Source organism: Streptomyces sp. NPDC056948 (assembly GCF_042674225.1).
GTDB lineage: Bacteria > Actinomycetota > Actinomycetes > Streptomycetales > Streptomycetaceae > Streptomyces > Streptomyces purpurascens.
Map to the genome: position 1 here is coordinate 1 of NZ_JBHUQX010000020.1, position 40,373 is coordinate 40,373.

The following is a 40,373-nucleotide window of genomic DNA, read 5'->3' on the forward strand; positions in this document are numbered from 1 at the left end:
CGGCTGTCCACGGCGGAACGACAAGCGACCGCGGAAAACACAGAGATTCAGCAGCGAGTCACCGTGCTCGAGGATGACCTCGCCGCAGCCCGCACCAGCCTCCGTCGCATGATCCGTGCCGAGAACCGCCCGCTGCCCGCTCCCTAGAGCACCCCGACAGCCACCAGGCCGGAGGGTGTCTGCTTCCTCGACCCGCCGGAGCCTGCATCCTTCCGCCGCGAGATCATGCCAACGTGACCCCTTGGATCCGCGCCTACGACGACGAGAGCGACACCTGGACGTACATCGAACTCGACGACAACGGATGGGCGCTACGGCAGGTCGACCTGCAAGGACCTCAGCGCCGGTCCGTGGCTGCGGCCTCCCTGACGGAGGTCATCGAGGCCCGGGACCACGGCGACCCCGCGGCGATGACCGCCTACGAGCGGAAGTGTGGAGTCCTCGCGGAGGGCAGTCTGCACGGGTGGCAAGACGCTGACGGCCCTATCGAGATCACCCAGCATGAATTTGAGTCGACCTGGGCCGCTGCGCGAGAGACCCTCGACGCGAATCGCACCGAGGAGACGAGTTGATCACGGAGTACCAGCAGAAGCTGCGCGAGCGCTACCTCGCCGCCCCCGTCATGCCGGCCCCGGAGCCATGGCAGCCGGTACTTGACCACAGAACCCCCATCGGCGGCCTGCTCGGCATCGGCTTCGCCGTCCACCCCGACAGCGGGCACGACCTCGTCATGGTCGTCTCCAGCGACGGCCACGGGCTCTTCAACGCGGTCACCGGCGAGAAGATCGCCCGCGATCGGGATCCTAATCCCGACACCAGCACCCCCGACGCCCACCCAGACCTCACTTGCCCCGGCCTCGGGCCGGTCGAAGGCACCCAGGTCCGCATCGCCGGTATCTTCGGCGGCGGCCTCCACACCATCACCCCCGACGGCTGGACCCTGGACGTCGTCAGCCCAGAATGGCCCCACGACCGCGTCATCCTCTCCGCAGACGGCGGGACCCACAAAGGCCCAGCGGGAGAGGCACGGTGGCCGTCTTCCACTTGGAGTACTCAGCACTCCGCACCGCCGGATTCTCACCCTCCGGACTGACCCTGGCCGTCGCCACCAGCAGCGACCTCACTCTCTGGACCCGCCAGCGGCTCCACTACAACGACTCAGTACAGCTGCGACATCAAGGGCAGGAAGGGGCAGATGAACCGGGCAGCCCTGGCTGAGCTGCTCAACGAACAGACCGCAGCCTGCGACCCAGCGAAGGCGGCAGTACGGCCAGTGAGCGGGAGGGCCAGCACATCGGCAGCCAGTTCATCACCTGCCGCCGAGAACGCGGGAGTCGCTGCGGCCTCCACCGCCGTATCGCGGCGCCATGGCGGGCCTAATGCAGGAGCCACCAGATACCTCCTGCGATGAGCACCACGGAACCCAGCACAACCACCGGCCCAAGGCACCCGACACGTCGCTCTGCTGGCGCCGGTGCGGGCGGTCCGGCCTGCGCGGGCGCCGGCATCGTGGGCTCCCGTTGCGCTTGCGGTGGCCGTGCGACTTCGCTCCTCTTTCGCGGCAAGGCCGTGTCCGGGCGCTCAACTACGCGTTCGACGACGGGGGGCTCCGGGTTCCCCCAGACTTCCTGCCCGTCGGCGCCCTGCCGGGCACGTTGCAGGGCACCGTAGCCTTCGCGGCGCCAGCGAACCCCGGCGACGTCGGTGAACTCGACGGTGACCTGACCCAGCTGGTCGTAGCGCTCGCCCGAGATCTGCACGGGCGGCAGCGGGAAGTAATGGCGACCGGTGCCGACGAGGCGCAGTTCGTTGGTCACCTCGCCACGGAAGGTCGCGCGCAAATCCCGGACCGGCTGGTTCGACCCGTTGTTGATCACGACCTGCGGGACGACCCAGCTGTCGTCGAGAGAGGACGGGGACAGCCCGATATGCCCGCCGATCATGGATGCCTGATACCGGTCCCGCTCCCACTGCGCGCGCGCTTCCCGCTCCCGCCGGGCGCGCGCCTCCCGTTCCCGATCGCGTGCTTCCCGCTCCCGCCGGGCGCGCGCTTCCTGATCCTGTCGTTGCCGCTCCTGCTCTCGATCGTGCTCCATCCTCTGCTGTTCGTCCGCACGGAGCGCGCGATCCTGCGCATCCTGCCGGGTCTTCTGCCGGTGGCCTGCGTAACTCAGCAGCAGACCCGCAGTACCGATCAACAGGCTGAAGACGGCAACAAGGTTCTGCACCATGCCAGGACTCTGGTCGACCAGACCCCGCCCCGTCAGCATGCAACCCCGGCCTCGCGGTCAGAACACCCCAGAAGTCACCCTGCCGCCGCTACGCAGCGCCCCTTCGATCTGGGGCACGCTCCCTGGTCGGGACTGATCCAGGAGACACGGCCGTGACGCTCATGGCGAGGCCTTGGTCTAGATGAACGGGATCAGACGGAGACAGCTGGCGGGAGCCGTCGTACCGGCCACGGACGTGACCGCGAGCTGCCCTGCTCAGCGCAGACACGCTGGGCTCGTCGTAGCGCGCTCCGCGCAGCCGAAGCAAAGATCGGCACAGCGGGGACGGGGTGTTCGGCTCAGCAGGCGCCCAGCAGAGCTGGCTGGGCGCCCGTGCTGGTGCGCGGCGGCGGTTGCCCTCATAGCCTGGTGTAGGTTCTCACTTTCGGTGTCAGGCGCCGACGCTATGACCTGGACGTTCCCCTCCAGTCTCACGACGTGTCGGCAAGCGGCTGTCTCAGATCGATGTCATTTCCTCAGACTGCCCAGCCGGCTGCGCCGGACCTCATGAACCTGCATCGGCGGCCGTCCGTTCCATCCACTCCCGTACCTTCACTGCTTGCTCGATGCGGTTGACGATGTCCTTCTTGGACGCCGGGTCCAAGGTCTCCGGGATCTTGTCGAAGGTGTCGGGAAGGACGTCGAGGAGACCCCAGATCTGCTCGCCGGTGCTGACGGTCAGCAGTTGCTGGCACCTCCACTGCAGCGGCACCTCGGGACGGTGCGTGAGCCGCTGCACGAGTGTCGGGAACAGGTAGTGCGTCGCTTCTGCGGCGAGGTGCTCTCGTAGCCAGTCGACCGGGAGCCGCTGGCTGAAGCCATGCATGGTGGCCTCCTGGGCCAGGTCCAGGAGCTGAGCGGTGTCGACGGCTCGGATGGTGCGGGGAAGGGCCGGGGTCATGTCGCGATGATGCCAAGAAGCCCTCGGAACACCGAGAGGTTGGCGGGGTCGGGTTGCAATCTGTCAAGGAACTCGGCCCAGGCTTTCTCGAACTCGCCGGAGGTCACCCTTCCACGGACGGCTCGCCCTTTATGCGGATCCATTCGTGGATGGTCTCGATGGCGTCGAGGAGGTCCTGGAAGGTGCAGAGATCCCGGTGCTGTTGTCGGACCTGGCCTGTTGCCATGTCCCCGTACTCAAGCTCGGCTTCCCCGCTGCTCCAGACGATGAGCACGGCGACGAAGTCATCGTTTTCGAGCGTCATCCAGGTGCTGTTCTTGGTTCGGCCGTCCTCGGGCGACTGCTGGACCGCACCCGTGATTCCGCAGGATTGCAGGCGTTCCTCATGCTCGGCGAACCAGGCTTGGAGCCTCTGCGGCAGTTCGACCGACATGGGATGCTTTTCTTCGCTTTGTCTCATTGCTGGGCGATGAACCCTGCGGATCGGTCGAGCTGGAAAGGAGATCCGGCCTTGGTTGGTTCCCAGCCTCGGTCCCGTGCTTCTCGGATGCTGGCAGCAACGTGGGCTGGGCGGATGGGCACTGCCTCGGCACCCACCCAGTTGCTGGGATGGGCCTGGCCGCTGGTGACGATCAAGGTCGTGCCCGGCTGGCTGCCGCTGGCTGCTTCAACCGCATAGGTCAGTGGTGTCCAGCAGAGTCCCTGCATGTAGGAGGGCTTCCTGCGGATCCGCCAGCGGTACTCGATCCCGTCAACGGTTATACGCCGGGAACCCTTCTTGTTCAGCGCCATCTTCGCCTCCTGCGCCGTTGGACTCTGATGTGTCGCCGCGGTCGCGAAAAGCAGGTTGCACGCGAACGTACTGAACGTTATCGCCGACAAGCACCTTCGGGACTACGGATGGGTTGATCAGCCCATAGGTTGGTGTCAGTGCCGAGCGACCCGGCGCATCGCACCCGCCCCGGGTGCACTCACCGCGATCGGAGAGCACCGTGAAGAACAGAGCGTTGTGGCGTGTAGTTGACAACGAGAGTGGTAGCCAGTCCATCGTCAGCACACCCTCCGAGGCGGTCGCGTTCGTCAACAGCCGGTTCGACACCGATGACGACGACGAGCCGTTCAGCATCACCGAGGTCGGTCCTCTCCTTCCGAAGCCGCTCGGGGTCATCACCGCATGGGCCGCCGAGAAGGACGGCGAGCGAACCGACGGGCGTACTGCCCCGATCACCATCAGGCCGGTTGTGACGGACAACGCCAACGAGTGCGATGACGTCGTGCTCTGGGGCGACGTGTACGTCTCCTGGGACCACGACATGTACACCGTCGAGGAGCCGGACAGCTCCGAGTACAGCGAGGCTTACAGCGCAGCCGAGTTGAGCGCGATCCTCGACGAGTACGCCGACGACTACGAGTACGCGCCTGAAGGGCCTGAAGGGCCCGACAGCCACAGGTGGCCGAAACCGGAAGAGTTGATCACCTACGGCGCCCAGGAGTGCGCCAAGCGGTTCGGGCACCTCGACGACGACGCCCTGCTGTGGCTCGCTGCCACCCGCATCACGCTCGCCGTGTGGCGCAACACACCCGTCGAGAACTGGCATGCCGGGAAGAGTCCGCTCCACGACGGCACAATGATGCGGATCAACACGGCAACCACCCGACTCGTGCGCTCGATGCTGTCGTTCGACCATGTCGACTGGATTGGTCTCGGTCTCGCGATCGTCAACCCGTCCCGGGTTCTACCGACCGGGCAGTCTGTTTTTCTCGAGCTCGGGCTGGCCTGCCACAACCCTGACGACCTGGCACACGAGGTTGATCCGCGCGTAGAACTCGCGGGGATGGCACAGGTCGCGATCTCATGGGGGCGAAGGTACTGCCTTAGCGAGAAGGAGTTCGGCCTGCGAACCCTGATCGAATCCTTCTGCGCGTCCGACAACGGCTGGTTCGGAGCACCGAGTTGGGGGCGCATCGTCGATCGGTTCCTTGCGGCTGTCGACGACCGGGAGAATGCGCACTGGCGCATACACCGAGACAAGCCTTGGTTCGACGAGTGGTTCACCAACCGGCCGGCAGACATTGCGGACACCACGGAATTTCGTCGGCTGCTCCTTGCCGGGCCCGACCTGCTGTCCGAGGAGGCCGCCGAATGGTGCGTGGATGGCGCCATCCGCTATGTCTGCCAGGACGACCACGCGAACGACTGCTGGCGTTGCGGTATCCCGCTGGCAACGGAGTCCCCCAACGAGTGAATGTGTGCACCAGCATAGAATGGGCGTCACACAACTACGCCGAAGCCCTGCGTTCCGCGCTGCCACGGAGACCGGCAGCGTTGCCTGACCATCGCTCGGCTCACTTCCGTCTCGGTCGGCCTGGACGGGAGCCGGCGGGGCGCAGTTGGGTGCCGTTCTTGAGGAGTGCGAGGCGGATGGTTGCGAGGGTGGTCTCCTCCAGGTCGGCGATGGCCTGGAGGGAGAGGCGGTCGCGTTCGTACCACTGGCGCCACTGTGCTGTCCGGGTGGCGGTGTGCTGGGTGCGGCGGAAGCGGGGTGGGCTCCAGTCGACGGGGTGCTCGGAGAGCAGGTGGACGACATGTGCGGTGGTCGTCTCCAGGGTGCGGGCGAGCTGGGCAATGGAGAAGTCGCTGCCGGGTACGGCCTGGTGGAGCCGTTCAGGGCTGATGCTGTGTGGGTCGGGCCCGGGCAGATGGAGGCCGTGCAGCGCACGGTCGGGGAGCTGGGGCGTCCACTGGACGGGCTCGTCGATGCCGTGTTCGTCGAGGAGACGTCGTGCGGTGTGGTGGAGGAGTTCGGCCTCGGCGGGCAGGATCCGCCAGCGGAAGCGCTGGTAGTGCTGGCGTTGAGCGGAGGTGGAGGGCGCGATGTCGGGGTGGGCGAGGTGGGCGGGTGAGCCGGTCAGGGTGTGGAAAAGCCAGCGCTCGGCGTGTACTGGGTTGGGGCTGGGGTTCGAGCGCAGCCGCCGCTGCAGCTCCAACCATGCTCGCGCGTCGATGAATTGGGGGCGGGTGGTGAACAGTGCGCGTCGGCGTGCGTAGTCGATCGGGGCGCCGTGCGCGTCGAGGTGGTCGGCGAGCAGGATGAGCGTGCGCAGGATGTCGGTGCTGTGCGGGTGGCGGGTGAGGGTGGCGAGGAACGTGGACACGTTGTGGCTGCTGACGGTGGTGCCGGTCAGGCGAACCTCCGCGCGAATCGGGGTGGTGTTCCCGGCCAGCAGGCAGGCGACGGCGAGGAGTTCGTCGGCGCGTTGGGCGGCGGGCCTGCCGCTGGCGTGCCGTGGAGTGAGCCGCAGCGTCCACTCCGGCCACAGGCCGGTCGGCAACAGGCGGGCTCTGGCGTTGTGGTCGGCCGGGGGCCGGGTGGAGTCGACGTCGGTCCGGTGACGTAGGCGTGCCACCGGCATCAGCTTGGTCTCCCTGCTGCACCGCAGCGCGGCTTCGAGCGCGGGCGAGATCGCGACGCCGGGGGCGACGACGTTGCCGGGGTACAGCGGCTTGCCGGAGGCGGCCATCCGGTCGGTCAGCCACTGCGCGGCCCGGGCCGCGGAGCGGATGTTCGCGGCGCGCAGGATACGGAACGCCGCCGTGACCGCCACGGCCGTCGCGGCGGCGTCGCCGGGAGCGGCATAGCTGTGCAGGTCACCGTGGCGGGCGTCCGGTGCCCGCGGGGAGCCTGCGGGCAGCGGGTCGGCGCGGTAGCGCTCCACACGGTCCAGGACATCGGGCGGCGCGAGCGGGCGAAGGTCGGTCGGGGTTGCGTGGTTGAGGACGAGTACTCCCAGGCTCTTCGTATCGCGCAGGACCATGTTCAACGGCGCGCCACCGGGCCCGTACAGCGGCCAGTGCACCGGGCGGCTGGGGGTGGTGAGGGCGGTGTCGATGAGGCGTTGGGTTTCGGCCAGGGGTCCGTCGGCCGGGATCGCGGTGGCGGGGGTATCGGTGAGGGGGTGGTGGCAGCGAGGTGGCCGTGGTCCGCTGTCGGGGGCGGCGCTGGAGCACTGTCCCGGACGGGGTGTGTCCCGTCGGGGGTGGGAGCGCAGGCGGGGGATGCGGTGGCAGGCCGGGCAGCGGTCGGCCAGCAGGACGTGGTGGCGGGTGCAGGCGAAGGACCAGCTCAGCCGCCAGGTCACGGGCCAGCGCCCACCGGTGTCGGCCAGGCATGAGGGGCAGAACCGGGATCCGGCCCGTCCCCACAGCACCCGCCGGTTCACTCGCCGGTGCCGGGGCAGGATGTCCACCGCGTGCCCGTCGAAGGGCTGCAAGGTCATTGCCGTGAGCACGTCTTCGGCGATCCCGGTGACCTCGGTGATGGCCGCCCGTTCGTCCCGGGTGAGGCGGATGGTCCAGGCCGGCAGGACCAGTGCGGCCCTGGCCGTCTCCCGGTTGGGGAGGCCGAGCGCGCTGAGCACGTCGGTGAACGGGCAGGTCAGGCGTGCGGCGGTGAACTCCAGCCAGGAGTCCAGGGCTTCACCGGGCTGCGGTGAGCACCGGATCGGCAGGGCCCGCCGTCCGGTGCTCATCCGGCGGCCCGATCCCTTCGCGGACGGCTGGTGGCCCTCCCCGCCGCCAGGGCGTATTCGAGTTCGCGGCGGGCCTGTTCGGCGGCCTCGTCGTTCCTGACGCGGTCGAGGAGATCACGGGTGAGGCGTTCGGTGCCGGTGCGCTGGGCCCGCTGGCAGCCGCGGTTGACCAGGGTCATCAAGGAGCCGATGTGCCCGGTCGACCGGGCGAAGAGGTAGTCGGACAGGTCGTCGGCGAGCATGCCGGGATACGTGTCGGCCAGGACGATGCGCTGTTCCAGGGCCAACAGCAGCCGCCGCCAGTGAGCACGGCCCTGGTCGGTGTCGATGGTGAAGGGCGGCATGTCGAGGCGGGTGGTGCGCCGGCCGGTCTGCGCCACAACGATGTCACCGCTCGCCTCGCCCTCGCTGAACAGGCCCTTGTCCGCGAGTCCCACGCCGACCTTGAGGAGGGTGACGGGGAACTCGTTGGCGATCCACTTGAGGTGGTTGCTTACCTCGATGCCGCTGGTCTTGCGCCACTTCAGGAAGTGCAGGTCGTCCAGGATCAGCAGGCGAACCTCGCAGGACACCACGCAGTCCAGGGCCTGCAGACCGAGCTGGGCGGCCGTGGAGTTCTGACGTCCGGGATGGCCGAAGAACTCCAGCATGGCCCGGTTGAGGTCCTTCATGCCGGTGTTGCCCGTCAGGCCCACCCGGCACACCGGCCACCGCTCATGCCCCTGCACGGTGAAGCTGCCGTGCTCGGCGATCTCCCGGCGGTGGAATGCGCGGGCGAAGGCGAGCACCGCCGTGGTCTTGCCCAGCCCCGGGAATGCGTCGACGGCCACAGCCCCCTTCGCCTTGTCGCCGTCCTGGAGGTTGCTGTCCACGATGTCCCACAAGTCTTCGTGCAGCGAAGCCAGTTGAGGAGTACGGATCGGACCCAGATTGGCGTGCCACTCCCGGCGCGCACGGTCGTAGGCGCTTCGCGCCGCCGTGTCCAGGGCTCCGATCTCGCTGCGGTTGAGCGTTCCGGGCTGGATGCGGCGCGGTGCGTCGGCGAACGCCTGGAAGTCCTCCTTCCGTGACAGAGCCAGATTCCCAGGATCCGGTCGGCTCGCCGGGGCACTCACACGTCCTCCAGAGCGTCGGTGTAGAAGTCGTCTTCGCCGGCGGGCCCGAGGTCGGCCTCGTCGTCATCACCCGCGTCAAGAGGCTGCTCGGCGACTGGAGGTTCGGCCGGCCGCGGGTCCTGGCCCAGCGCCCGGCGGACGGAGGGCAGGGCGGCGGTCTCCGGATCGCCGGTGCGGGGCAGGTCGAGGGCGGCCTGCTCGCGGGACAGGCGCAGGGCGATGCGCCGCTCCGTGAGCGTGGTGCCCAGCCCCAGGTTCCAGCGCTCCAGCAGGTCGGCGACGGCCAGCCGGTCGTCGGGATACCGGTACTTCGCGGAGGCCAGCTTCCGGGCGAAGACCAGGGCGTCCTCACTCAACGGCATCCCCGCCACCGGCGCATGCTCCCAGGTCAGGGTGTGCCAGAGGCGGGTTGCCGGGTCGCGGAAGTAGATACGGGTGATGTCGTCCGGGTCGACCTGGAACGGCCAGCTGTTCTTCACCGGCCCCTCGTACGGGCTGCGGATGCCGGGAGCGGGCAGACCGGGGCCGCGGTAGCGGCGGCGGTCGATCTCCACACCGTAGTGCTGGACCGTGCGCCATTTCGTCGCCAGGAACTCGAAGGCGAGCTCCGGATCCCGGGGCACCACGATGTAGCCGGCCCTCGCCATCCCGTGCTCGAACATCTGCGCAGGCGACATCCGCAAACCCGGCACACCAGGATCGACCAGACCGGCATGGGGACGGCAGTGGTAGACCACCGCGATCCACTCCCGGACGATCTCCTCCAACTCGTCGAGGAAGAAGAACGCGTCGGCCTCGGGAAGCTCGCCGCGCGCGTGGATGTCGGGACCCTTGTAGCCGGGCAGCACCTCCAGCAGACCCTCACGCAGGGTCCGGAAGAACCGCTCCACCGGCCCCTTGTCGCGTCGCCTTCCACTTGGAGGAAGGCACAGGCCCGATCATTGCCGTGCCGGTCAGATGCCGGATACGGGCCTTCACCAGGATCCTCCGAAAAGGTCAGTGAGGGCCGCTGCAGGCCGAGCAGAAACTCCAGCCGCAGCACCGGACTTAAGGAAATGAGCGAGAACTTGTAGGTGTCCAGGACCGGGGACTGGGTGGTGGCCCAGCTGCGGATCTCCGCGGTCTCCTCCCGGCTGCGGGACGGGAACTCGGCCTCCCATCGCCGCAGGTGATAGGTGCAGACCGGGATCGCTTCGTGCAGCGACTTGTTCGGGCAACGGAGCACCGTGCAGGCAGCCGGGACCGGAAACGGGCGGGTGAGACCAGACACGGCCCACTCAGAGATCGGAAGATCCGTGAACCGGAACCAGAGCGTGTAGTGGCTCAGGCAGAGCCCGTGCGTCTGCTGGACTCTGCCGCAGCGGACCCCGTCCCGCTCGACCAGGCAGTCGACCGGGTCGACGCCCCTGACCCTGCGGTCGGGGACGAACGTGGCGATGAACTCCTCGCGGCTCGCGCATGCGTGGTTGCCGGTCTGGAAGGCCTTCCTGCAGCCATCACAAAGCCCCTGACGACGCGCATTCGTGCCCCGCGGGCAGGCAGCGACCAGGCACTTCCAGATCGCATTGCGAGAACTGGCCGGGTCCCGGCGGTGAACAGCCAGGCCTGCTGGTCCCACTCGCCCGGACGCCAGTCCTGGCGGACGTTGTCTGTGAGCCATCGAAGCCAGCCGTCTCGATCACCACGAGCCGCCGACGGCAGCGAGATGACCTGTGCTTCCGGCCGTTGCATGGTCACCGGACCTCCCGTGCGACGCGCTCGACCGCCTCGCGCTTGCGGGTGTCGCTGGCGTGCAGATAAGGAGCGAGCGACGCCGGAGAAGCGTGTCCCAACAGGGTCTGGACCACGTCCTGCAGAACCCCCGCGGCGATCCACTCGGTCGCCGCCGTGTGCCGCAGCATGTGCGGACGGGCAACGATCTCCGCCCACTTCGCGAGCCGATCGAAGAGCTGCTTGGCGTTCGGATAACTCATCGGCCGGCCCAGCGGAGCCCGGAACAGGTTCACGAAGACCATGTCGCACTCATCGGCCGCGGGCACTTCCGCCCGCTCCCACTGGTAATCGCGGTAGGCGAGCGTCACGTCCTCACCGACCGGAACGACCCTCGACTTCACCGACTTGGCCAGTGCGTTGTTGGCGTTGTCCGGACGCCGCCTGACGTGGACGTGCGGCCCCTTGGAGCGGCAGCCCAACGACCGTGAATCGGACAGCAGATGGAGATCCTCCCGGCGCAGTCCAAGGGTCTCGCCGATGCGCATCCCGGTCGCCCGCATCAGCACGATCAAGAACTTGTCCCGGGCGTGCCGGGCCAGACGGATCATGAGGTCGACCTGCTCCGGCGTGAAGCACTCGATGCCGGGATCGTCGACTTTGAACTTGAGCGTGCGGGCTCGAACGTGCCGGAACTGACCGTTCTCACCCGTCTCGAACCCCTGCGGCACGAACCGCAAGTACTTCGGCCGCGACAAAGACTCCGCAACCTCCGAGGGCACCCAGCCGTGGCCGACCCCGAACCGGAGGAACTCCGCCATCGTGGTCAGCACCGCATTCGCGCTCGACTCCTTCCGAAACCGCGGACCGGCCGAACTCCTTCGGCCTCGCGGCGGCAACGGCACGCTGACCAGCCAGTCGCGAAACGACAGCAGGCGCACGAACCCCGGCCGCGACCACTCCAGATCACGCTCGCCGCACCAGGTCAGATACAGAGCAAGCCGCGACGCGTAGTTGCGTTCGGTGTTCACCGAAGAGCCTCCACCCCGCAGGCTCGCCAAGTAGAGGCAAGCCTCCCGATGCAGGTGATAGCCGTCATCCACGACAACCCACTGCGTCCCTGCCGGCTCCCGAAGGACCGCCTTCTCCGCATAGAACTTCACGGATGGCCTAACGAACCAAACGCGCCAAAGACCTCTCAGATACTCGCGAGCCACACACCCGTGTGACCCCACACCGCACGTACCTCACCGCAAAAGCCGCCTCTAGATAAGCGCGCAAGTCGCCGCGAAGCCCTACAAGCTGCTCCGCCTGGCTCTCGCCCGGTCCAGCAAGGTGGCTGTCGCGAAGTACGCCTGGTCCGGCCGCGAGCGCCTCGGGCTGCTGCGGGTCCGCGAGGACGCCATCGTCCTGCACGCGATGCGCTGGCCCGACGAGATCCGCTCGCCGGAGGAACTGCTGCCGCCCCCGGTCGAGCTCAGCAACGAGGAGATCGACGGCGCGCTCGCGCTCATGGACAGCATGACCCGCGAGGACCTCGAGGGTGCCGAGTTCGAGGACACCTACACCGAGGCCCTCTCACAGCTCATCGAGGCCAAGCGGGAGGATCGCGAGCCGCCGAAGATGGAGGAGCCGGAGTCGAAGCCGGGGAAGGTCGTCGACCTGATGGCCGCGCTGAACGAGTCCGTGAAGAAGGCGCGGGCCTCGCGCGGTGAGGACGCCGACGTGCACGAGCTGCCGAAGAAGAAGACCGCGAAGAAGCAGCCGGCCAAGAAGACGGCGGCGAAGAAGACCACGAAGAAGGCCGCGGCGAAGAAGACGTCCGGGCGCCGGCCGCGCAGCGCCTGACCGTAGTCCGCTCTCGACCCTCGCCATGAAGCCCCATGAGCCGGTGGTGTCGGCCTTCGGCCTCACGAGTGCACTTCGTGCCCACCGATTCCTTCGAGAACTCCCCTGCACCCGAGCCCGCGGGGGGGGCGGAGCATCGGGCGCAGGGGGGAGATGGTCACAGGGCGGAAGGCCCTGGATCCGGCTCGGCGTCGGGGGCCTTGCCCTGTTACGGGGCCGGCTCGTACGTCACGGTCTGAAGCGGACAGGCGTCGGCCAGTTCACGCAGGGCTGCGAGCTCGGCGTCGTCGGTTGTCAGGCTCCAGCGGAGCTTGGTGCCGACCCACTCCGCGGCGTAGCGGCAGTGCGCGTCGGCGGCGGGAGGGAGCCACTGGGCCGGGTCCTGGTCGGCCTTGCTCCGGTTCGAACGGGCGGTGACCGCGACCAGCGACGCCTCCTGGCCCTGGTCGTTGGCGTACCGCTCGCGGCGCTGCGCGGTCCAGGCCGACGCCCCGCTGTCCCACGCCTCGGCGAGGGGCACCATGTGGTCGATGTCCAGGCCGGAGGCCGACTCCACCACGACGGCGTCGTAGTACGAGAGCCAGCTCCCGCCTTCCAGGCGGCAGTTCGGTCCGACCGCGGGTGGCTCGGTGGCTTCGTGGATCAGGACTTCGGCGCGGGTGTTGCAGCCGTCGGACGGGTTGTCGCCGGTGTTCCAGTGGCGGAACTTGTCGCGGGTGTAGCCGTCGCGGGACTCCGTCCCCAACGCCAGGCTGTCGACGGCTTCGGAGAGGGGCAGGGTCTCTGCTGCGTGTGCGGGTGAGGAGACAGTGGCGGACAGGACTACGAGCGCGGCGGCCAGGCCGCGCAGCACAGCTTTGATCATGTACCGGTGATAGCGCCGCAGGTAGGGGCGCAGTCAGCTCTTCCCCGGTAGCGCCGCCCGTGTGAGTGGAATGGTCATACCGGTTCCCGCCCGCGGCGCTCGCGGAAGGAGACGCTGGGGCCGGAGCAGGAACGACCAGGGAGGACTCAGCGTGTCCGAACGATCACGCCTTAAGTGCTCACGGCCATTCACCGCTTCTCGGGATGCGATTTCAAGAAGGCCTGCCGCGTCCCTCCGATGCCGCTCGATGTGCCCCGGACCGTCTCGTAGTGGCCACGGCAGCCTCGTCCGCGAGCCGGCCGACAGGTCTCGATTCGAACGACAGTACTGTTATGGCGTGGCGAAGGACGAGACGACGTACGACTTTCCGATGGACCTCATCAAGGCCCAGGACGAGCTCGACGCGGTGCGAGGCGAACTGAAGAAGCTGCTCGAAGAGCAGCCCTGGTCCGTCGAGCCGTTGCCCGCGTGGACGACACACGAGACCTGTTGGCGGCCTTCCTCCCGCCCCGCCTCCCCCGGCTGGGACCCCACGGATCAGCAGCGCATCGGCACGTTGCGAGCACGTGAGCTCGAAATTGTCACCCTGATCCTCAACCACTCCTTCTGGCAGGGGATCGAGGGGTACGGACGTACGGCGGCCCGTAATCAGCTCAAGCATCACCGCGAGCGGACGCTGGAGACCTCTGCCTCGAGCGCGTCTTCGTGAGCGCTGCGCGTGGCGGCCCGGGGTGGGGTAGGCAAGCACGGGCTCTGGCTCACCGTCTGCTGGTGAAACTCCCTGATGTGACCCTGTATTGGGTCGTCGGACGGACGGCCGCCGTCCTCGGCATCAGTTGAACCGGGCAACTGTCGCTCGCCCCACGCTGCGGTGCGCCACCACGTACGGGACTATCGCGGGCGTCTTGCCCCAGTTCCCGGTGACCTTGCCGTTCGCGCAGGGGACGCTGCGGGGGGCTCAGGATTCCGAGGGCTCGGCGGGCGGTGGCTGGACTCCGGGGACGAGAGTGCGGAGAGACTGCCAGCGGGGGGAGCGGACCAGAGCGGTGGCTTGGGCGGTGGTGGAGCGGTCGATCTTGGTCTTCCACGTCCGGCCGGTGTACTCGGGCGCTGATCCGGAGGTGCCGGAGACCCGGAGTTCCTTGGCGTAGACGTAAAGGATCCCGTTGGCGTCGATCTCGAGGCCCACCTCGACTAGCTGTGTGCCCTTGGGGTGGCGTGGAAGATCGGTGAGTTCCAGGACAGCGAGCGATCTGTTGTCCGGGGCCAGTTCGCGCTCGCCTTCGAGGATGTGCACGATCATCGTCGTCTGGTTCCTCTCCCTGGTGACACAGTCCTCGCTGCGCATCGTCGGGATGGTGGTGTTCCGTTTGATCAGTTTCGTCATGACGCCGCCGAAGGTCTCCAGACCGAGCGAGACGGAGGTGGCGTCGAGGAGAAGTACGTCCTTGATGCCTCCGGTGAGGACGCCACTTTGGAGGGCGGCCCCTGTGACGATCCCCTCCGGGATCAGGCCGCGGTAGGGCTGTTTGCCCTTCACGAACCGGCTCATCAGCTCGCCAATTGCGGGCATCCGGGTGGCACCTCCGGTCAGGATCACTTGGTCCAGATCGGACTCATGGAAGTAGGCTTCGCGGAAGGCCTGTTCCACTGGTTTGCGGCAGCGTTCCAGCAGGTCCTCCGTCATGGTCTCGAACTCCTGCCGGGTCAGGGTTTCCGAGACATGCAGGGGGGAGCCCTCACGGGCCGTGAGGTAGGGCAACATGATGGTCGTGGAGCTCGCCGACGACAGCTCGATCTTCGCCCCTTCGGCGGCTTCTTGGAGTCGCTGCATCGCTTCGACGTTCTGGCCGAGGCCCACCCCGTACCGGTCCCCCACCCGGCGCAGGAGATGCTGGACGATTCGCCGGTCCCAGTCGTCGCCGCCGAGGTGGTTGTCGCCCGCGTGTGCTAGCACCTCGACGACACCATCGCCGATCGCGATGAGTGAAACGTCCAGCGTGCCACCACCCAGGTCGAAAATGAGGACAGTCGTATCTTCCTCGCGGTGGAGGCCATACGTGACAGCCGCCGCCGTAGGCTCATTGATGACCCGCAGCGCACGGATCCCAGCTCGGTTGGCGGCCTCCACAAGCGCCGCCCGCTGATCCAGGTCGAAGTTCGCCGGCACCGTCAGCACCGCCCCGTGCAACGGCCCCCTGATATACGCCTCCGCGTCCTCCCGCAGCCGCCGCAGAATATGCTCCGCCACATCCTCCGCAGCCAGCCGCACCGCACCCCGGGTGATGCTCCAGTCCGTGCCCAGCTTCAGTTTCGCCGAGCGGATCGTGTAGTCGGGGTTGGTGATCGCCTGGCGCTTGGCGGGCGTGCCCACCAGGATGTTGCCGGTCTCGGTGATGGCCACCAGGCTGGGGGTGGTGAGGGCGCCCTCGGCGTTGGGGATCAGCCGGACGTCCTGCCCCTCGAACAACGCGATCGCCGAGTTCGTCGTACCGAAGTCGATGCCCACCACCGGGCCATAGCCGAAGTCGCCGACGGGCGGGCGGGGTGCGGCCGGGCGGGGTGCACGGGCCGTGGGGATCTCGCCCATGCCCCGCTCGTGCCACAACTGACGTGCTCTGCGGGCGACTTCGCGGTCCGCGTCGGCGATCAGGCCGAGGAGTGCGGTGCGGGCCGCGTCCCGGGTGGGCTCGCGGACGCTGCCGAGGAGCTGCTCGACCAGGTGGAGGGAGCCGATGCGCTTCCACGGCTGCGGATCCAGGGTCGCAGCGCGCATCTCGACGAGGCGGTCGATGTCCACGTGGCGGGGGCTGCGGGCCAGGTAGATCGTGCCCTGAGCGCTGTCCACGCTAAGGGTGGGGGTCTGGTCGGCGATGCGGTTGCGGACCTGCTCGTGGACGTATTCGTAGAGCTCCTCGACGGAGATGAGGCCGTCGCCGTCCAGGTCGGCGGAGCCGTCGCGCAGGCCCCTCACCACCGCCGAGGTGAACACGGACGGCTGGGCCGGGGCGCGGCTGTGGCGGACCTCGCGCTCGCCCTCGTAGGCGTATTGGAGGGCCGTCGAGGCGGTCAGGACCACCCGGCCGTTGCCCGAGAACGGCTCGGCCACGTCCACCGTGGGTGTCCCGGCGTCCCGGCGCAGGGAGTTCATGGGGAAGGCGCCGCTGTAGCAGCAGTCGAGGAGTACGACGATACGGCGGCAGAGGCTCGCGCCCATCCAGTCGCCGAGGACCTCCGCGGGGACGGCCGTCGCCCGCAGGTAGTCGAGTTCGGTGTCCCGCATGATGAAGTGCAGTCGGCCGCGCGTGTCCTTCCAGCCGTGCAGGGACAGATGGAGCAGGAGCAGGTCGTCGCGGGCGGCCTTGGTGAAGAGGGACTCCAGGGCGCGCATCGCGGGACGCTGGGGCACGTCGACCAGCCTCTCGACCTCGAAGCCGCCGATGGCGGGGGCGCCGAGCACCTCCGCGAGGGCGGCTGCGTCCGCGGTGGCCGCCGGGAGCGTGGCGAAGTGGTCGTCGTCGTAGGTGCTGTTGGCGATGATCAGGGCGCGGCTCGCCACGGCTGCTCAGTCCCCGTGGCGGCGGACGAACTCCTCCAGGGCGCGCTGTCCCACCTCGTCGCTCACACCGGTCAGCTCGATCTCGTCCTCGCTGATCTTCAGCCGGATGCTGCCCGAGCGGCGCCGGTTCAGCCAGTCCTGGACAACGGCGGCGAGCGCCGGGAGCAGGGCGCCGCTGCCGCCCAGGTCCAGGATGAGTGCGCCCAGCTGTACGGCTTCGGTGGAGCGGCTGCCTGGTGGTGTCGGGCCCTGCGTCACCCGGTCGATGCTGTCGAGGTCCAGTTCGCTCAACTCGGCAATCAGCTGCTGCAGTTGCTCCTCGGCGTATTCCTCGTCGCCGTCGCCTGTGTCGAGTACGAGCACGACCGGAATCGTTCTGGCCTCCATGACGACACCCCCGTTCACCCACGCGTCGAGGGAACTCCAACGACGCGGGACCTGGCGGAGAGCCGGTCCGGAAAGATCCGATGGTCAGAGTTGCGCAGTCGCAGGCTCTGCACCTTGCGATCCGGGCTCCTGTACAGGACCAGGATATCTGGGCGATGCGCGACGCGCTTCCCACCGAGGACGATGCCATAGATCAGGTGGGTGCAGACGGGGCTGTCGTCTTCTCCGGCCGACCTTGATGTCGGCGGCGGACCATCAAGATCGCCGACAGAGTCGCTCCGTGGTGGCGGGCCATACGACGCGCAGGCTGGCGCCGCGCGTGCTGCGGCCGATCGCCGGTGCGGCGCCGCCGAGTGCCTTCCGAAGTCGTCATCAGCGGGGCCCGCCGCTGTGCCGTGTACGGCCAGGTTCACCAGCTGCGCAACCGGGTCACGGTCACCACGGCGTGCCGGGGGCTCGTGCCGGCCAGGACTTCAACGACCGGGCCGTGTGCCGTTGTGCGGTAGGTGTCCCCCGCGTTGGTGCGTGCTCTTCGTGACGGTTGGCCGGCGACGAGGTGTGCGGACACCTGGGCCGCGAGCGGTGTCTTGAGGGCTTGTGAGAGCGCGATGCGGCCGCCGGGAAGCCGCACGGCGAGGGCGCGCGGGCGGGCGGCGGGCCCGGTGTAGCCGACGACCTCGGCGTCCACCGTTTCCGCGTGCCGTACCTTCCTCCAGATCCTGCCCGCTTTGTATGCCGACGTGGCGGGTTTGCAGACGATTCCTTCGAGGCCCTGCTCCTGGAGTTGTTGGTACCAGGTCAGTGCCACATCGGGGTCGTCCGTCATGGGGACGGCCTGGATCGGGGGCTGGACGTCGTAGTCCTGCAGCAGGTCCAAGAGCAGGGCGCGTCGTTCGTCGTACTGGAGTGTGCGTACGTCGCCGTGCTCGGGGTGAAGGAGGATGTCCCAGACCGAAGCGCGCGAGTTCGCGGAATCCTGGATGCCTTGAGTCTTGAACCGGACCGTGGTTGCCGCCCTGGGTGGCAGTGGCGTGCGGGTTCGGTGGAGCGGTGGCCTGACGTCGGCGGTCGTTGTGGGCACAGGGTTCGACAATCCGAGGCTGTTTCCCTCGTACCGACCGGCGCTGGTGCTCCCTACGGCAGCCCCGGCCCGACATCTTCCTCGGCTACGGTGCGCCGAGTCGAAGACCGGTGCGAGAAGGAGTCAGTGATGAACAGGGCGGGGGCCCCGACGGGCGCGGGCGCGATGAAGCGTCGTCTGGGTGTGTCCGACGCGGTGGTGATCGGCCTGGGCTCCATGATCGGGGCCGGGATCTTCGCTGCGCTCGGCCCGGCCGCCGACGCCGCCGGTACCGGGCTGCTGCTCGCCCTGGCCTTGGCGGCGGTCGTGGCGTACTGCAATGCGACGTCCTCGGCGCGGCTGGCCGCTCTGTACCCACAGTCCGGGGGGACCTACGTCTACGGGCGTGAGCGGTTGGGCGACTTCTGGGGCTACCTGGCCGGCTGGGCCTTCGTCGTCGGCAAGACCGCCTCCTGCGCGGCGATGGCTCTGACCGTCGGCGCCTACCTGTGGCCCGGCCAGGCCCACGCGGTGGCCGTGGCCGCCGTAGTGGCGCTGACCGCGGTGAACTACGCGGGGGTACAGAAGTCCGCGCTCCTCACCCGGGTCATCGTCGTGGTCGTCCTGGCCGTGCTCGCTGCCGTAGTGGTCGCCGCTCTGACCTCCGCGGGCGCGGATGCCGCGCGGTTGGACATCGGCTCGGACGCCACCGTCGGCGGAGTGCTCCAGGCTGCGGGCCTGCTGTTCTTCGCCTTCGCCGGCTACGCCCGCATCGCCACCCTCGGCGAGGAGGTCCGTGATCCCGCCCGTACCATCCCGCGCGCTATCCCGATCGCGCTCGGCGTCACCCTCGCCGTCTACGCCCTGGTCGCCATCGCCGTCCTGACGGTGCTGGGGCCGGCCGGGCTGGCGGAGGCCACCGCCCCGCTGTCGGACGCCGCACGGGCCGCGGGCGCCGACTGGCTGGTGCCCGTCGTCCGCGTGGGCGGCGCCGTCGCCGCGCTCGGCTCACTCCTTGCGCTGATCCTCGGGGTCTCCCGCACGACCCTGGCCATGGCCCGCGACCGGCACCTGCCGCACGCCCTGTCTGCCGTCCACCCCCGCTTCGGTGTTCCGCACCGTGCCGAACTGGCCGTCGGCACCGTCGTCGCCCTGCTCGCCGCGACCACCGACGTACGCGGGGCCATCGGCTTCTCCTCCTTCGGCGTCCTGGCCTACTACGCCATCGCCAACGCCTCCGCCTGGACCCTCACCCCGCAAGAGGGCCGGCCCAACCGCCTCATCCCCGTCGTTGGCCTGGCCGGCTGCGCGGCCCTGGCCTTCGCCCTGCCCCTGAGCACCGTCATCTCCGGCACCGCAGTCCTCCTGCTTGGGGCGGCCGTCTACGGCCTGCGAAAGGCCACAAGCCGCAGTCCTCGCCACTGACACCTCTCACGTCGCCGCGACTGCTGTCGCCCGGCACGACGGCTCCGCCGGGCCCTGACCAGCGCCCTTTAGTCTGGGCCCGAAGTCCGGCACCAGCCGGAGGCAGGGAGGCGGGACATGATGTCGGACAACGACCACGACCTGGCCGACGCGCAGCGCCGGCACTGGCAGGACACCTACACCGCCCACCCCGGCATGTACGGCGAGCAGCCCTCCGCACCGGCAGTCCACGCCGCCTCGGTGTTCCGTGCGGCCGGGGCGGGGGACGTGCTGGAGCTTGGCGCGGGGCATGGTCGCGACGCCCTGTACTTCGCCCGCCAAGGGTTCACCGTCCAGGCCACCGACTTCTCCGCCACCGGCCTTGAGCAGCTGCAGGAGGCCGCCCGCGCCCAGGACGTCGACCAGCGGGTCACTACCGCGGTACACGATGTCCGTGACCCGCTGCCCCTGCCGGACGCCTCCGTGGACGCGGTCTTCGCGCACATGCTGCTGTGCATGGCCTTGTCCAGCAAGGAGATCCACACGCTGGTCGGCGAGATCGGCCGGGTACTTCGGCCGGGCGGCACCTTCGTCTACACCGTCCGTCACACCGGCGACGCCCACTTCGGCTCCGGCAGCGCGCACGGCGACGACATCTACGAACACGGCGGCTTCGCCGTCCACTTCTTCCCCCGCGGCCTGGTCGACGCTCTCGCCGAGGGCTGGACCCTGAACGAGGTCCACGCCTTCGAGGAAGGCGACCTTCCGCGCCGCCTGTGGCGCGTCACCCAGTCCCTGTCCGGCTGACCGAGAGGCGAGTGCGGCCCCCACGGTGCGGCCCCAACGGAAGCCACGCGTCTCAGGACAGGCTCTGGGCGGCATACAACGCGCCGAGGGCGGCGGCGAGGGTGCCGAGCAGGAGGCGGAGCGCGGTTTCGGGCAGGCGGGGCTGGAGACGGGCGCCGAGGTAGCCGCCGATCAGGCCGCCGAGGCCGCAGGCCAGCCCCAGCCACCAGTCGGGTGCGACGGGGCCGGAGCTCGCCAGGGCCAGCACGGCGTAGGCGGCGGCCCCGGCCACGGAGGTGGTGAAGGTGGCGGCGAGCGTGGCCGGTGCGACGCGGGCCATGGGCATGCCGCGCGCGGCGAGGACGGGTCCGAGCAGGGAGCCGCCGCCGATCCCGTAGATCCCGCCGATCACCCCGACCGTGAGGGCCAGGGCGGCGAGCGCGGGCGGCGACGGCTCGGCCGCGCCGGGATGCTGCCGGGCCGGGCGCAGGGTGCGCAGGCACAGCCAGATGCCGAGCGGCAGGAGGAGGGCGGCGACCAGGATGCGGAAGACGCCGGGGCCGGGGAGGGCGAAGACGCGGACGGCGGCGCCGGCGAGGACGCCGGGCAGCGTCCAGGTGACCAGGCGCCGGGCCAGGCCGCCGCGCAGAGCGCCGTCGCGGCGGTAGCGCCACAGGGCGCCGGGCCCGGCCACCACGTTGAACAGCAGGTTCGTCGGTGTGACGGCGGGGCTCGGCACGCCGAGGACGCTGAGCTGGACCGGCAGGAGGAAGACCGCCCCGGACACGCCGACCGGAGCGGTCACCGTCGAGATCAGCAGGCCGGCCGCGAAGCCGGCCCAGATCGTCCACTCCACCGCTGCCCCCGCCAGTCCTCGATCGCCCGGTCAGTATCAACGGACCGGGCCACGCAGGCGGGTGCGTGCAACGAGATGTTCACGAGCAGCAGGTACAGCCCGTCTTGCAGCCGCACGCGTCCGTCTCGGCCGCAGCCATGGGGGCCGGGGTGCGCGCGTGGGCGGCGGGGGCGCAGCAGCCCTTGCCCTGCCAGGCGTCGCGGCCTTCCTTGACGGCGAGGGCGGCGATGACGAGGGCGGCGATGGGGTCGGCCCAGGACCAGCCGAGGGTGGCGTTGAGGACCAGGCCGACGAGGAGGACGGCGGAGAGGTAGGTGCACAGGAGGGTCTGCTTGGAGTCGGCGACCGCGGAGGCGGAGCCGAGTTCGCGGCCCGTGCGGCGCTGGGCGGCGGACAGGAACGGCATGACCGCCAGGGACAGGGCGGCGATGACGATGCCGGGGATCGAGCGGTCGGCCTCACCGGTGCCGGCCAGTGCGCGGACGGCGTCGAAGGTGACGTAGGCGGCGAGGGCGAAGAAGGAGACGGCGATGATCCGCAGGGTGCGCTGCTCGCGTGCCTCGCGCACGGTGTGGTCGCGGGCGGAGAACTGCCAGGCGACCGCCGCGGCGGAGGACACCTCGATCACGGAGTCCAGGCCGAAGCCGATCAGCGCGGTCGAGGAGGCGATCGTGCCGGCGGTGATCGCGACGACGGCCTCGATGACGTTGTAGGTGATCGTGGCGGCGACCAGCAGCCGTATGCGGCGGGCGAGTACGTCGCGGCGGGCCGGCGAGGGCCCGATGGATATCGATATCTCTGCGGCCATCAGCAGCAGTCCCTCTCGTCGGCGTCCGGGCAGGTCTTGTCGGACTCGACCGCGACCACCGCGGCGAGCAGATGCTCCAGGGCGTGGCCGAGGCGTTCGTCGGCGAGCTCGTAGCGGGTGCGGCGGCCGTCCGGCGCGGTGACGACCAGGCCGCAGTCGCGCAGGCACGCCAGGTGGTTCGAGAGCCGGGTCCGGGAAACGCCGAGGGCCTCGGCGAGGTCGGCCGGATACGCGGGTGCTGCGCGCAGGGCGAGCAGGATCCGGCAGCGGATCGGGTCGGCGAGCGCGCGGCCGAAGCGGGCCAGCACGTCGATGTCGGAGGCAACGGTCAGCACACCCTGACAGTACATTCATTCCTGAATTCAGTAAACCCTGAATCATTAGCGTCGGTCGGTACCGAGGGCCGGTTGGGCTTGACCTTCGAGTCGGGTCGAAGGTTTACCGTCGGTGGCGTGAGGACCTACCGCATCTCGCAGCTGGCGGCACGCTCCGGCGTTCCGGCCACGACGCTGCGCTTCTACGAGGACGCCGGGCTGCTGCCCGCCGACCGCACGCCGTCCGGATACCGCGTGTACGGCGAGGACGCGGTGGAGCGCCTGGCCTTCGTCTCCTCGGCCAAGCTGCTGGGTCTGGCACTGGAGGAGATCCGCGAACTCCTCGACGTCCGCGAGGAAGGGGTGTGCGCCTCGGTCCGGGCCCGGATGCTGCCCCTGGTCGCCGACCGGATCCAGGCCACCGACGGCCGGATCGCCGAGCTGCGGGCCTTCGCCGCGCACCTGGCCGGGGTCCATGCGGACCTGTCGGGCCCGGCGCCGGCGGGCGCGTGCGGGCCGGACTGCGGCTGCACCACGACCAGCGCATTGGCGGCCGGGCCGGTACCGGTGACGCTCTCGCCGACCCGCCCCGCCTCCGGACCGGGCGCGGAGGTGTGGCGGGAGGCCCCGGTCGCCTGCACGCTCGGCGGCGCCGAACTCGGCGAGCGCACCGAACAGTGGCGCACGCTCGTCGCCAGGGCCGAGCGGCGCGAGGAGATCGACGACGGACTGCGGCTGTCCTTCCCGCCGGACGCCGACCTCGCCGGGCAGCTTGCGGCACTCGCCGCGGCCGAGCAGGGCTGCTGCGCGTTCTTCGACTTCACCCTGCACCTGACCCCCGATGCCCTCCAGTTGAGCGTGCGGGCGCCCGAGAGCGCCGCCGGGATGCTGGCCGACCTGTTCGGAGCCCCCGCATGAGCAGCTCCTCCCCGCGTCCGTCCCGGTCCTGGGGCACGCTCGGTGCCGGCGCGGCGGCCGTTGCCGCCTGTGCCGTGTGCTGTGCGGGCCCGCTGCTGGCTGTGCTCGGCGGTGTCGGCATCACCTCGGCGATCGGTGCTTGGTGGATGCCCGTCCTCGCGGTGGGGGCCGCCGCCGCGGCGGCGGGGTTCTTCCTCGTACGCCGATGGCGCCGGGCCGCGGCCTGCCGCTCCGCCCCGGCCCGCGCCGATCTGGGCATGCCGACCATCGGACCTGCGAAGGACCGTGCCCCGTCGCGCTGAGGTACAGCCGCTACCAGTGTCCGAGCTGGTGGCGTGACCTGTGAGGACGGACGGGCGAGGGGCTGCCGCGGGTGGCCGGTATGCGAACGAGGGAGCGGTCAGGGTGTCGCAGGGACCGCAGGGCCCGGTCGAGCGAATGGAACACCACCAGGTCGCGATCTACCTCGCGGCGATGGCCGCCGGCGGACTGCTGGGCTGGCTCGCCCCGGACGCCGGCCCGGGACTGGAGCACGCCATCAACCCCGTTCTCGGGTCCCTGCTGTTCGTCACCTTCCTCCAGGTCCCGGCCGCCGAACTGGTCCGCTCGCTGCGCGACGGCCGCTTCCTCGCGGCGGCTCTGGTGGTGAACTTCGTGGTGGTGCCGCTGGTCGTCGCGGCCATGTTCACGTTCCTGCCCTCCGACCAGGCCGTGCGGGTGGGCGTGCTGCTGGTGCTGCTGTGCCCGTGCGTGGACTACGTGATCGTCTTCTCCGGGCTGGCCGGCGGCTCCAGCCGCCGCCTGCTGGCCGCCACCCCGCTGCTCCTCGTCGCCCAGATGGTGCTGCTCCCGGGGTTCCTGTACCTGTTCATGGGCTCCGAGCTGGCCGACATCGTCGAGGTCGGCCCGTTCCTCGAAGCCTTCGCCTTCCTGATCGTCATCCCGCTCGCTCTCGCCTGGGCCTTGCAGGCGTGGGCCGCGCGCCTGCCCGGCCGGCGGGTCTCCGACGCGGCGACCACCACGATGGTGCCGCTATTGGCCGCGACCCTGCTGACCGTGGTCGCCTCGCAGATCCCCAAGCTCGGCGACAGTCTGGCCGACGTCGCCGCCGTCATCCCCTTCTATGCCGTGTTCCTCGTGGTGATGGCCTTCGCGGGGAAGGCAGTGGCGCGGCTCTTCCGTCTCGGCACCGCTGCCGGGCGGGCGATCGTTTTCACCGGCGCGACCCGCAACTCCCTCGTCGTGCTGCCGCTGGCCCTGGCCCTGGCCCTGCCCGACGCGCTCGCCGTGGCCGCGGCCGTCGTGGTCACCCAGACCCTGGTCGAGGTCCTCGGCATGGTCGCCTACGTCCGGCTCGTCCCACACATGGTCCCTGCCGCCCAGCCCACGCAGGACGTACCCGTCGCGCACTGAACAGCGCCCGGCCGGGAGCTGACCGAGGTCAGGGTTCCTGCCCGAACAGCGGCACATCACCGGGAGCCAGATCGCTCCTGACACGCTCCAGCCGCACGGGGTGGCGCCAGCGACCGGCCGCGTCCAGGGACACGTCGACCGCGACCTCCGCGACGACAACCGGCTCGACCAGCCGTACGGCGAGCTGCTCCCGCGACCCCCAGCCCGCGCTGAAGGTCCACCCCGTCCACGGGTGCGCGGCTGCGCCCGGCTGGAGTTCGGCGGCCAGGGCCTGGCGAACGGCCAGATTCAGGGCGGCGGTGCGTCCGGCGTACTGGAGTCGGCCGTCGGCGTCGAAACGGCCGAGCAGGGCCGTCGTGGGAGCAGCCGGGGCACCGGTGACCGCGCCGATCACGGCCTCGGTCGTGTGCCGCAACCACTGGTGAAGTGTCGGTATTCGAGAGTTGCACTATTCGGCCTCGGGACTGGTGGGCTCGCATGTTGAGGTGTCGCGTATTCGAGAGGTGCTTGGCGCGCCGGTCGCGGGGTGGGCAAGGACTGTCGGCGAGGTGGCCGTGAGTGGCTGCCCCGAACAGTTCTCCGTGGGATCCGCCCAGGGTGTGCGGGCTTCGGGTGCGCGGTCCGGGGGTGTGGGGGCGGGCGGTGCGAGGCGCTTGGGGGTCGCTCGCGCGGTCAAGTGGCCGGTGTGGCTGCGCCGTTGAGTACGCCCGCACGCCCACCCACACGATGGACACTCTATGTATCCAATCGGGTACGAAGGGTAGTTGACTGGTGGTCGTTCGCGCCGCCGGTGTCGCCCGCCCCCAGAGTCGCCCGGGGGGCGACTCCTGGTCCAGCTGATGCTCTGGCGATTGCCGTTTCGCTCTGTGCGGAAGGAAGTTCTTGCAGGTGGAAGCAGTGGCGTCCCGCCCGTACCGGCTGACCACGATACCCGCGGGCCGGTCCATGTCCATCGTGGCGCGGGTGTACGGGTATCCGCCGGACCACAACGCGGGCTCCGAGTGGATGCTGCACTCGATGCTCCGTCCTCTGGCCGAGCGTGGTCACCGGGTGGCGGTCTGGCTGTCGCACCCCGGAGGGATCGAGAAGAGCTACGAGATCGACGGGGTGCGGGTCGTCCCGTATCAGGAGGGCATGGACTTCGCCGCCCGCGCCCAGGAGGCGGACGTGCTGCTGTCGCACTTCGAGAACGTGCCGCTGGTGGCGGGGCTCGCGCGGGACCGGCGGATTCCCCTGGCCGTGATCTGCCACGACAACTTCGCCGTGAGCTTCCACAACGCGGCGGGCGCCGATCTCGTCGTGTACAACAGCGAGTGGATCCGGCGGGACGGTGAGATCTTCTACGCCCGCTACCCGCGGGAGTTCCTGCCCCGGGAAAGCATCGTGGTACGTCCGCCGGTGATCGCACAGGAGTACCGCACCCAGCCCGGCGACCGCGCGACGCTGGTCAACCTCAATTCCGACAAGGGCGGCGAGGTGTTCTGGCAGATCGCCGCGTGGACTCCGGAGTGGAACTTCCTCGGCGTCCGCGGCGCCTACGGACAGCAGGTCATGCCGCCACCACGGCTGCCCAACTGCGAGGTCGTCGCCGGGGTGCCGGGACAACAGATGCGCGAGCACGTCTACAGCCGCTCCCGCGTGGTGCTCATGCCGAGCCTGTACGAGTCCTGGGGGAGGGTGGCGGTGGAGGCGTTCGCCTCGGGCATCCCCGTCATCGCCCATCCCACCCCCGGCCTCGTGGAGTCCCTGGGCGAAGCCGGGATCTTCGCCTACCGCGACGACCTCAACGCCTGGATCCACGCCCTGGCAGCCCTGCGGGACCCGGTCACCTGGGAACGTGCCTCCCGCCGGGCCAGGGCCCGCTCCATCGAACTGAGCGCGGCTCCCGACCTCGACCTGTGGTGCGACGCCGTCGAGTCCCTGGGCGGAACGGGCCATCGCAACGGCGTGCGCAGGCGCGCGCTCGGCACCCTCGTCGATGCCGGTGACACGGGCCGGGGCGTGGGGGACGGTGCCGCGGACGTGCCGGGTGAACGACTGGCCTGACCCTCACGGCACGTGACGGCCGGGCCGGACCACGGCTCCACGCCCCTCGGCGACGACACCGAAAGGCACCGGCGTAACCGCGCGGCAACGCCCGGCACACGCTGGGCCTGCTCCCCGCGGGACCTGCTGCCTGCACCGCGAACCACGGAAATCCGCCCAATTCCGCAACGAAAGAACGGCACACCATGATCCAGGAAACCATTGCCTCCATTCCCGAACCCGCCCATGCGATCGAGCCGCGTACGGCCATCGCGCCGTCCGCCAGCGCGCCCATCGCTCCCTACACCCACAGCCGGCGCTTCGACTATTCCGGCAGCATCGAGAACTTCACCGTTCCCCCCGGCGTCACCACGGTCAACGCCCGCTGCTGGGGCGGTGGCGGCTATGGAGCCGGGCTCGGGGGCGGTGGCGGTTTCGCCACCGGGGACATCGCCGTCGTGCCCGGGGAGACCCTGCGGGTCGTTGCCGACCTGGGAGGAGGCGTGTACGGCGGGGGCGGCATGAGTGGCCTGTTCAGCCAGCGGCTGGGCCAGACGCTTCTGATCGCCGGCGGAGGCGGAGGGGGTATGACGGGTGTCCCAGGTGCCCATGGTGGCGCGGGCGGCGGCACCAGCGGTTCCGACGCACAGGGCCACGGATGGGGCGACTGGCCATGGACGCCGGCGCACGGAGCTTCGGGCTCCACGGGCGGCGCCGGCGCGGCCACCACCTCCGGCATCCGTGTCCACGGGGGGCGTGGCGGCAACACCGGCCACGACGGCGACGCCAACTGGCACGGGGCTCCTGGGGGCCAGGTACCGATCCCCGGCATGGGCGCAGGCGGGGGCGCAAGCTACGGCGGCTACACGGGTGGGGGCGCCGGCTACGCGGGCGGCGGTGGCGGCGTCTCCAACGCCTCGGCCCCCGACGACCCCGGCCCGGCCATCGGCTTCGGCTGTGGCGGGGGCGGCGGCAGCAGTTTCGTGGGCGGTCCTGGCGTCACCGGGGCAAACACCGAACCCGGCAACGGCACACGGGCAGGCGGTCAGGGCGATCCCCTGTACCAGTCTCCCGTCGGCGACGCGGGCAACCACGGCCAGGTGGTGCTGCAGTGGGCTGAGTTCACCGTGACGCCCGGCGGACCGCCCGACGTGGAGCTGACGCAAGGCGGACCGGCCGGGTACCCGGGAGTACGGGTCGAAGCCGGTGTGGCGTTCGAACCGGTGTCGGTGACGGTGGCCCTGCCCGCCGGCCGCGGCCTGCTCTTCGGCACCCAGACACTCGCCGACTACCAGCTGACCGTCCAGAACACCGACGGGGAAACCACCCAGTACACGGGAACCCTGTCCGCGGACGGAACCTCGCTCGTCTTCACCGACGTGGACCTGGAACTGCCCGGGACGACCGTGATGTGGGTCGCCGTGAGCGCCGGCCACGACACCCCGCTCGGCTCCACCAGCCTGACCTTCACCGTGGGAGGAAAGACCTCCCTCTCCACCACGATCGTCGTCACACCGGACTTCACCGTCTCGCCCGGCGGGGCCCCGGTGACCGCAGAGAGGGCAGGAGCGGTCGTGTACCCGGGAGTTGAGGTGCGGAACAACGGATCGCAGTCCGTCCCCCGGCAGACGGTCACCGTGGTTCTGCCGGCCTACGCCGACATGCGGTTCGGCACGCCCGACAGCCCCGATCACCAACTGACCGTCTGGGACGCCGACGGGAACACCACCGTGTACGCGGGAAGCATCTCCGACGACGGCCGGACCCTGACCTTCTCCGACGTCGACCTGGCAGTCCCCGACGACGGATCACAGTCGGTCATGTGGGTCTGCGTGAGCGCCTCCGACGACACACCCCCCGGCCTCACCAGCGTGGAGTTCACGGTCGGCGACCGCATCTCACCGTCCACCGCCATCGACGTCATCTGAGCAACCCGCGACAACGCTTCTGAGTGCCGTGGTGAGGGTGCGGGGCCAACTACGGCGATCCTTCCGCTGCGCTCCCCGGAGCAGATGCGGCTCCGTGCCGGGTTGGTGATCAGCCGTAGCACCCCAGCCGGAGCGACCTTTCACGCACAAGCGATCACATCAGCTCGTGAACAACGCCAGCGGTTCGACTACTCGGCCGCCGTCTACTTCAGAGAAGTGACCAGGCCGAACGAAATGGCACCGGACCACCGGAGCCAGACAAGCCGGGAGCGGCATCGTCCCGTCCGACCCGAAAGGTGAGCCATGACCACGCGCACATCCACCAACCCCTCCGCATCCGCGCAGTCGCTGTACCACGCGATGTCCGGCCTTGGCGGCCCGCTGAGCTCCGGCGAGGGCGCCGCGCCGGACTTCGCCGCCGCACCACGCGCGGCGGCCGGCGAGGAGAAGTCGGTGCTGATCCTCGGTGCGGGGGTCGGCGGGCTGACCGCCGCCTACGAACTGGGCAGGCTCGGCTACCGGTGCACGGTCCTGGAGCCCCAGTCCCGTACCGGCGGCCGTAACCGCACCGCCCGCAAGGGCGACAAGCTGTACGAGCTCGACGGCGAGGGCGACAGCCCGGTCCTGACCCACACCTGTGCCTTCGACAGGGGCCTGTACCTCAACCTCGGCCCCGGCCGTATCCCGTACCACCACCGCCGGGTCCTGAGGTACTGCAGCGACCTCGGGGTGGCTCTGGAGCCGTACATCATGGAGACCACGGCGAACGTCGTGCACCGTGTGGGCCACACCCCGCCCGGCCGGCCCTGGCGCAACCGGCGGATCGCCAACGACACCCGCGGCCACCTCGCCGCACTCCTGTCCGCCACCTTGACCGGGAGCGACGACGAGTTCACCGGGCTGCTGCGGGACCTGCTGCGCAAGTTCGGCGACCTGGACGAGGAGGGCGAGTACCACGGCTCCACCCGCTCGGGCTACGCCGAGCCCCTGGAGGTCCAGGAGTTTCCCAGGCCCGCACCCCCACTGGCCCTGACCGACCTGGTTCAGTCGGAGTTCTGGAAGCACCGCTTCTACCAGCCCGTGGACTATCTGTGGCAGGCCACGATGTTCCAGCCGGTCGGCGGCATGGACAAGATCGTCCACGCTCTCACCGAGCGGATCACCTCCGAGTACAACGTGACCGTCGAGCTCAAGGCCGAGGTCACATCGGTCGACCTGACGGGCGGCGGCGTCAGCGTCACCTACCGCTCAGGGGGTCAGGAGCTGACGGCGTCGGCCGACTACTGCGTCAGCAACATCCCGCTTCCAGTGCTCAAGCAGCTCACGCTGACCGGCTTCTCCCCGGAGTTCCGCAACGCCGTGGAGGCAGTGGGCTTCGCGCCGACGTGCAAGGTCGGCTGGCAGGCCAACCGCCGGTTCTGGGAAGACGACCACAACCAGATCTACGGCGGCATCAGCTGGACCGACCACCCCATCACCCAGCTCTGGTACCCCTCCAACGACTACTTCTCCCAGACCGGCACCCTCACCGGGGCGTACAACTTCGGCGACCAGGCCGAGGAGATGGGCAAGCTCGCGCCGGGCGACCGGCTGCGTCTGGCCCGGGACGGCGCGGCACAGCTGCACAAGGAGTTCCTGGAGAAGACCGCCGTGCCCCAGGAACTGGGCGTCACCATCGCCTGGCACAAGGTGCCCCACCAGCTCGGCGGCTGGGCCGACTGGGACCCGGCCGACCCCGGCCACCAGGTCGCCTACAAGCAGCTCCTCCAGCCCGAGGGCGACGGCCGCTTCTACGTCGTCGGCGACCAGGCATCCCCCCTGCCCGGCTGGCAGGAAGGAGCCATGATGTCCGCCCAGTACGCCGCCGCCCAGATCCTCGGCCTCCTCCCCCGCACCGCCCCCGAAACCGTCCAGGTCCCCGACTCCACCTTCCTCACCCAGGGCCTCTGACCACAGCACACGCCCGGGATCCGGCCCGCAACCAGCAGCCGGGTTACCGCGACGATCTCGACGCCTGGATCCACGCCCTGGCATCCCTGCGGGACCCGGTCACCTGGGAACGTGCCTCCCGCCGGGCCAGGGCCCGCTCCATCGAACTGAGCGCGGCTTTCGACCTCGACCTGTGGTGCGACGCCGTCGAGTCCCTGGGCGGGACGGGCCATCGCAACGGCGTGCGCAGGCGCGCGCTCGGCACGCTCGTCGATGTCGGTGAGTCGGGCCGGGGCGTGGGGGACGGTGGCGCGGACGTGCTGGGCGAACGGCGCGCCTGACCCTGACGGCACGTGACGGCCGGGCCGGACCACGGCTTCCCCCTTCCATGCCACGACGTTCCATGAGCTGCGGGACATCGTGCCGTGGCTGTGAACCCCCGCACACGAACAGCGAGTCAACCAGTCCCCACCACGCACGGAGGTCTCCATGACTGTCCCCGGACCCGCTCCGGCTCCTGCGCAGGAGAGCGCACCCCCCTCGTCGTCTCCGCCCGTTCCCCCGCAAGTCCAGCCCAGGACCGGCGCTGCCGCCCGCCCGACCCAGGTCCAGCGGTTCGGCGCCACGGGAGCCGTGCAGTACTGGACCGTTCCCCAGGGCGTGTTGCAGGTGCAGGTCAGCTGCTGGGGCTCCGGCGGGGGCAGTACCGGAGCGGGAGCCAGCAGCGCCGGTGGCGGCGGGTACACCACGGGGACCGTCCAGGCGCAGCCCGGGGAGCGGCTGGCCGTGATCGTGGGTAACAACTCCGGCTTCGGCGGCGGCGGAAGCGGGGACTCCCGGGCCCAGGGCGGGGGCATGAGCGGCCTCTACAGCATGCGGCTGGCCGAAGTCTTGATGATCGCCGGCGGCGGTGGCGGCGGCGGATCGGCCCAGAATCGGGGCGGGCCCGGAGGAGGACCGGACGGAGGAACGGCCGGCGGCCAACACCCTGCCCGCGGGGCGTTGGGTGCGTCGGGCGGCGCGGGAGGAGGCACCGGCGCCACCGCCGGAGCCGCAGGGGGAAACACGGGGTCTGCGGGCGGCGGCAGAGCCGGCGGCAGTCTGCCGATCGCCGGCATGGGCGGTGGTGGCGGTGGCACCAATACCGCGGGGGGTGGCGGCGGCTACGCGGGCGGCGGCGGCGGACACATCGCCGACTCGGCCAATGCCAGCGGCGGCGGGGGCGGTTCCGGGTTCGCGGGCGGCCCCGGTGTGTCGAACGGGCGGACGGTTGCGGGCTCGGGCAACCAAGCGGCCGGGAAGAACGATCCCCTGTACGAGGCGGGCACCGGGGACAGCGGCAGGACCGGACAGGTGGTCCTGCAATGGAGGGTCGCAGAGGTCCGGCTGGAGAACGTGGCAGGTGACCGGCAGCAGGCCGACACCGGTCAGGCATTCGCCGACCGTCTGAGCGTACGGGCCCTCGCGGACGGCCAGCCGATGCCCCAGACCGGCGTGACGTTCACCGTGGTGTCCGGCGAGGCGTCCTTCAACGGAGCCCCGTCGGTCAACGTGTCCACCGACGGGGCCGGGCACGCCACCGCACCGGTTATCACCGCGGGACGGACACCGGGCCCCGTACGCATCGACGCGACCTCGGGCAACGCCCGCACCCAGTTCACCCTCACCGTCAACTCCCCCCTCCAGTTCGCGGTGCTCCCCGGCGGGCCGCCCGATGTGGAACTGCAACCAGGCGGGACCGTGGGTTACCCGGGCGTGGTCGTCAAGAACACCGGTCAGGCCCCGGTCGGCGAACAGACCCTCACCGTGTCGCTGCCCGCGGGCCGGGGCCTGCAGTGGGGAAGCAGCACCCTGCCCGACTACCAGATCACCGTGGACGGTACCCCCTACCCAGGCACCCTCTCGCCCGACGGACAGACCCTGACCTGCGAGAACATCGACCTGGCCATCCCTCCGGGAGGACAGGCGGTGATCTGGGCCGGCGTGAGCGCGGCAGCCGACGCCGCTCCCGGCTACACCGACCTGCACTTCACCGTCGGCGGCCAGGCCGCGGATTCCACCCCGGTACGCATCGGCACCACGGTGCTCACCCCGCCGTTCTCCCTCACCCCCGGCGGACCGCCGGAGGTACTCCTGGTACCGGGCGGCGCCACCGGCTACCCGGGCGTGGGACTGGCCAACACCGGCGACCAACCGGTCCCCCCGCAGACCGTAACGGTGCAGCTTCCCCCGGACACTAACCTGTTGTGGGGACAGCCCGAGATCCCCGATCTCCAGCTCACCGTCCTCGACGCCCAGGGCTCGACCACGCCCTACACCGGAACTCTCTCCCCCGACGGGCAGAGCCTCACCTTCACCGACGTCGACCCCGGCATCCCGGCTCCCGGATCCGGCTCCCTCATGTGGGTCGGCGTCAGCGCGGCGGACGACGCAGCCCTGGTCTACACCTCGCTGGTGTTCACCGTCGGCGACCGCACATCCGCCTCCACACCGGTGATCGTCGTCCACGCGCCACAGTTCGTGGTGGAGCCGGGCGGCCCGCCCGACGTCACCCTCACACAGGCGGGAACCCCCGGATACCCGGGCGTGGTCGTACGCAACTCCGGCGCCTTTCCTCTCCTGACCGACGTGACGGTCACCGCCGACCTCCCCGCCGGCCGCGGACTGTCCTTCGTCGCGCAAGCCGGCCCCGACCACCTGCTGACCGTGCGGACCCCGGCTCTCGGAGCAGTCCACCACACCGGACGTCTCTCCGACGACCAGCAACAACTCACCGTCGACAGGGCCCGCCTCAGCCTGCCCGTGCACGGGGAAGCCGTGCTGTGGGCAGCGGTCTCGGCCACAGACAACGCTCCCCCCGGACCCGCAACCCTGACCTTCACGGTCAACGACCACACCAGCCCCTCCACCCCCGTCCACGTCACCCCGCCCACCACCCACTGAGACTCGACCAACGCGCCCACCGGGCGAGGACACCCTTCACAGCCCTCGCCCGGCAACCCCCCAACCTTCGGCGAGAAAGAACCGGGCGCCAGCCTTCGGCACGAAACACTCAGTGAGCTGCCGGACGGTCCCCGCCGTCCGCAGCTGCCGGGCGGGCGATCGTCTTCACTGGCGCGACCCACAAACCGTGCCGAGAGCCGCGAACCGAACGGCGGCATAGTGGCAGCGAACCGCCATACGCCAGCGGACGGGCCTGTCGTACGACAGGCGGGGGCCCGGAAGATCGCCGAGGCAGTGATGTGGAGTCAGGCCGAGCTGGGCGAGTTCGACGACGGGGGCCGGGTCTGCGGCGTTCCCGATCGCGGGCCGTGTAACCGCTGCGGGACGTGTCGGCGCGGATGCCGAAGTGCAGGCGGGTGAGTGCCAGAAACGGATTGAGGTGGCGGGCGATGGTGTGTGTTTGGGCCGGGGGTGCGGTGTCAGACAGGTCGCGGGGCTTGGCGAGACGGGCTGTGCGTGTCCTGACCGTTCTCCGTCCCCGCTCGGCGCGTACGCGGCACGGCGCCGTGTTTCGGCGGCGGTTCGCGTGGCAGCGAGAACCGCCAGTGTCCTGGGTAGTGAGGACACCGGCGGTTTCGGGTGTTCACGGGTTCAGGGAGCCCGGCGCAGGCGCCTGGGAAGCGTTCCCATCAGTGAGATGGCGCCGTCGTATTGCCCGATCCAGCCGGCGTAGAGACCGCCCTCCTTCGCCATGGCTCTCCGAGTCGGGCGGCGACATCCGCTTCACCCGGGCCGGCACCCGCGGGCCGCCGTACCCTCGTTCGGCACACCAGCCCAGCCACGACAGCGCCGACGCCCGGCGGGCATTCCATATGTTGACCGCAGCTTCCCCCCACAGCTGTTCGAGGACGCCGCCGATCTCGCCGTCCGCCACGGTGGCGAGTGGCCGGGCCTTCCCGAGGCGCTCCGCCGTCTTGCCCACCCCGATGCCGTACGACCGGAGAGTGTTGGCGTCGCCGGAGACAACGCCAGGGTGAGCAGAGCCCCGTAGCCCGACCTGGTCACGTCAGCGAGGACACGTATTCGGACCAGTTCTCGCCGGCGAGCGTGGCCCAGCGTTCGGCTGTCTTGGGGTGGATGCCGAGCAGGTCGGCAATGATCATGGGCGGTAGGTCTGCCAGGGTGTCCATCATGGCGGTGTTCCGTGCTGCGCGGGCGGGCAGGCCGTGGTGTCTCAGGGTGTCGGCGAGGCCGAGGGGGTTACGCGGGCGGCCAGGGCTTTGGCCGGGCAAAAGGTACCTGCGTCCGGCCGTGGTGCTGTGCCGGGGCGTGCTGTGTCGGAGCTGGTCGTCGATGAGACGGGCGAGCTTCGGTGGAAGGACGAAGGGGTGCTGGTTGACCGCCAGGTAGGTGTGCTCCTGGTCCCGGCTGATGTGGTCCTCGGTGAGCTCGACGATGCGGGTCAGGGAAAGTGCATAGAGACGGACCAGAGCAGCCGCGACGCGGACGTCCAAGGGCAACGCGGTGTCGTTGAAACAGCGCAACAGCTCGCTTCGGGCATCGTCCTCGGCTTGGAAGTAGCCGGGAAGTTGCGAGGATCGGTGCTCGATGACCAGATCGGGCGGGCAGAGGCGTCGTGCGGTGCTCCATCGGAGGAAGGGGATGGAACGGGAGCGCAGCGTTGGCCTGTCGCTCGCCCAAGTGTCCAGATGCGCTTGCTGGAGTCGACGAAGGCTCAGGTGCTGGGAGTCGATCCAGTTCAGGAAGTCGATGGCAGCCAGCACGTTGCCGCAGTCGCCTTTGTGCGCGGCGTAGGTGTAACGGCCGCGGGCTGAGCGTCGGCGGGCGTCGCGGATGATGTGCCACTCGGCGAACGGACGGATGAGATTGGCGTGCCGCGCGGGGAGGTCGGCCACGGTGCGCGCGACCCAGTTGGTGAGCAGGGCGAGGTTCTCGTCGCGCGGCGGCAAGATGCCAGCGGTGACGAGTAATCCGCGCACGTAGGCGGTGGCAGCCCGTTGGGGCAGCGTGTCGAGAGATTCATGGTTCAGCGCTCCAGGATCGAGGACCAGGCGTCCCAAGAGACGGGCGGTGGGGCTTCGGCGCAGCCACTGCAGGACGCGGTAGGGGTTTTCCGCGCCGGTCAGAACGACGGCGAGGGGTTGGAGTAAGGGCCACGCTTGTGCCGTCTACGGAAAGCAGATCGGTCACCCGGGCGGTCAGGGTGCAGCGGGGGCAGCGGGGGCCGGAGTAGAGGTCCGCCGGTTCACCGCAGGCCGAACACCGCTCGACCGGTTCGTCGGGGAACGAGCATGTCCTGCACAGGAGGTGTCCCTCGGCCGTCTGACCGATCAGGATGCGCTGTCGACTGCACGATGCGCACGGCGCCGGGGTCGACAGAGCTGCTCGGTAGCAGGAGTTGCACACCGGCCCGCGCGGCCAGAAGACCTTGATCTTCGCGACCTGGCCGCACAGGGCGCATGCACACTCTTCGCGAGGGCGGCACGTGTCGCAGTGGAACGGGCCCCGGCCACCGTTGATGTGGTGGCCTGGGCGGACCTCTTCACAGATGGCGCAGATCTTCTCGTGTCGCTTGTAGCACCGGTCGCAGGTGTCCGGCCTGGCGCCGTCGGCCCGGGCGACGATGGGAACGGTCTGGCCGCAGACACCGCACAGGCGGGGAGGGCTGGAGTAGCAGCTGCCGCAGACCGGCCCGTCAGAGATCAGCGCATTGACCCGGCGTAGTCGTCCGCAACGGCAACAGGTCTGAGTGTTCTTGGGCGCACAGGTCTGGCAGAGGCTGGTGCCGTCGGGCAGGCGCCGGTACGAGATCATCATCCGGCGGCAGTCGGCGCATTCCTCCTTGGCATCCGGCTCCTTGTTCCTGCACGGATTGCAGATGCCGCCCTCCGGTCGGCGGGCGTAGATGCCGGCCACTTTGCCGCAGCGGGCGCACGGCTTCTTGGCACGTCGGCCGGCGCAGCGTGAACACAGTCGCCCCTCCGGTCCGTTGTTGGTGGGAAGAGGGTCAGTCCGTCCGCAGTCGCCACAGGCCACCAGGGCGACCTTGTCACCGTGCCCGACGGCGGTGAGTGCTGCCAGCAAACGCACCACGCAGGTCGGACAGTCGCTACTGGGCACGCTCAGGGCGTCGGGTCTGTCGGACAGATAGCGCACCAGGCGGAAGGCGTTCGCACCACGCCATGCCCGCGCCTCCTCCGCCACGGCCTGCGCCTGTTCGGGGGCAAGGGAATCGCCCACCGCTGACCGCAGCAGGGCGACGATCTGCTCCTGGGCGGCAGCGAGCTCGGCGCGTAAGCGGAGCTGGTCGGGTGCCAGTGGCCTCACGGCTGACCTGGGCGCCGGATCGTGGTCCGCCGCTCCTTCAGCGGCAGTGGCTCGGCTTGTCCGTCCGCGGTCTTCTTGACCTGTGCGTTGACCACCTTCGGCTTGATGAGATCGTTCGGCGTGCACTCGAAGATGTCGCACAGCGCGACCAAGGTGTCCATGCTCATCCGCTGCGGCGGCTGCGTCACCAACCGGTAGACCTGCTCACGCGACAGGGTCACGCCACGCTCTGCCAGGAGCGGCACCAAGTCCGAGGTCTGGAACATCTGGTGCTCGGCCATCGTGGCCCGCAGACACCACTCGTAGCCCATCTTCTTGATCATTTAAGGTCCCAGTCGTCACCCAGCCGCCGCTTCAGCGAAGCTTCCAGGAGCTGGTTCCGGTACTCGTCAGAGACGCCCATGTAGATGGCCGTCGTAGAAGCGTGGGTATGTCCCACCTGCTCTTGAACGAAGCGGGCAGGATAGCCGAACTCGGTCAGATGCGTGATGTAACTGTGGCGCAGACAGTGCAGATCGAGGTCCTCGTCGAGGCCGGCGTCCTGGCGTGCCGTCACGAACGCCTCGTTGATCGAGCGCGGAGACATCCGGCCGACCCGCTCGGTCACCCACAAGGCCGGATGCAGGTCCGGCGAGAGCCGCGGGCGAATCTCGTGCACCCACTCGTCAAGGACGTCGACCACCCAGTCCATCTCGGGGACCAGAAGCACGGTCCGTCGCTTCGGCGGTGTGCCCTTGGAGGACTTCCCGTACCGGACGGCCATGCTGCCGGCCTGCCCGAACTGCGGCGCCTTCCTATGACGTCGCAGATCCATCAGGTCCACCTTCGAGGACTCGGTCCGCCGGGTGCCGTACGCGTAGATCGTCTTGAGTGCGGCAGCATCGCGTAGCGCGGTGAGCGTGCCCTTGCGGCCCTGCCCGTGAATTCGTCGGGGCCGGGCATCAGCGGCGTCAAACAGCGCTTGGACCTCGTCGTAGGTCAGAGGCCGACGCCGGGGATCACCTTCGTACTCCACCGAGTGGAGGACAGAGTTGCCTTCGTGGAAGACCACCTGCGGTGACAGGCCGAACCGTTCCTGGCAGGTCTCGACCCACCCGTACCGGCGGTCCAGCAGGTACTCCACGAACAGTTCGATGACCACCTCGTAAGACCGAGCCGTAGACAACTGGATCGGCTTGGCCCCGCTGCGAAGGTGGACGATGAACGCCTCGCCGTCGGCGGGAGTCCACTGCCACGGGTATAACCCTGTGAACTCCTCGAACCGTTGAAGCAGACGCAGCCGGGGCTGGATCGTCGAAGCCTGGAGAAACCGCGCGGACTGCTGCCGAGCCCAACCATCCTTCATTGCAGAGGAGACCGCTGGCTCCGGGTTCAGAAGGACAACGTTCGGGGCCAGGGCAAGACGCACCGACCCGGGTGCCTCAGCGACCATGCCCGCCGTTGTATCAAACGCATCATTGTTGCGTCCAGATCGAGCGGTGCCGGTCAGCTACTGAAGGATGCTCGGGACGCCCCCGAGACAACGTCTCTGATCAGCGGGAACGTCCGAGGCGAGAGGCTACGAACTGTTGCAGCCAATGCAATTCATCCCGTTTCGGTACTTGCGCCACGCCCTGAACCCGGGCACGTACCGCTGGTCCAGGCGCTTGAAGACGAGCCCCTCCAGTCCGACCGTCGACCACTCCAGCCACTCGCTGGCCTGCTCGGGGTCGGTGGTGGAGGGACACAGGGTCCAGGGAGCCTGGAGGCGGTGGTCGGCGAAGAACTGTTCCAGTGCCGCACGGCGCGCCCGGTAGGGCTGCGCGGTCAGGTCGGCGCCCGCCCGCAGCAGGTCGAAGGCGACAAAGTGGGCCGGCCACTGCTCAGCCGCCCGGACAGCGGTCGCCGCCCTGCGGTGCGCACGCTGCTGAAGACGCTCGAAGGCCAGCCGACCGTCCTCCCACACCACCAGTTCCCCGTCTAGCGCGGTGTCGTCGGGCAACCGCGAGGCCGCGGCGACGATCTCGGGAAAGGCCGCCGTCAGGTTCCCGCCGCGGCGGGAACGGATCAGAACCCGGCCGCCGGGCCACCGTCCCAACAGCGCCCGGTAGCCGTCCCACTTCGGTTCGGCCGCGTGTTCCGGGTGGAGCACGAGGTCGGGTGTGGGGGTGGCGAGCATCGGCTCCGGCAGGGACCAGGTCGAGGACATGGTCGAAGGTGTTCCACCGTGAGCAGGCGACGGGGGCCGGTGTCGCCCGGTCAGCGGATTGGCGGCAGGGCCTTGTCCGGGTGCGCGGTCTGTACGTACTTCACCGCGACGCCGGGGTGGATGCCGAAGAGACGGACGAGGTGGACCGGGTCGGCGGTCTCCTGGGCCTCGTAGAGGATGCGGTCGGCCCACACCTGTCGGGGCAGCAGCCCGATCTGGTCGAAGGCGGCTCTGCGCGCGCAGTAGCTGATCGGCGGGGACGCCGGGTGACGGTAGGTCTGGGAAGTGATGAGCAGATGCGGGTTGGTGGCCTGTGGCCAGCGCCGTCGGCGTTCGCGCAGCCAGTCGGCCACCAGGCCGGTGCTCAACTCGTCGAGGTAGACGGTGTGGATGTGCTCGCCCCGTCGGACTGCGAGGGTCTCGTGGGCGAGGTCGGCGTCGGCCAGGCCGAGCCGGGCGACCTCCACGGCGCGCACGGCGTGGATGGCGACCAGCCCGACGATGAGGCGGGCGGCGGGTCCGTCGAGCCGGTCGAGGGCACCGGCCAGCCGGTCGCTGGACAACGGGAGCGGCAGGTGAGTCCCGGCGGGCAGTCGCAGCCCAGCGGTGGGGTTGCGGAAGATCAGCCGCTCCTGCTTCAGGGCCCGGAAGATGCTGCGCAGCGCGGTGAGCAGTTCGCGCGCCGGACCGCCGGGGTACTTGGCGAGTTCCGCCCGTGCATGGTCGGTGGTGACCTGCCGCAGGTCCATTCCGGCTGCCTCCCAGGACGTGAGGGCGGGCGAGGCGGTGCGCAGGTAGCGGCGGATGCGGGAGTAGTCGGCCGCCGCGTGCTGGTAGCGGCCTTGCCCGCGCATGACCATCGCCCAGGCGCGCAGCTGCTCGGCCATCGGCTCGGGAAACCGGACGATCCGCTCGTGCAAGGCCCTCTCGTCGTGCCCGTCGCGTCGCCCCGTGCTCAGATCCGGAACGCGTGAAGGGACTTGGCGCTGGACGTCGGTGAGCAGTTGCGCCGGGGTCTCGGAGAGCGCATCCGGCTCCAGAAGGGCACGCTCGTCGAGGAAGTCGATCACCCGGCGGGTCGCGGCGGTGCCGGCCGGCACCGTCCCGGCCAGGGAGCGCACGTCCCGCTCAGGGATTGCCGCATGCGCACCCACCCGGTCCAGCAGGGCATGCAGGACGACGGCCGCACTGCCCGGCACGCTGCGTCTGTCGGCGAGCCAGGCCCGCGGATAGGCGGCAGTGAACGCGTCGAGCAACTCCTACGCCGA

At 69.8% G+C, this 40,373-nt stretch carries 32 protein-coding genes and 4 pseudogenes; 14 read left to right on the forward strand and 22 right to left on the reverse strand.

Features of this window, described 5'->3' with window-relative positions; all coding sequences use genetic code 11:
- The first annotated feature begins 233 nt into the window (after positions 1 to 233).
- Entirely contained in the window at positions 234 to 572 is a 339-nt protein-coding gene (locus tag ACFTZL_RS04470) for a hypothetical protein (protein ID WP_382578150.1), read from the forward strand.
- Positions 569 to 1,218 (forward strand): annotated as a pseudogene (locus ACFTZL_RS04475) (hypothetical protein). Before ACFTZL_RS04470 ends, ACFTZL_RS04475 begins: the two are co-directional and overlap by 4 nt.
- A gap of 158 nt (positions 1,219 to 1,376) precedes the next feature.
- Here ACFTZL_RS04475 and ACFTZL_RS04480 read toward each other — a convergent pair.
- From ACFTZL_RS04480 to ACFTZL_RS04495, 4 genes are all read right to left on the reverse strand, one after another.
- Positions 1,377 to 2,231, reverse strand: a complete 855-nt coding sequence (locus tag ACFTZL_RS04480; protein WP_382578152.1) for a hypothetical protein — start codon at positions 2,229 to 2,231, stop codon at positions 1,377 to 1,379.
- A 544-nt stretch (positions 2,232 to 2,775) separates the two neighbouring features.
- On the reverse strand, positions 2,776 to 3,171 hold the full coding sequence (locus tag ACFTZL_RS04485) for a hypothetical protein (RefSeq protein ID WP_382578155.1): 396 nt from the start codon (positions 3,169 to 3,171) through the stop codon (positions 2,776 to 2,778).
- Between the two features lie 103 nt (positions 3,172 to 3,274).
- Positions 3,275 to 3,604, reverse strand: a complete 330-nt coding sequence (locus ACFTZL_RS04490) for a hypothetical protein (protein ID WP_365133548.1) — start codon at positions 3,602 to 3,604, stop codon at positions 3,275 to 3,277.
- A 23-nt stretch (positions 3,605 to 3,627) separates the two neighbouring features.
- Positions 3,628 to 3,963: a hypothetical protein gene (locus ACFTZL_RS04495; protein WP_078615532.1), complete on the reverse strand. Its 336-nt coding sequence runs from the start codon at positions 3,961 to 3,963 to the stop codon at positions 3,628 to 3,630.
- Between the two features lie 200 nt (positions 3,964 to 4,163).
- Here ACFTZL_RS04495 and ACFTZL_RS04500 point away from each other — a divergent pair, with 200 nt between their 5' ends.
- Complete coding sequence (locus tag ACFTZL_RS04500; protein ID WP_382578158.1) at positions 4,164 to 5,417, forward strand: hypothetical protein; 1,254 nt, start codon at positions 4,164 to 4,166, stop codon at positions 5,415 to 5,417.
- Between the two features lie 100 nt (positions 5,418 to 5,517).
- Here the strand turns inward: ACFTZL_RS04500 and ACFTZL_RS04505 are convergent, their stop codons facing one another.
- From ACFTZL_RS04505 to ACFTZL_RS04520, 4 genes and pseudogenes are all read right to left on the reverse strand, one after another.
- A complete protein-coding gene (locus ACFTZL_RS04505) occupies positions 5,518 to 7,701 on the reverse strand; it encodes a TniQ family protein (protein WP_382578161.1) in 2,184 nt (727 codons plus the stop codon).
- Positions 7,698 to 8,816: an AAA family ATPase gene (locus ACFTZL_RS04510; protein WP_358627458.1), complete on the reverse strand. Its 1,119-nt coding sequence runs from the start codon at positions 8,814 to 8,816 to the stop codon at positions 7,698 to 7,700. The genes ACFTZL_RS04505 and ACFTZL_RS04510 overlap by 4 nt, the downstream gene beginning before the upstream one ends.
- Positions 8,813 to 9,724, reverse strand: a pseudogene (locus tag ACFTZL_RS04515) (transposase); the annotation flags it as partial. The pseudogene ACFTZL_RS04515 and the gene ACFTZL_RS04510, both read right to left, overlap by 4 nt.
- A gap of 825 nt (positions 9,725 to 10,549) precedes the next feature.
- Positions 10,550 to 11,557: a tyrosine-type recombinase/integrase gene (locus ACFTZL_RS04520; RefSeq protein WP_382578164.1), complete on the reverse strand. Its 1,008-nt coding sequence runs from the start codon at positions 11,555 to 11,557 to the stop codon at positions 10,550 to 10,552.
- 247 nt (positions 11,558 to 11,804) lie between these two features.
- Between ACFTZL_RS04520 and ACFTZL_RS04525 the strand changes: the two are divergent.
- A pseudogene (locus ACFTZL_RS04525) lies at positions 11,805 to 12,374 on the forward strand (Ku protein); the annotation flags it as partial.
- 208 nt (positions 12,375 to 12,582) lie between these two features.
- Here ACFTZL_RS04525 and ACFTZL_RS04530 read toward each other — a convergent pair.
- Entirely contained in the window at positions 12,583 to 13,239 is a 657-nt protein-coding gene (locus tag ACFTZL_RS04530) for an HNH endonuclease family protein (RefSeq protein ID WP_382578167.1), read from the reverse strand.
- Between the two features lie 337 nt (positions 13,240 to 13,576).
- Between ACFTZL_RS04530 and ACFTZL_RS04535 the strand changes: the two genes are divergently transcribed.
- Positions 13,577 to 13,948 carry a hypothetical protein gene (locus tag ACFTZL_RS04535; RefSeq protein ID WP_382578170.1) on the forward strand — a complete coding sequence of 124 codons (372 nt, stop codon included), beginning with the start codon at positions 13,577 to 13,579 and terminating at the stop codon, positions 13,946 to 13,948.
- A 249-nt stretch (positions 13,949 to 14,197) separates the two neighbouring features.
- Here ACFTZL_RS04535 and ACFTZL_RS04540 read toward each other — a convergent pair whose 3' ends face one another.
- The 3 genes from ACFTZL_RS04540 to ACFTZL_RS04550 form a co-directional block, all read right to left on the reverse strand.
- Positions 14,198 to 16,798: an Hsp70 family protein gene (locus ACFTZL_RS04540; RefSeq protein ID WP_382578173.1), complete on the reverse strand. Its 2,601-nt coding sequence runs from the start codon at positions 16,796 to 16,798 to the stop codon at positions 14,198 to 14,200.
- 6 nt (positions 16,799 to 16,804) lie between these two features.
- Positions 16,805 to 17,185, reverse strand: a complete 381-nt coding sequence (locus ACFTZL_RS04545) for a hypothetical protein (protein ID WP_382578175.1) — start codon at positions 17,183 to 17,185, stop codon at positions 16,805 to 16,807.
- Positions 17,186 to 17,594: 409 nt separating this feature from the next.
- Entirely contained in the window at positions 17,595 to 18,266 is a 672-nt protein-coding gene (locus tag ACFTZL_RS04550) for an ATP-dependent DNA ligase (protein WP_382578177.1), read from the reverse strand.
- A gap of 129 nt (positions 18,267 to 18,395) precedes the next feature.
- Here ACFTZL_RS04550 and ACFTZL_RS04555 point away from each other — a divergent pair, with 129 nt between their 5' ends.
- Entirely contained in the window at positions 18,396 to 19,670 is a 1,275-nt protein-coding gene (locus ACFTZL_RS04555) for an APC family permease (RefSeq protein WP_382578179.1), read from the forward strand.
- Between the two features lie 120 nt (positions 19,671 to 19,790).
- The gene (locus tag ACFTZL_RS04560; RefSeq protein ID WP_382578213.1) at positions 19,791 to 20,456 is read left to right on the forward strand and encodes a class I SAM-dependent methyltransferase; all 666 of its coding nucleotides are present in this window, start codon (positions 19,791 to 19,793) and stop codon (positions 20,454 to 20,456) included.
- Positions 20,457 to 20,508: 52 nt separating this feature from the next.
- On the opposite strand, the gene ACFTZL_RS04565 is transcribed toward ACFTZL_RS04560, so the two are convergent.
- The 3 genes from ACFTZL_RS04565 to ACFTZL_RS04575 form a co-directional block, all read right to left on the reverse strand.
- On the reverse strand, positions 20,509 to 21,291 hold the full coding sequence (locus tag ACFTZL_RS04565) for a TSUP family transporter (protein ID WP_382578182.1): 783 nt from the start codon (positions 21,289 to 21,291) through the stop codon (positions 20,509 to 20,511).
- Positions 21,292 to 21,370: 79 nt separating this feature from the next.
- A complete protein-coding gene (locus tag ACFTZL_RS04570; RefSeq protein WP_382578185.1) occupies positions 21,371 to 22,099 on the reverse strand; it encodes a cation transporter in 729 nt (242 codons plus the stop codon).
- Complete coding sequence (locus tag ACFTZL_RS04575) at positions 22,099 to 22,434, reverse strand: ArsR/SmtB family transcription factor (protein ID WP_382578188.1); 336 nt, start codon at positions 22,432 to 22,434, stop codon at positions 22,099 to 22,101. Before ACFTZL_RS04575 ends, ACFTZL_RS04570 begins: the two co-directional genes overlap by 1 nt.
- A gap of 117 nt (positions 22,435 to 22,551) precedes the next feature.
- Here ACFTZL_RS04575 and ACFTZL_RS04580 point away from each other — a divergent pair, with 117 nt between their 5' ends.
- The 3 genes from ACFTZL_RS04580 (at position 22,552) to ACFTZL_RS04590 (ending at position 24,744) form a co-directional block, all read left to right on the forward strand.
- Entirely contained in the window at positions 22,552 to 23,331 is a 780-nt protein-coding gene (locus ACFTZL_RS04580; protein WP_382578190.1) for a heavy metal-responsive transcriptional regulator, read from the forward strand.
- Positions 23,328 to 23,633 carry a hypothetical protein gene (locus ACFTZL_RS04585; RefSeq protein WP_382578193.1) on the forward strand — a complete coding sequence of 102 codons (306 nt, stop codon included), beginning with the start codon at positions 23,328 to 23,330 and terminating at the stop codon, positions 23,631 to 23,633. The genes ACFTZL_RS04580 and ACFTZL_RS04585 overlap by 4 nt, the downstream gene beginning before the upstream one ends.
- A 136-nt stretch (positions 23,634 to 23,769) precedes the next feature.
- Positions 23,770 to 24,744, forward strand: a complete 975-nt coding sequence (locus ACFTZL_RS04590; protein ID WP_382578216.1) for an arsenic resistance protein — start codon at positions 23,770 to 23,772, stop codon at positions 24,742 to 24,744.
- A 28-nt stretch (positions 24,745 to 24,772) separates the two neighbouring features.
- Here the strand turns inward: ACFTZL_RS04590 and ACFTZL_RS04595 are convergent, their stop codons facing one another.
- Positions 24,773 to 25,159, reverse strand: coding sequence for a hypothetical protein (locus ACFTZL_RS04595; RefSeq protein ID WP_382578195.1), 387 nt, complete (start codon positions 25,157 to 25,159; stop codon positions 24,773 to 24,775).
- A gap of 530 nt (positions 25,160 to 25,689) precedes the next feature.
- Between ACFTZL_RS04595 and ACFTZL_RS04600 the strand changes: the two genes are divergently transcribed.
- The 4 genes from ACFTZL_RS04600 to ACFTZL_RS04615 all read left to right on the forward strand — a co-directional run bounded on the left by ACFTZL_RS04600 (position 25,690) and on the right by ACFTZL_RS04615 (position 33,569).
- Positions 25,690 to 26,790: a glycosyltransferase family 4 protein gene (locus ACFTZL_RS04600; RefSeq protein WP_382578218.1), complete on the forward strand. Its 1,101-nt coding sequence runs from the start codon at positions 25,690 to 25,692 to the stop codon at positions 26,788 to 26,790.
- 185 nt (positions 26,791 to 26,975) lie between these two features.
- Positions 26,976 to 28,697 (forward strand): hypothetical protein, encoded by a 1,722-nt coding sequence (locus ACFTZL_RS04605; protein WP_382578197.1) that lies wholly within the window; start codon positions 26,976 to 26,978, stop codon positions 28,695 to 28,697.
- A 303-nt stretch (positions 28,698 to 29,000) separates the two neighbouring features.
- A complete protein-coding gene (locus ACFTZL_RS04610) occupies positions 29,001 to 30,647 on the forward strand; it encodes a flavin monoamine oxidase family protein (RefSeq protein WP_382578199.1) in 1,647 nt (548 codons plus the stop codon).
- Positions 30,648 to 31,115: 468 nt separating this feature from the next.
- A complete protein-coding gene (locus tag ACFTZL_RS04615) occupies positions 31,116 to 33,569 on the forward strand; it encodes a hypothetical protein (protein WP_382578200.1) in 2,454 nt (817 codons plus the stop codon).
- A 694-nt stretch (positions 33,570 to 34,263) separates the two neighbouring features.
- Here ACFTZL_RS04615 and ACFTZL_RS04620 read toward each other — a convergent pair.
- The 6 genes and pseudogenes from ACFTZL_RS04620 to ACFTZL_RS04645 all read right to left on the reverse strand — a co-directional run.
- A pseudogene (locus tag ACFTZL_RS04620) lies at positions 34,264 to 34,578 on the reverse strand (site-specific integrase); the annotation flags it as partial.
- Between the two features lie 52 nt (positions 34,579 to 34,630).
- Positions 34,631 to 35,650 carry a hypothetical protein gene (locus ACFTZL_RS04625; RefSeq protein ID WP_382578203.1) on the reverse strand — a complete coding sequence of 340 codons (1,020 nt, stop codon included), beginning with the start codon at positions 35,648 to 35,650 and terminating at the stop codon, positions 34,631 to 34,633.
- A 1,263-nt stretch (positions 35,651 to 36,913) separates the two neighbouring features.
- On the reverse strand, positions 36,914 to 37,240 hold the full coding sequence (locus ACFTZL_RS04630; RefSeq protein ID WP_016325359.1) for a helix-turn-helix transcriptional regulator: 327 nt from the start codon (positions 37,238 to 37,240) through the stop codon (positions 36,914 to 36,916).
- On the reverse strand, positions 37,237 to 38,349 hold the full coding sequence (locus tag ACFTZL_RS04635; protein ID WP_382578207.1) for a tyrosine-type recombinase/integrase: 1,113 nt from the start codon (positions 38,347 to 38,349) through the stop codon (positions 37,237 to 37,239). Before ACFTZL_RS04635 ends, ACFTZL_RS04630 begins: the two co-directional genes overlap by 4 nt.
- 126 nt (positions 38,350 to 38,475) lie before the next feature.
- On the reverse strand, positions 38,476 to 39,105 hold the full coding sequence (locus ACFTZL_RS04640) for a hypothetical protein (protein ID WP_382578208.1): 630 nt from the start codon (positions 39,103 to 39,105) through the stop codon (positions 38,476 to 38,478).
- A gap of 50 nt (positions 39,106 to 39,155) precedes the next feature.
- Positions 39,156 to 40,361 (reverse strand): hypothetical protein, encoded by a 1,206-nt coding sequence (locus tag ACFTZL_RS04645; RefSeq protein ID WP_382578210.1) that lies wholly within the window; start codon positions 40,359 to 40,361, stop codon positions 39,156 to 39,158.
- Between the last annotated feature and the right edge of the window lie 12 nt (positions 40,362 to 40,373).

Coding starts and splice junctions, on each gene's coding strand:
- ACFTZL_RS04480 (WP_382578152.1), bottom strand. CDS start 2,231: ATGGTGCAGAACCTTGTTGCCGTCTTCAGCCTGTTGATCGGTACTGCG.
- ACFTZL_RS04485 (WP_382578155.1), bottom strand. CDS start 3,171: ATGACCCCGGCCCTTCCCCGCACCATCCGAGCCGTCGACACCGCTCAG.
- ACFTZL_RS04490 (WP_365133548.1), bottom strand. CDS start 3,604: ATGTCGGTCGAACTGCCGCAGAGGCTCCAAGCCTGGTTCGCCGAGCAT.
- ACFTZL_RS04495 (WP_078615532.1), bottom strand. CDS start 3,963: ATGGCGCTGAACAAGAAGGGTTCCCGGCGTATAACCGTTGACGGGATC.
- ACFTZL_RS04505 (WP_382578161.1), bottom strand. CDS start 7,701: ATGAGCACCGGACGGCGGGCCCTGCCGATCCGGTGCTCACCGCAGCCC.
- ACFTZL_RS04530 (WP_382578167.1), bottom strand. CDS start 13,239: ATGATCAAAGCTGTGCTGCGCGGCCTGGCCGCCGCGCTCGTAGTCCTG.
- ACFTZL_RS04545 (WP_382578175.1), bottom strand. CDS start 17,185: ATGGAGGCCAGAACGATTCCGGTCGTGCTCGTACTCGACACAGGCGAC.
- ACFTZL_RS04555 (WP_382578179.1), top strand. CDS start 18,396: ATGAACAGGGCGGGGGCCCCGACGGGCGCGGGCGCGATGAAGCGTCGT.
- ACFTZL_RS04560 (WP_382578213.1), top strand. CDS start 19,791: ATGTCGGACAACGACCACGACCTGGCCGACGCGCAGCGCCGGCACTGG.
- ACFTZL_RS04570 (WP_382578185.1), bottom strand. CDS start 22,099: ATGGCCGCAGAGATATCGATATCCATCGGGCCCTCGCCGGCCCGCCGC.
- ACFTZL_RS04585 (WP_382578193.1), top strand. CDS start 23,328: ATGAGCAGCTCCTCCCCGCGTCCGTCCCGGTCCTGGGGCACGCTCGGT.
- ACFTZL_RS04590 (WP_382578216.1), top strand. CDS start 23,770: ATGGAACACCACCAGGTCGCGATCTACCTCGCGGCGATGGCCGCCGGC.
- ACFTZL_RS04600 (WP_382578218.1), top strand. CDS start 25,690: ATGTCCATCGTGGCGCGGGTGTACGGGTATCCGCCGGACCACAACGCG.
- ACFTZL_RS04605 (WP_382578197.1), top strand. CDS start 26,976: ATGATCCAGGAAACCATTGCCTCCATTCCCGAACCCGCCCATGCGATC.
- ACFTZL_RS04610 (WP_382578199.1), top strand. CDS start 29,001: ATGACCACGCGCACATCCACCAACCCCTCCGCATCCGCGCAGTCGCTG.
- ACFTZL_RS04615 (WP_382578200.1), top strand. CDS start 31,116: ATGACTGTCCCCGGACCCGCTCCGGCTCCTGCGCAGGAGAGCGCACCC.
- ACFTZL_RS04630 (WP_016325359.1), bottom strand. CDS start 37,240: ATGATCAAGAAGATGGGCTACGAGTGGTGTCTGCGGGCCACGATGGCC.
- ACFTZL_RS04635 (WP_382578207.1), bottom strand. CDS start 38,349: ATGGTCGCTGAGGCACCCGGGTCGGTGCGTCTTGCCCTGGCCCCGAAC.
- ACFTZL_RS04640 (WP_382578208.1), bottom strand. CDS start 39,105: ATGTCCTCGACCTGGTCCCTGCCGGAGCCGATGCTCGCCACCCCCACA.